The organism is Sphingomonas sp. GlSt437, from assembly GCF_048015635.2.
GTDB lineage: Bacteria > Pseudomonadota > Alphaproteobacteria > Sphingomonadales > Sphingomonadaceae > Sphingomonas.
On the sequence record NZ_JBPGYA010000003.1, the window covers coordinates 1 to 57,671 of the forward strand.

Annotated in this window: 46 protein-coding genes (1 of these 46 running past the window's edge); 31 read left to right on the forward strand and 15 right to left on the reverse strand. The window is 64.7% G+C overall.

The annotated features are described in order from the left end of the window. Positions 1 to 11 precede the first annotated feature (11 nt). Positions 12 to 1,265, reverse strand: coding sequence for a dicarboxylate/amino acid:cation symporter (locus ACLB0R_RS13945; protein WP_416643961.1), 1,254 nt, complete (start codon positions 1,263 to 1,265; stop codon positions 12 to 14). 99 nt (positions 1,266 to 1,364) lie between these two features. On the opposite strand from ACLB0R_RS13945, the gene ACLB0R_RS13950 reads away from it, so the two are divergent. Continuing rightward, on the forward strand, positions 1,365 to 2,636 hold the full coding sequence (locus ACLB0R_RS13950) for a M24 family metallopeptidase (RefSeq protein ID WP_416643962.1): 1,272 nt from the start codon (positions 1,365 to 1,367) through the stop codon (positions 2,634 to 2,636). On the opposite strand, the gene ACLB0R_RS13955 is transcribed toward ACLB0R_RS13950, so the two are convergent. Next, the gene (locus ACLB0R_RS13955; RefSeq protein ID WP_416643963.1) at positions 2,633 to 3,250 is read right to left on the reverse strand and encodes a PilZ domain-containing protein; all 618 of its coding nucleotides are present in this window, start codon (positions 3,248 to 3,250) and stop codon (positions 2,633 to 2,635) included. The genes ACLB0R_RS13950 and ACLB0R_RS13955 overlap by 4 nt on opposite strands. A gap of 169 nt (positions 3,251 to 3,419) precedes the next feature. Between ACLB0R_RS13955 and alaS the strand changes: the two genes are divergently transcribed. Beyond that, the gene (gene alaS / locus ACLB0R_RS13960; protein WP_416643964.1) at positions 3,420 to 6,080 is read left to right on the forward strand and encodes an alanine--tRNA ligase; all 2,661 of its coding nucleotides are present in this window, start codon (positions 3,420 to 3,422) and stop codon (positions 6,078 to 6,080) included. Positions 6,081 to 6,099: 19 nt separating this feature from the next. Here the strand turns inward: alaS and ACLB0R_RS13965 are convergent, their stop codons facing one another. The 3 genes from ACLB0R_RS13965 to ACLB0R_RS13975 all read right to left on the reverse strand — a co-directional run bounded on the left by ACLB0R_RS13965 (position 6,100) and on the right by ACLB0R_RS13975 (position 9,828). Continuing rightward, positions 6,100 to 7,878, reverse strand: a complete 1,779-nt coding sequence (locus ACLB0R_RS13965; RefSeq protein WP_416643965.1) for a cation:proton antiporter domain-containing protein — start codon at positions 7,876 to 7,878, stop codon at positions 6,100 to 6,102. Between the two features lie 71 nt (positions 7,879 to 7,949). After that, positions 7,950 to 8,606, reverse strand: a complete 657-nt coding sequence (locus ACLB0R_RS13970) for a hypothetical protein (protein WP_416643966.1) — start codon at positions 8,604 to 8,606, stop codon at positions 7,950 to 7,952. 1 nt (position 8,607) lies between these two features. Then, entirely contained in the window at positions 8,608 to 9,828 is a 1,221-nt protein-coding gene (locus ACLB0R_RS13975) for an NADP-dependent isocitrate dehydrogenase (RefSeq protein ID WP_416643967.1), read from the reverse strand. 136 nt (positions 9,829 to 9,964) lie between these two features. Between ACLB0R_RS13975 and ACLB0R_RS13980 the strand changes: the two genes are divergently transcribed. After that, the gene (locus ACLB0R_RS13980) at positions 9,965 to 10,693 is read left to right on the forward strand and encodes a phosphatidylserine decarboxylase (RefSeq protein WP_416643968.1); all 729 of its coding nucleotides are present in this window, start codon (positions 9,965 to 9,967) and stop codon (positions 10,691 to 10,693) included. A gap of 71 nt (positions 10,694 to 10,764) precedes the next feature. Next, positions 10,765 to 11,523, forward strand: coding sequence for a CDP-alcohol phosphatidyltransferase family protein (locus ACLB0R_RS13985; protein WP_416643969.1), 759 nt, complete (start codon positions 10,765 to 10,767; stop codon positions 11,521 to 11,523). On the opposite strand, the gene ACLB0R_RS13990 is transcribed toward ACLB0R_RS13985, so the two are convergent. After that, the gene (locus ACLB0R_RS13990; RefSeq protein WP_416643970.1) at positions 11,462 to 11,674 is read right to left on the reverse strand and encodes a hypothetical protein; all 213 of its coding nucleotides are present in this window, start codon (positions 11,672 to 11,674) and stop codon (positions 11,462 to 11,464) included. The two genes, ACLB0R_RS13985 and ACLB0R_RS13990, sit on opposite strands and share 62 nt — an antisense overlap. Positions 11,675 to 11,940: 266 nt before the next feature. Here ACLB0R_RS13990 and rpsB point away from each other — a divergent pair, with 266 nt between their 5' ends. From rpsB to fabZ, 12 genes are all read left to right on the forward strand, one after another. Beyond that, positions 11,941 to 12,762 (forward strand): 30S ribosomal protein S2, encoded by an 822-nt coding sequence (rpsB, locus tag ACLB0R_RS13995; RefSeq protein ID WP_416643971.1) that lies wholly within the window; start codon positions 11,941 to 11,943, stop codon positions 12,760 to 12,762. Between the two features lie 82 nt (positions 12,763 to 12,844). Beyond that, entirely contained in the window at positions 12,845 to 13,777 is a 933-nt protein-coding gene (tsf, locus tag ACLB0R_RS14000; protein ID WP_416643972.1) for a translation elongation factor Ts, read from the forward strand. A 172-nt stretch (positions 13,778 to 13,949) separates the two neighbouring features. Beyond that, positions 13,950 to 14,747 carry a YkgJ family cysteine cluster protein gene (locus ACLB0R_RS14005; protein ID WP_434953864.1) on the forward strand — a complete coding sequence of 266 codons (798 nt, stop codon included), beginning with the start codon at positions 13,950 to 13,952 and terminating at the stop codon, positions 14,745 to 14,747. A 122-nt stretch (positions 14,748 to 14,869) separates the two neighbouring features. Next, entirely contained in the window at positions 14,870 to 15,595 is a 726-nt protein-coding gene (gene pyrH, locus ACLB0R_RS14010; protein ID WP_416643974.1) for a UMP kinase, read from the forward strand. Positions 15,596 to 15,607: 12 nt separating this feature from the next. After that, a complete protein-coding gene (gene frr, locus ACLB0R_RS14015) occupies positions 15,608 to 16,165 on the forward strand; it encodes a ribosome recycling factor (protein WP_416643975.1) in 558 nt (185 codons plus the stop codon). Between the two features lie 71 nt (positions 16,166 to 16,236). After that, the gene (locus tag ACLB0R_RS14020; protein WP_416644384.1) at positions 16,237 to 16,905 is read left to right on the forward strand and encodes an isoprenyl transferase; all 669 of its coding nucleotides are present in this window, start codon (positions 16,237 to 16,239) and stop codon (positions 16,903 to 16,905) included. A gap of 20 nt (positions 16,906 to 16,925) precedes the next feature. Further along, complete coding sequence (locus ACLB0R_RS14025) at positions 16,926 to 17,711, forward strand: phosphatidate cytidylyltransferase (protein ID WP_416643976.1); 786 nt, start codon at positions 16,926 to 16,928, stop codon at positions 17,709 to 17,711. After that, positions 17,708 to 18,865 carry a 1-deoxy-D-xylulose-5-phosphate reductoisomerase gene (locus ACLB0R_RS14030; RefSeq protein ID WP_416643977.1) on the forward strand — a complete coding sequence of 386 codons (1,158 nt, stop codon included), beginning with the start codon at positions 17,708 to 17,710 and terminating at the stop codon, positions 18,863 to 18,865. The genes ACLB0R_RS14025 and ACLB0R_RS14030 overlap by 4 nt, the downstream gene beginning before the upstream one ends. Beyond that, complete coding sequence (locus tag ACLB0R_RS14035) at positions 18,866 to 19,981, forward strand: M50 family metallopeptidase (RefSeq protein ID WP_416643978.1); 1,116 nt, start codon at positions 18,866 to 18,868, stop codon at positions 19,979 to 19,981. It abuts the gene before it with no gap. A 59-nt stretch (positions 19,982 to 20,040) separates the two neighbouring features. Further along, the gene (bamA, locus tag ACLB0R_RS14040) at positions 20,041 to 22,794 is read left to right on the forward strand and encodes an outer membrane protein assembly factor BamA (protein WP_416643979.1); all 2,754 of its coding nucleotides are present in this window, start codon (positions 20,041 to 20,043) and stop codon (positions 22,792 to 22,794) included. Continuing rightward, positions 22,794 to 23,438 (forward strand): OmpH family outer membrane protein, encoded by a 645-nt coding sequence (locus ACLB0R_RS14045; protein ID WP_416643980.1) that lies wholly within the window; start codon positions 22,794 to 22,796, stop codon positions 23,436 to 23,438. The genes bamA and ACLB0R_RS14045 overlap by 1 nt, the downstream gene beginning before the upstream one ends. Positions 23,439 to 23,443: 5 nt before the next feature. Further along, complete coding sequence (gene fabZ / locus ACLB0R_RS14050; protein WP_416643981.1) at positions 23,444 to 23,938, forward strand: 3-hydroxyacyl-ACP dehydratase FabZ; 495 nt, start codon at positions 23,444 to 23,446, stop codon at positions 23,936 to 23,938. On the opposite strand, the gene ACLB0R_RS14055 is transcribed toward fabZ, so the two are convergent. The 3 genes from ACLB0R_RS14055 to ACLB0R_RS14065 form a co-directional block, all read right to left on the reverse strand. Continuing rightward, on the reverse strand, positions 23,935 to 25,362 hold the full coding sequence (locus tag ACLB0R_RS14055; RefSeq protein WP_416643982.1) for an APC family permease: 1,428 nt from the start codon (positions 25,360 to 25,362) through the stop codon (positions 23,935 to 23,937). The two genes, fabZ and ACLB0R_RS14055, sit on opposite strands and share 4 nt — an antisense overlap. Before the next feature lie 64 nt (positions 25,363 to 25,426). After that, entirely contained in the window at positions 25,427 to 26,878 is a 1,452-nt protein-coding gene (locus ACLB0R_RS14060) for an AMP nucleosidase (RefSeq protein WP_416643983.1), read from the reverse strand. A gap of 161 nt (positions 26,879 to 27,039) precedes the next feature. Then, a complete protein-coding gene (locus ACLB0R_RS14065; protein WP_416643984.1) occupies positions 27,040 to 27,522 on the reverse strand; it encodes a peroxiredoxin in 483 nt (160 codons plus the stop codon). 141 nt (positions 27,523 to 27,663) lie between these two features. Between ACLB0R_RS14065 and ACLB0R_RS14070 the strand changes: the two genes are divergently transcribed. The 3 genes from ACLB0R_RS14070 to ACLB0R_RS14080 all read left to right on the forward strand — a co-directional run bounded on the left by ACLB0R_RS14070 (position 27,664) and on the right by ACLB0R_RS14080 (position 33,111). Then, the gene (locus tag ACLB0R_RS14070; RefSeq protein ID WP_416643985.1) at positions 27,664 to 28,224 is read left to right on the forward strand and encodes a YqgE/AlgH family protein; all 561 of its coding nucleotides are present in this window, start codon (positions 27,664 to 27,666) and stop codon (positions 28,222 to 28,224) included. A gap of 129 nt (positions 28,225 to 28,353) precedes the next feature. Then, a complete protein-coding gene (ahcY, locus tag ACLB0R_RS14075) occupies positions 28,354 to 29,766 on the forward strand; it encodes an adenosylhomocysteinase (protein WP_416643986.1) in 1,413 nt (470 codons plus the stop codon). A 174-nt stretch (positions 29,767 to 29,940) separates the two neighbouring features. After that, positions 29,941 to 33,111, forward strand: a complete 3,171-nt coding sequence (locus ACLB0R_RS14080) for a TonB-dependent receptor domain-containing protein (RefSeq protein WP_416643987.1) — start codon at positions 29,941 to 29,943, stop codon at positions 33,109 to 33,111. Positions 33,112 to 33,223: 112 nt separating this feature from the next. Here the strand turns inward: ACLB0R_RS14080 and ACLB0R_RS14085 are convergent, their stop codons facing one another. Together ACLB0R_RS14085 and ACLB0R_RS14090 are read right to left on the reverse strand one after the other, a co-directional pair. Next, positions 33,224 to 34,009 (reverse strand): hypothetical protein, encoded by a 786-nt coding sequence (locus ACLB0R_RS14085; RefSeq protein WP_416643988.1) that lies wholly within the window; start codon positions 34,007 to 34,009, stop codon positions 33,224 to 33,226. A gap of 128 nt (positions 34,010 to 34,137) precedes the next feature. Then, positions 34,138 to 37,323 (reverse strand): TonB-dependent receptor domain-containing protein, encoded by a 3,186-nt coding sequence (locus ACLB0R_RS14090; protein ID WP_434953865.1) that lies wholly within the window; start codon positions 37,321 to 37,323, stop codon positions 34,138 to 34,140. 321 nt (positions 37,324 to 37,644) lie between these two features. On the opposite strand from ACLB0R_RS14090, the gene ACLB0R_RS14095 reads away from it, so the two are divergent. The 7 genes from ACLB0R_RS14095 to trxA are packed head-to-tail and all read left to right on the forward strand — an operon-like array spanning position 37,645 to position 48,828. Next, positions 37,645 to 39,924: a sensor histidine kinase gene (locus ACLB0R_RS14095; RefSeq protein WP_416643990.1), complete on the forward strand. Its 2,280-nt coding sequence runs from the start codon at positions 37,645 to 37,647 to the stop codon at positions 39,922 to 39,924. Further along, positions 39,921 to 40,364 (forward strand): tRNA (adenosine(37)-N6)-threonylcarbamoyltransferase complex ATPase subunit type 1 TsaE, encoded by a 444-nt coding sequence (gene tsaE / locus ACLB0R_RS14100; RefSeq protein ID WP_416643991.1) that lies wholly within the window; start codon positions 39,921 to 39,923, stop codon positions 40,362 to 40,364. Before ACLB0R_RS14095 ends, tsaE begins: the two co-directional genes overlap by 4 nt. Then, positions 40,361 to 41,329, forward strand: a complete 969-nt coding sequence (locus ACLB0R_RS14105) for an aminoglycoside phosphotransferase family protein (protein ID WP_416644385.1) — start codon at positions 40,361 to 40,363, stop codon at positions 41,327 to 41,329. Before tsaE ends, ACLB0R_RS14105 begins: the two co-directional genes overlap by 4 nt. Then, entirely contained in the window at positions 41,326 to 42,087 is a 762-nt protein-coding gene (locus tag ACLB0R_RS14110; protein ID WP_416643992.1) for a nucleotidyltransferase family protein, read from the forward strand. The genes ACLB0R_RS14105 and ACLB0R_RS14110 overlap by 4 nt, the downstream gene beginning before the upstream one ends. Then, entirely contained in the window at positions 42,080 to 45,037 is a 2,958-nt protein-coding gene (gene addB / locus ACLB0R_RS14115) for a double-strand break repair protein AddB (RefSeq protein ID WP_416643993.1), read from the forward strand. Before ACLB0R_RS14110 ends, addB begins: the two co-directional genes overlap by 8 nt. Further along, positions 45,034 to 48,456: a double-strand break repair helicase AddA gene (addA, locus tag ACLB0R_RS14120; RefSeq protein WP_416643994.1), complete on the forward strand. Its 3,423-nt coding sequence runs from the start codon at positions 45,034 to 45,036 to the stop codon at positions 48,454 to 48,456. Before addB ends, addA begins: the two co-directional genes overlap by 4 nt. Before the next feature lie 48 nt (positions 48,457 to 48,504). Continuing rightward, positions 48,505 to 48,828, forward strand: a complete 324-nt coding sequence (gene trxA, locus ACLB0R_RS14125) for a thioredoxin (protein WP_416643995.1) — start codon at positions 48,505 to 48,507, stop codon at positions 48,826 to 48,828. A 236-nt stretch (positions 48,829 to 49,064) separates the two neighbouring features. Here trxA and argJ read toward each other — a convergent pair whose 3' ends face one another. After that, on the reverse strand, positions 49,065 to 50,300 hold the full coding sequence (gene argJ / locus ACLB0R_RS14130; RefSeq protein ID WP_416643996.1) for a bifunctional glutamate N-acetyltransferase/amino-acid acetyltransferase ArgJ: 1,236 nt from the start codon (positions 50,298 to 50,300) through the stop codon (positions 49,065 to 49,067). A gap of 161 nt (positions 50,301 to 50,461) precedes the next feature. On the opposite strand from argJ, the gene ACLB0R_RS14135 reads away from it, so the two are divergent. The 5 genes from ACLB0R_RS14135 to ACLB0R_RS14155 all read left to right on the forward strand — a co-directional run bounded on the left by ACLB0R_RS14135 (position 50,462) and on the right by ACLB0R_RS14155 (position 55,920). Beyond that, positions 50,462 to 50,914 carry an energy transducer TonB gene (locus ACLB0R_RS14135; protein WP_434953866.1) on the forward strand — a complete coding sequence of 151 codons (453 nt, stop codon included), beginning with the start codon at positions 50,462 to 50,464 and terminating at the stop codon, positions 50,912 to 50,914. Positions 50,915 to 50,921: 7 nt separating this feature from the next. After that, the gene (locus tag ACLB0R_RS14140) at positions 50,922 to 51,485 is read left to right on the forward strand and encodes an energy transducer TonB (RefSeq protein ID WP_416643998.1); all 564 of its coding nucleotides are present in this window, start codon (positions 50,922 to 50,924) and stop codon (positions 51,483 to 51,485) included. Between the two features lie 76 nt (positions 51,486 to 51,561). Then, positions 51,562 to 51,819 (forward strand): hypothetical protein, encoded by a 258-nt coding sequence (locus ACLB0R_RS14145; RefSeq protein ID WP_416643999.1) that lies wholly within the window; start codon positions 51,562 to 51,564, stop codon positions 51,817 to 51,819. A gap of 113 nt (positions 51,820 to 51,932) precedes the next feature. Then, a complete protein-coding gene (gene secA, locus ACLB0R_RS14150; protein WP_416644000.1) occupies positions 51,933 to 54,674 on the forward strand; it encodes a preprotein translocase subunit SecA in 2,742 nt (913 codons plus the stop codon). A 16-nt stretch (positions 54,675 to 54,690) separates the two neighbouring features. Beyond that, positions 54,691 to 55,920 (forward strand): NAD(P)/FAD-dependent oxidoreductase, encoded by a 1,230-nt coding sequence (locus ACLB0R_RS14155; protein ID WP_416644001.1) that lies wholly within the window; start codon positions 54,691 to 54,693, stop codon positions 55,918 to 55,920. Positions 55,921 to 55,923: 3 nt separating this feature from the next. On the opposite strand, the gene ACLB0R_RS14160 is transcribed toward ACLB0R_RS14155, so the two are convergent. The 3 genes from ACLB0R_RS14160 to ACLB0R_RS14170 all read right to left on the reverse strand — a co-directional run. Beyond that, positions 55,924 to 56,241 (reverse strand): hypothetical protein, encoded by a 318-nt coding sequence (locus ACLB0R_RS14160; protein ID WP_416644002.1) that lies wholly within the window; start codon positions 56,239 to 56,241, stop codon positions 55,924 to 55,926. Between the two features lie 115 nt (positions 56,242 to 56,356). After that, entirely contained in the window at positions 56,357 to 57,277 is a 921-nt protein-coding gene (gene cysK / locus ACLB0R_RS14165; RefSeq protein WP_416644003.1) for a cysteine synthase A, read from the reverse strand. 16 nt (positions 57,278 to 57,293) lie between these two features. Further along, positions 57,294 to 57,671, reverse strand: the end of a protein-coding gene (locus tag ACLB0R_RS14170) for an MFS transporter (protein WP_416644004.1). 882 nt of this gene lie beyond the right edge of the window; 378 of the gene's 1,260 nt are visible here — the last part of the coding sequence; its start codon lies beyond the right edge, outside the window; the stop codon is at positions 57,294 to 57,296.

The window sequence follows — 57,671 nt, forward strand, 5'->3', positions numbered from 1 at the left end:
AATCTTCCCGATCAACCTTCCGCCGGCGCATTCAGCCCGGTTTCCCATTTGGCGATCACCGTCGCGGCGACGGCGTTGCCGATCACGTTGGTGGCCGACCGGCCCATGTCGAGGAAGTGATCAATCGCCAGCACCAGCAGCAGCCCCGCTTCGGGCAATTTGAACTGGCCGAGCGTCGCGGCGACCACCACCAGGCTTGCGCGCGGCACGCCGGCAATGCCCTTGGACGTCACCATCAGCGTCAGCAGCATCGCGATCTGGGTGCCGAGCGGCAGCACGACGCCATAGGCCTGAGCGATAAAGAGCACCGCGAAGGTCATATACATCATCGATCCGTCGAGGTTGAACGAATAGCCCAGGGGCAACACGAAGCTGGCGACCCGGTTGGGCACGCCGAATTTCTCAAGCGCTTCCAGCGTGCGCGGGAAGGCGGCTTCGGACGACGCGGTCGAGAAGGCGAGGATCACCGGCGCGCGGATCAGGCCGATCAGCCGTCCGGCGCTTCGCCCGACGATGAGGAAAGCGATCGCGATCAGCAACACCCAGAGCGACGCCAGGCCGAGGTAAACGCTCGCCATGAAGTAAGCGAGCTTGCCGATCACGCTCGGGCCTTGTTCGGTGAGCGCTGCCGCGATGGCAGCGAACACCGCGAAAGGAGCGAATCGCATCACATAATCGGTGATCTTCAGCATCACTGCCGCCAAGCCTTCGGCGGCCGCGACCAGCGGCTTGGCGCGCTCGCCCACCGCCGTGATCGCGACGCCGAAGAAGATCGAGAACACGACGATCTGGAGGATTTCGTTCTTCGCCATCGAATCGATGATCGAGGTCGGGAAGATGTGAGTGATGACCTTCGCCGCATCGAAATTGCTTTTGTCGAGCCCCGCATCGGCAGTCGCCGGCGGCAGCGGCAGGTTGAGCCCGACGCCGGGCTGGAGCAGATGGACGAGAACCAGGCCGAGGGTGAGCGACAGCAAGCTCGCGCAGATAAACCAGATCAGCGACTTGATGCCGACGCGGCCGAGCGTCGAGGTGTCGCCCATATGCGCGATGCCCACCACCAGCGTCGCAAATACGAGCGGTGCGATGATCATCTTGATCAGGCTGAGGAAAACCGTCGTTACAACCGAGAACCAGTGCGCGATGTCCTTCAATTGCTTCGTCGCCGCCGCGCTGCCGTCATCGATCTGGGCGTTGATGACCCAGCCGGTCGCAAGGCCCAGCACCAAAGCGATGAGAATGAACAAGGTCAGCCGCTTGGCCATATCGTCTCCCCTCCAACGTCGCTCGGATGAAGGGGATTGCGGGCGCGCGGTCAAGCGCTCAAACATCGCGGTCGTCGATAGGTCGCAGGGGGCAGGGGAATGCAGCATCGGTCGTTGGGGTTGAGCCGCCGTGAGCTGGTCGGCGCGGCGGCGCTGCTGCCGTTGCTTGGCGCGGCGCCGAGCGTGCTGCGTGCGGCGGAACCCGACCTCGCGGGCCTAAGCGATATCACGACCGCCGTCCCGCGCATCGGTCGCGAGGAGCGCACCGCACGGCTGGCCCGCGCCCAGGCGCTGATGAAGGCGAACGGCATCGGGGCTATCATCGTCGAGCCCGGCTCGAGTATGATCTACTTCACCGGCGTCGACTGGCGCCGCAGCGAGCGGCTGACCGCGGCGATCATCCCGGTCGAGGGCACGCCGTGCATCGTCACGCCGTTTTTCGAGGAGCCCTCGGTGCGCCAGACGCTCGGCGTCGAGGCCGAGGTACGTGTGTGGCAGGAGGATGAAAATCCGCTGGCGCTGGTTGCCGGCTTTCTCGAGGATCGCAAGTTGGGCGGCCAACCGGTCGGCATCGAAGAGACGGTACGCTATTTCGCGGTCGGCGGTCTGCAGCGCGTGCTGCCCGAGGTGCGGATCACGTCCGCCAACCCCATCGTCCGCGGCTGCCGGATGATCAAGACGTCCGCCGAAATCGCGCTGATGCAGGCGGCCACGGACGTGACGATGGCGGCCTATCGCTGGGTCCATCCCCGCGTCGAAAAGGGCATGGTGCCGGCGCAGATCGCCGGGTTGATGAATGCCGCCACGGCTAAGCTCGGCGGCAGCCCGGAATTCGCGCTGGTGCTGGTCGGCGAGGCGGCCGCCTATCCGCATGGCAGCCGCGCGCCGCAAGTTGTGAGCGACGGTCAGATCGTGCTGATGGACTGCGGCTGCACGGTCAACGGCTATCAGTCCGACATTTCGCGCACCTTCGTCCACGGCACCGCCAGTGCCGATCAGCGGCGGGTGTGGGATCAGGTGGCGAAGGGCCAGCAAGTCGCGCTTGCGGCGGCGCGGATCGGCGCGCCGGCGGGTTCGGTGGATGATGCGGTGCGGCGCTATTATGAGAGCCTGGGCTATGGTCCGGGCTATAAGCTGCCCGGTCTGTCCCACCGCACCGGCCACGGCATCGGGCTCGACGGGCACGAGCCGGTCAATCTCGTCCATGGCGAAACCACGCCGCTCGCCGCCGGCATGTGCTTCTCGAATGAGCCGGGGCTTTACCTGCCTGGCAAGTTCGGCGTGCGGCTGGAAGACTGCTTCCATATGACCGACGCCGGCCCCAAATGGTTCAGCACGCCGCCAGCAAGTTTGGATGCGCCGATCGCCTAGACGCCTGCCCGCGCATCCAGCCAGTCGGCCAGCGCCTTGTACGACAGCGGCGAGTTGAGGCGCAGGCCGACTTCGCCATTGGCTTGCCAGCGCGCGAAAGCGTGGGTGGCGCCGAGGCCGTCGATCACGACGATCACCGGCTCATCCTTGGCGAACGCGCCGTCGGTGCGCACCCCGATGCCGTTGATCGATATGTTGGTGATCGCGCCTTCATAGCTGCCATGCCCGGCCATGATCTTGACCGAGCCTGTGCGAATGAAGCGCGGCGCGCGCGGCAGGGTGCGGCGGATCGAGGGGCGTTCCTCGCGCAGGATTTCGGCAACGTCGATGGGCGTGTCGAACGCCAGCCCGGCTTCGCGGGCGCGCGTCCAGCGGACCGAGGCATCCAGCATCCGGTCGGAGCGCAAATCGACCCTGACTTTCAGGTGCGTTGCGGGCGGGTTGTTGCACTCGATCTTGGCACCGCCGGCGGAGATGTTGCGGACGACACACAGCTGGTCGCGCCCGTCGACCACCAAGCGGCCGACCCGAAAGATCGAAATGTGGCGCTGCCCCTCGCGCCGCTCAACATAGCCGTGGCGCCGGTCCATCTCCATGGTGGCTGCTACGTGCATATGATGCTGCGTCCCCCGGCTAAACTACGTACCATGACGTCGGCGAACGATTAACCACCATCTATGAAGGCTGAGTAAAGAACGGAAATTATTCGAACTTTCGTGATCTTAGCGATACGGGCAGCTGGGGCGCTTGAGCATCGCCGATGTCGGCTCTAGATCAGCGGGCATGATCTCGACCAACGACATCCGCCGTTCCTTCCTCGATTATTTCGAAAGTGAGGGGCATCAGCGCGTGCCTTCCGCGCCGCTGGTGCCGCATAACGACCCGACGCTGATGTTCGTCAACGCCGGCATGGTGCCGTTCAAGAACGTGTTCACCGGGCTTGAAACCCGGCCCTATGTGACGGCCACCTCGAGCCAAAAATGCGTGCGCGCGGGCGGCAAGCATAACGACCTCGACAATGTCGGCTACACCGCGCGGCACCATACTTTCTTCGAAATGCTCGGCAATTTCTCGTTCGGCGATTATTTCAAGGAACGCGCGATCAGCCTGGCGTGGAACCTCGTCACGCGCGAATGGGGGATCGACCCGAACCGGCTGACCGTGACCGTCTATCACACCGACGATGAGGCGTTCGACCTGTGGCGCAAGATCGCGGGCCTGCCCGACCACCGCATCATCCGCATCGCGACCAAGGATAATTTCTGGGCGATGGGTGACAATGGCCCGTGCGGGCCGTGCTCCGAAATCTTCTTCGATCATGGCGACCACGTCCCCGGCGGCCCGCCCGGATCGCCGGACGAGGATGGCGACCGCTTCGTCGAGATCTGGAACCTGGTGTTCATGCAATATGAGCAGCAGGCGAACGAGATCGTCGGCGAACTGCCCAAGAAGTCGATCGACACCGGCATGGGTCTGGAGCGCGTGGCGGCGGTGCTGCAGGGCGTCCACGACAATTACGATACCGATACGTTCAAGGCGCTGATCGCCGCTTCGGGCGCGCTGACCCACACGCCGACCACCGGGGAGACCCAGGCGAGCCATCGCGTGATTGCCGATCACCTGCGCACCTCCGGCTTCCTCGTCGCGGACGGCGTGCTGCCCGCCAATGAAGGGCGCGGCTATGTGCTGCGCCGGATCATGCGCCGGGCGATGCGGCATGCGCATCTGTTGGGGGCAAAAGACCCCCTGATGCATCGGTTGGTGCCGGCGTTGGTCGCGGAAATGGGCGCGGCGTATCCGGAGCTCGTCCGTGCGCAGCCGCTGATCGAGGCGACGCTGCAGCAGGAAGAGACGCGCTTCCGCCAGACGCTCGACAAGGGGCTGAAGCTGCTCGACGAGGCGACGGCGGGGTTGAAGCCCGGCGATACGCTGCCGGGCGAGACGGCGTTCAAGCTTTACGACACTTATGGCTTCCCGTTCGACCTGACCGAGGACGCGCTGCGCGCGCAGGGCTTCGGCGTCGACCACGCCGGTTTCGATGCCGCGATGGCCGAGCAGAAGCGCGCGGCGCGGGCGGCGTGGAAGGGTTCAGGCGAGCGGGCGTCGGACGATGTCTGGTTCGACATTGCCGAGGAAGCGGGCGGCACCGAATTTATCGGCTACAGCGCGGATGAGGGCGAGGGGCAAGTCGTCGCCATCGTGAAGGATGGCGCGCGGGTCGATGCGGCGCGCGCCGGCGACAGCGTGCAGATCGTTACCAACCAGACGCCCTTTTACGGCGAAAGCGGCGGCCAGATGGGCGATGCGGGCACGATCACCAGCGAAGCGGGGCTGAAGGCGACCGTTAGCGACACGCAAAAAGCGCTCGGCCGCCTGCATGTCCACCACGCTCGGATCGACGCGGGCGCGGTCAAGGTCGGCGACAGCGTCCACCTGACCATCGACACGGCGCGGCGCGATGCGACCCGCGCCAACCACAGCGCCACGCACTTGCTCCACGCCGCGCTGCGTGCGCGGCTCGGAAGCCATGTGACGCAGAAGGGCAGCCTGGTGGCGCCCGACCGGCTGCGTTTCGACTTCTCGCACCCGAACGCGCTGTCGCCGGCCGATATCGCCGCGATCGAAGCCGATGTGAACGCGCAGATCCGCCACAATGCCGAGGTTTCGACCCGGCTGATGACGCCCGACGATGCGATCGCCGCCGGCGCGATGGCGCTGTTCGGTGAGAAGTACGGCGACGAGGTGCGCGTGCTCAGCATGGGTGCGCTGAGCGATGCGCCTTATTCGGTCGAGCTGTGTGGTGGCACCCATGTCCACGCGCTGGGCGACATCGCGCTGTTCAAGATCGTCAGCGAAAGCGCGGTCAGCTCGGGCGTGCGCCGCATCGAGGCGCTGACCGGTGAGGCAGCGCGGCTCTGGCTGGTCGATCGCGACGAGAAATTGCGCGAGACTGCCGCTGCATTGAAGGCGTCGCCCGACGAGGTGCCGACGCGCGTGCTCAGCCTGGTCGAGGATCGCCGCCGGCTCGAACGCGAGCTGGCCGAGGCGAAGAAAGCGCTCGCGCTCGGTGGCGGTGGATCGGCGGCACCCGCGGGGCCGGAAACGGTTGGCGGCGTCGCGTTCGCCGCGCAAGTCGTTGACGGCCTCGATCCCAAGGGCCTGCGCGGCGCGGTCGACGAGATGAAAGCGCGGGTCGGCAGCGGTATCGCGATGCTTGTCGCGGTCAACGAAGGCCGTGCGTCGGTCGCGGTCGGTGTGACCGATGATCTCGTCGCCACCCATAGCGCGGTCGATCTGGTCAAAGCGGCGGTCGCGGCGCTTGGCGGCCAGGGCGGGGGTGGCCGGCCCGACATGGCGCAGGGCGGCGGTCCCGATGGCGACAAGGCGGCCGACGCGGTCGCGGCGGTCAAGGCGGTGTTGGCAGCAGAACCAGCGGTCGCTTAGCGCGCGTCGATCGCCACGATCAGCCAGCCGCGTCGCTCTTGCGCACGCGCCTGATCCGCGGCTCACGCTCCATGCCCGCCTGGTCCTTGATCGCTTTGCGCAGTTCGTCGCGCTTTTCGTGCACGCTCGCGATCACCGGGCCCATCGCAACGCCCAGGTCGACGAGCACCGCCTCGGAGAGTTGCAACGAGCTTTCCATCGTTTCGGGCACCGCGTCGGTCACCCCGGCGCGGTAAAGCTCGGCGGCGTGGGCGGCATCGCGCGCGCGGGCAACGATCGTCAGGCCGGGCACCCAGCCGCGCACGCGCCGAACGAAGCGCACTGACAGCACGGGATCGTCCATCGTCAGCACCAGCGCATCGGCGCGGCCGAGATGGAGGCGATCGGCAAAGGCGGCGCGCGCCACGTCGCCGAAAATGACCGGATAGCCGTCGTCGCTGGCCGCGCGGGCAGCGTCGATATCGGCCTCGACGGTGACGAAACGCTTGCCATGCGCGCGCAGCAGATCAGCGACGATCCGGCCGACACGACCGCAGCCGATGATGATGGTGCCGGGCCCTTCGGGGTCGAGATCGGGCATCGGCTGATGCTGCTCGTGGCGTTGCTCGATCCTCCGCGCCGCGCGCTGGCCGAGCCAGGCGAGCAGCGGCGTGATCGTCAGGCCGATCGCGGTTACCGCCGCCCAGAAAGCGCCGGTTGCGGGCAGGATCAGCCCGGCCTGCGTCGCCGCGCCGAGCATGATGAGCGTCGTTTCGGACGGGTTGCCCATCAGCAACCCGGTTTCCGCAGCAGTGCCGGCGCGGATGCCCGACAAGCGCAGCAGGCCAAAGGTCACGGCGGCTTTGACGATCACGACGACGGCCACCGCCGCCCCGATCCGCGGCCAGGCGCGCGCGACCAGCGCCAGGTCGAGCCCCATGCCGACGGTGATGAGGAACACGCCGAGGGCGAGCCCCTTGAACGGCGCGGTCATCACCTCGACCTCGCTCACATATTCGGTTTCGGCGATCAGAATGCCGGCGAGCAGCGCGCCGACGATCGGCGACAGCCCCGCCGCCGTCGTCACCAGGCTGGCGATGATGACGACCAGCAGCGAGGCCGCGAGGAACAGCTCCGGGCTCTTGGTGCGCGCTGCCTGGGCAAAGAGCGGCGGCAGGAATAACCGGCCCGCCACCATCATCGCGCCGACGGTGACCAGCCCGACCAGCGCAACCCGCGCAAGGTCCATCGTGCCCTGCGCGGCCGCCATTGGCGCGAGCAGGCCAAGCACGAAGATGATCGGCACCAGCGCGAGGTCTTCGAACAGCAGCATCGCGAAGGCCGGCCGCCCCACCGCGCCGGTCGTGCCCACCATCGGCAGCACCAACGCCGTGGAGGACAGGGCCAGGGCAATGCCAAGCCCGAGCGAACCATGGACGCTGAGCCCGGTCGCGTAGAGCAACGCCGCGATCACCAGCCCCGATCCGAGCAGCTCACCGGCCCCGACGCCGAACACCAGCGCCCGCATCGACCAGAGTCGCTTGAGGCTCAGCTCGAGCCCGATCGAGAACAGCAGCAGCACGATGCCGAATTCAGCAAAGGGCTCGATCGCGTGGACGTCGCTGATCGTCAGGTGACTGAGCCACGGCATCTGGCCGACCAGCGCGCCTAGCCCCTGCGGGCCGACGAGCATGCCGGTCAGGATGAAGCCAATGACCGGGCTGATCCTGAACCGGGCAAAGGTCGGGATAACGATGCCCGCTGCGCCGAGAATAACGAGCGCGTCGGAAAAGCCGTGACTATCGAGCGGGGAGGCCATGGCTTGACCTTATCGACCGCACGTCGGGGCGTCACCACACCGCATGCGGCCGACCCGCGACAATAGGCCGTCTATTTGCCGAATAGCGTGTCCACTGTCGCATCTGGTGTCGCCAGAAAAGCGGCGACGCGCTTGCGGCCGAAATAATAGGGAAGCGCCGGGTGCGCCCGGTGCATGGCGGTAAGGCGCTGAACATCGCCGTCGCTCAACGATCCGCCGCCGGCGACATAGTCGCAATAGCCCTCGCGCTTCCATTGCGGCGCGGTGAAATCGATCAGTACCCCATAGCGCCGGCGCAGCAGCCCATGCGTCGCCTCATGCGCGATCACTTGCGATAGCGGCCGGGTGCCGCCAATCGCCGCGCCATTGGTCACGCGATCGCCAGCAATATCGCTGCTGTTGACGATGATCGCATCGCTATACCCTCGCGACAGCGCAAAGCCGCCCTCGGCTCCTGTCGCCAGCACGCGCCAGCGCCAGCCGCCATCGGTCAGGAAAATGCTGTGCGCCAGCGGCGGCTGGTTGATCGGCGACGTGGCCAGCCGCGCATCGGCCTTTACGAGCACCATCGTGAGCGCCGCCGCATCGATCGGTCGCTCCGAATAGACGCGGTATTTCCCCACCGTCGCGGTGAACGGAAACGCCAGGGCCTGAGGTGCGGCCAAGACGGCAGCATAAGCGATGACCAGCGCGACGAGAATGACTTGAGCAATCCGCCGCGCTTTCATCTCAAAGACCTTTCGCCATCTCGGTTTCGAGGTTGACCCGCACTGCCTCGAAGAATTGCTCGGTCGTCATCCAGGGCTGGTCGGGGCCGATCAGGATGGCCAAGTCTTTGGTCATCTTGCCGGCCTCGACCGTCTCGATGCAGACCCGCTCGAGCGTTTCGGCGAATTTGGTGACCTCGGGCGTGTCGTCGAACTTGCCGCGATATTTAAGGCCGCCAGTCCAGGCGAAGATCGAGGCGATCGGGTTGGTGCTCGTCGCCTTGCCTTGCTGGTGCTGGCGGTAGTGGCGCGTGACGGTGCCGTGCGCGGCCTCCGCTTCCACTGTCTTGCCGTCGGGGGTGAGCAGCACCGAGGTCATCAGGCCGAGCGAGCCAAAGCCCTGCGCGACCTGGTCGGACTGGACGTCGCCATCGTAATTCTTGCAGGCCCAGACGAATTCGCCATGCCATTTCAACGCGCTGGCGACCATGTCGTCGATCAGGCGGTGCTCATAGACGATGCCGGCTTCTTTGAACTTCGCGGCGAATTCGGTCTCGAACACGTCCTGGAAAATGTCCTTGAAGCGGCCGTCATAGGCTTTGAGGATCGTGTTCTTGGTCGAGAGATAGACCGGCCAGCCGAGGTTGAGGCCGTAGTGCATCGAGGCGCGGGCGAAATCGCGGATCGAATCGTCGAGATTGTACATGGCGAGGGCGACGCCTGAGGACGGGTATTGGAACACTTCCTCCTCGATCACCTGGCCGTTCTCGCCTTCCCATTTCAGCGTCAGCTTGCCGGGGCCGGGCACGCGGAAATCGGTCGCGCGATACTGGTCGCCGAAAGCATGGCGGCCGACGACGATCGGCGCGGTCCAGCCGGGGATCAGGCGCGGCACGTTCTTGATCACGATCGGCTCGCGGAACACCACGCCACCCAGAATGTTGCGGATCGTGCCGTTGGGCGACTTCCACATTTTCTTGAGGTGAAACTCCTCGACGCGCGCCTCGTCCGGCGTGATCGTCGCGCATTTCACGCCGACGCCATATTTCTGGATGGCGCGCGCGCTGTCGACCGTCACCTTGTCGTCGGTCGCGTCGCGATGCTCAATGCCGAGGTCGTAATAATCGAGCGTGATGTCGAGATAGGGCTTGATCAGGCGTTCGCGGATCCATTCCCAGATGATCCGCGTCATCTCGTCGCCGTCGATTTCCACGACCGGCGTCTTGACCTTGATCTTCGCCATTGAGTGCTCGCTGTCCTATAAGGGGAGGAGGAATGGCTTCCGCGTCTAGGGCGAAGCCGGGCAGGGATCAACCATCCGTATTGACGCGGGCGAACGACGTTGAATTGCGGGGCCGGCGCCGGTAAACCCCTTGCGCATGGCCAATCCAGACCCGGCGCCGGCAACGGCGAGCAGCGCGAAGTGGCGCGTGCCCGAAGTGCACCCAGAGGGTCGCAAATATGTGCTGATCGCCGGCGCGGTGGCCTTGCTGTCGCTGTTCATCTGGGATGTGGCGTTCTGGCCGCTGGTCGGCCTGACCTTGTGGGTGGCGCTGTTCTTCCGCGATCCGGTGCGGGTTACGCCGCAGGGCGACGATCTGTTGATCGCGCCGGCGGATGGCCTGATCACGATGGTCGAACGCGTGCCGCTGCCGCCTGAACTGACGGGGCCGCAGGGGCTGGGCGACGCGCCGCTGGTCCGGGTCTCGATTTTCATGAGCGTCTTCGACGTGCACATTAACCGCACGCCGATCACGGGTACGGTGCGGCAAGTGATCTACATCTCGGGCAAGTTCCTGAATGCCGATCTCGACAAGGCATCCGAGGAGAATGAGCGCCAGCACATCATTGTCGAGGGGCGCGATGGCCGACGCATTGGTTTTACCCAGATCGCAGGGTTGGTCGCGCGGCGGATTGTCAGCTTCGTCAAGCCCGGCGACATGATCGTCTCCGGGCAGCGCGTCGGGCTGATCCGTTTCGGCAGCCGCGTGGACTTGTTCCTGCCGGATGACATGGCGCCGCAAGTCGTGGTCGGCCAGCGCAGCGTCGCGGGTGAGACGATCCTGGCGCGGCGCGGTGGCGTAGCGCCGGTCGGCATCGCGCAGTGATTCCCGGGCAGTGACCGATCGTGGCTGAGGGCAGGCGGCTGCGCCTGCGTCGGTCCCCGCGTGGCTTGCCCTTGCGCGCGGTTGCACCGAACGCGGTCACCGCCATGGCGTTGTGCGCAGGGCTTACCGGCATTCGCTTTGCGATTGCGCAGAGTTGGGAGCTCGCAGTGGCGATGGTGCTGCTCGCTGCCGTGCTCGACGGCATCGATGGGCGCGTTGCCCGGCTGGTGCGCGGCGAAAGCCGGTTCGGCGCCGAACTCGATTCGCTCAGCGATGCGATCTCGTTCGGCGTCTCGCCGGCGCTGATCCTGTATCTCTGGTCGCTGCAGGCGCTGCCGCGGCTCGGGTGGATTTGCGCGCTGGTGTTCGCGGTGTTTTGCGCGTTGCGGCTCGCCCGGTTCAACGCGGCGATCGATACGACGGATCAGCCACACAAATCCGCCGGCTTCTTGACCGGCATTCCCGCACCGGTGGCGGCGGGACTCGCTATGCTGCCGATGTATTTGTGGTTCATCGATGAAACGCCGCTGCTGCGTGAGCCACTGGTCGTCGCGCCATGGGTCGCGCTGGTCGCCATCCTGATGATCTCCAGCCTCGCGACTTTTTCCTGGGGCTCGCTGCGGCTCCGGCAGAATATCCGGTTCGAAGCGCTTGCCGGCGTGGTTATCCTTGTCGCCGCGTTCGCTTCCTATCCCTGGCAGACGCTCACCGCGCTGGCGCTCGCTTACCTCGCGATGCTGCCGTTCAGCGTTCGCGCCTATGGCCGTGTCAAGCAGCAGCGCGCCAAGCTGGCTGAGCCGTCGCGACCCCCCGCCGCGCCGGCGCCATAGCAAGCACCATCCCGGTCGGCTGATCGCCTTTCATGTCGCCCGCGAACAGCGCGGCGATGCGCGGCAGCGCGGGCATCAGCGTTGCCCAGAACACGAAACCGATGGCGAGAACCGCACCCGCGAAAAGGCTGAACTGGATCAACATCGTCATGGCTTGCTCCTTCAATCGCGCTAACGCCGCACCGCGCATAACGTTCCGCCGTGATCTCTATATGTTCCACTAAAGTTCCTGTCGTCAAGTGATGTTTTTGCTATGTTCGCACTTGTTCTACGCTTGATCGCTGCAACGGCGCTTGATTTCCCGTCGCGACCACGCTAGCGGGCGCACCTCAATCCCTCATGGGAAGCGCACATACCGGTGTCCGGGTTTGCCCGGATATTTGCTTCCCAGCGGCTGAACCGGAAAGGAAATGACTTATGGCGGCTCCTGTCGTCACCATGCAGCAATTGATCGAAACCGGCGCGCATTTCGGGCACCAGACGCATCGCTGGAACCCGAAGATGAAGCCCTACATCTTCGGCGAGCGCAACGGCATCCACATCCTCGATTTGTCGCAGACTGTGCCGCTGTTCGCGCGCGCGCTCGATTTCGTGTCGGCCAGCGTTGCGGCGGGCGGCAAGGTGCTGTTCGTCGGCACCAAGCGCCAGGCGCAGGAGCCGATTGCCGAGGCCGCGCGCCGCTCGGGCCAGCATTTCGTCAATCACCGCTGGCTGGGCGGCATGCTCACCAACTGGAAGACGATCTCGGGCTCGATCCGCCGCTTGAAGACGCTGGAAGAGCAGCTCTCGGGCGACACGCACGGCCTGACCAAGAAGGAAGTGCTGCAGCTGACCCGCGAGCGCGACAAGCTTGAGCTGTCGCTCGGTGGCATTCGCGATATGGGCGGCGTGCCCGATGTGATGTTCGTGATCGACGCGAACAAGGAAGAGCTGGCGATCAAGGAAGCCAATACGCTGGGCATTCCGGTCGTCGCGATCCTCGATTCGAACGTCTCGCCCGATGGTATCGCCTTCCCGGTGCCGGCGAACGACGACGCGGCGCGCGCCATTCGCCTCTATTGCGAGGCGGTCGCCATTGCAGCGACGCGCGGCGGCCAGGATCGCCAGGCGAGCTTCGGCGTTGATCTGGGTGCGATGGATGAGCCGCTGCCTGAAGTTGCGCTGACCGATCCGGAAGAGCCCGCTGCCGCCACCGACGCTGAGATGGCAGTCGAAGGCGAGCACCAGCTCGACGCCTGACCCCCGCGTCGCCGAACTGACATAATGGCGGGGTAGGGCGCGCGCTCTGCCCCGCCCATATTCATACGAGAAGGAAACGAACATGGCCGAGATCACGGCAGCAATGGTCAAGGACCTGCGCGAAAAGAGCGGCGCCGGCATGATGGACTGCAAAAAGGCGCTGGCGGAAACCAATGGCGATATGGACGCGGCGATGGACTGGCTGCGCACCAAGGGCCTCGCCGCTGCCGCCAAGAAGTCGAGCCGCACCGCTGCCGAGGGGCTGGTCGGCGTCGAAGTCGCCGGCACCAAGGGCGCTGCGGTCGAGGTCAATTCCGAGACCGATTTCGTCGCCAAGAATGACCAGTTCCAGACCTTCGTTCGTGATGTGACGTCGGTCGCACTGGAGCTTGGCGATGACATCGCGACGATCAAGGCGGCGCCGCTGGGCGCCAAGACTGTCGAGGAAGTACTGACCGCCAACATCGCGACGATCGGCGAGAACCAGACGCTGCGCCGCGCGCGCCGGCTCGAGGTGAGCCAGGGCGCGGTGGTGGCGTATGTCCACAACCAGCAGGCACCGGGCCTGGGCAAGATCGGCGTGCTCGTGGCGCTGGAGAGCCCGGCCGCGCATGACGTGCTGGCACCGCTTGGCAAGCAGCTCGCGATGCACATCGCCGCCGCCTTCCCGCTGGCGCTCGACGAAAGCGGTCTCGATCCGGCAGTGCTGGAGCGCGAGCGCGCGATCGCGACCGAAAAGGCCGCTGAATCGGGTAAGCCCGCCGACATCATCGCCAAGATGGTCGAGGGCTCGGTGAAGAAATTCGCCAAGGAAAACGCGCTGTTGAGCCAGTTGTTCGTCATGGACGGCAAGACCGCGATCGCCGACGTCGTTGCCAAGGCGGCGAAGGACGCGGGCACCACGATCGTGCTCAAGGACTATGTCCGTTTCCAGCTCGGCGAAGGCATCGAGAAGGAAGCGAGCGACTTCGCGGCGGAAGTCGCGGCGGCGGCTGGCATCACCCAGCCGGCGTAACGCGCACCGTCAATGTCCAGCTGGCGCGGTTCCGGGTGACGGAGCCGCGCCAGTTGCGCTTCGGGCGCTGGTGTTTGGCAAAATGCCGCGCCATGAAAGACTTGTGGCTGCGCCTGACATCCATCGCTTTGCGTGCACGCGCTGCGGCGCTTGCTGCAATCGCGCGCCGGAAGTGGCACTGTCCGAAGCCGCCGCGCTCGCCGATCATTTCGTTTTCCGGCTGATGGTGAGCCTGTATTGGCTACCCGACCGGCCGGTGCCCGGCCAGAATGCCGATGGCGGCTTTTACGAGCGTAAGCGGCTGCTCGCCGATTTCGCAGCGCGCGCCTCGCCGACCAAGGCGTTTCGCGATGGCAAGCGCGTTCCCTACACCAAATATCTCGTCTTCTCGGCACTGGCCGCGGATACGCGCGCCGGGCACTGCGTCGCGCTGATGGACGGTGGCTGCGCGATTTACCCGCAGCGGCCGCTCGCTTGTCGTACGGTGCCTCTGCATTATTCACGCGGCGATCACTCGGCGGCATCGGATCTGGCCGCTTTTGTCGCGTCGCCAGGATATCGGTGCGATACCAGCGATACAGCGCCGGTGTTGATCGACAATGGCCGGATCGTGGATGAACCGGTGGCGACCGCGCGGCACCAGGCGCGGCAAGTTGCGCTGAACGATCGTCGCTGGAGCACCGCTATTGCGCGGCAGGTGGGCAACCCAGCTGCGGCCGATTTAGCGCTGCCGACGATTGCCGAACTCCAAGCGAGTGCGGGAGCAGGCGCGATGACGACGACCATGGCCCCTGCCTGGCGCGTTGCTGTCGATATCGGCCTGATGACGCCCGGCGATTATCAAGCGCTGCTGGCGCGGCAATTGGCGCTGTTGGGCCGGGAGATCGCGACCGCCGATTGTCCGCCTACCACTCGCGAAACGCTCTTGGCGATGCACACCGAATATCAGCGGCTTCGCGAAAATCGCTGATTGCCGGGCTTGGCGTCATTTGCCGCTTTACCTGGCGGCGCGGCGGCGCCATCAGCGCTTGGCATCGCGGGACCACGCCACTAAGGTCCGCCGCGCTTTCACCCCCAGCCCTGACAGGATCGATGGCCCAACCCCGTTTCAAACGCATCTTGCTCAAACTGTCCGGCGAAGTGCTGATGGGGCAGGGGCAGTTTGGGATCGATCCTGCGACTGTCGATCGCGTCGCCGGCGAGATTGGCGCGGCCAAGCAGGCGGGGCATGAGCTGTGCGTCGTCGTCGGCGGCGGCAACATCTTTCGGGGCTTGGCGGCCGCGGCCAAGGGGTTCGACCGGACCAGCGCGGATTATATGGGCATGCTCGCGACGGTGATGAATGCGATTGCCGTCCAGAACGCGCTCGAACGCATGGGCTTTGCCACCCGCGTGCAATCGGCGATCCCGATGGCGAGCGTATGCGAGCCTTATATTCGCAGGCGCGCCGAGCGGCATCTCGAGAAGGACCGCATCGTCATTTTCGCGGCCGGCACGGGCAATCCCTATTTCACCACCGACACGGCGGCGGCCCTGCGCGCGGCGGAAATGAATTGCGACGCGCTGTTCAAGGGCACCAGCGTGGACGGCGTTTATGATGCCGACCCCAAGAAAGTCGCCACCGCGAAACGCTATGAAACGCTAAGCTTCGATCGCGTGCTGACCGACAATCTGAAGGTCATGGACGCGACCGCGGTGGCGCTGTGCCGCGAGAATGGCATTCCGATCGTGGTGTTCAACATCCGCCAGGAAGGCAATCTGGCGGCGGTGCTGGCAGGCGACGGCGTGTCGACGATCGTCAGCGATATCAAGGACTAATGGAGAGAATTTATGGCCGCATATGACAAGGCCGATCTGGAGCGTCGCATGCACGGCGCGGTCGAGGCGTTGAAGGGCGATCTCGTTGGCCTGCGCACGGGCCGCGCGTCGGTTAGCCTGCTCGATCCTGTCACCGTTGAAGTGTATGGCTCGCACATGCCGATTACCCAGGTCGCGACCGTCTCGACGCCCGAATCGCGGCTGCTGTCGGTGCAGGTGTGGGACAAGGGCAATGTCGGCGCGGTCGACAAGGCGATCCGCTCGGCAGGCCTGGGCCTCAACCCGATCGTCGACGGCACGACGCTACGCATTCCGATCCCCGACCTGACCGAGGAACGCCGCAAGGAACTCGCCAAGCTCGCCGGGCAATATGCCGAAAAGGCGCGCATCGCCGCGCGCAATGTGCGGCGTGATGGCATGGACGCGCTCAAGACCGACGAAAAGAAGGGCTTGTTCGGCGAGGATGAGCGCAAGCGCCACGAGACCGAAGTCCAGAAGCTGACGGACTCGACCATCGCCGAGATCGATGCGGCAGCGGCGGCTAAGGAAAAGGAAATCCTCGGCAAGTGAGGCCCTTGTCTGCCCCGGCTGCGTCTGCTGCCTCCGGGGCCGGGGAAGTGCCGCGCCACGTCGCCATTATCATGGACGGCAATGGCCGCTGGGCTAAGCAGCGCTTTCTGCCCCGGATTGCCGGGCATCGCCAAGGCGTCGAGGCGGTGCGCAAGGTGACGCGGGCGGCGCGCGACATGGGCATCGAGGTGCTGACGATCTACGCCTTTTCATCAGAGAATTGGCGGCGGCCCGAAGAGGAAGTAAGCGACTTGATGGGGTTGCTGCGCCACTTCATCCGCAGTGATCTCGAGACGCTGGTACGCGACAACGTCCGGTTGCGGGTGATTGGCGATTACCAGCGCTTCGGTGCCGACATCAAGGCGCTGGTCGACGATGCGCTGGCGCAGACCGCCGCCAATACCGGGCCCATCCTGGTGATCGCGCTCAATTATGGCGCGCAGCAGGAGCTGGCAGCAGCGGCACGGCGGCTGGCCGAGGCGGCGCGCGACGGTGACCTTGATCCCGCGACGATCGACGAGGCAAGTTTCGGCGCCGCGCTGGAGACGAGCGAGCTGCCGCCGCTCGATCTGCTGATCCGCACCTCGGGCGAGCATCGCTTGTCCAACTTCCTGCTGTGGCAAGCGGCTTATGCCGAGCTGCTGTTCGTCGACACGCTCTGGCCTGATTTCGACGAGCGCACATTTGGCGAGGCGATTGCCCAATTTTCGCGGCGCCAGCGGCGCTTCGGGGGTCTGTGACGCAGTCCGGACAATCTGACGTGCCATCCGATCTCAAGTTGCGTGCGCTGGTCGGCGCCATGCTGGCGATTGGCGCGGTCGCGGCGATCACGCTAGGTGGTGCGGCGTTTTGGGTGGTGGTCGCAGCGGTCGGCATCGGCATGATCGGCGAGTGGGGCCGGTTGGTCGACCTGCCGCCGCGGTTCGTCAGGCTGTTGCAATTCACGCTCGCCGTGCCGCTCGCGGTAATGGCCCCGCGACCGCTCGGCGCGGGGGCGGAGTATTTTACCCTGGGGCTGCTGATCGGCGCAGGCCTGTTCGCGCTGGCGGCGACGCGCCGGCTATGGGCAGCGTCGGGCATCCTCTATATCGGGCTGCCGGTGCTGGGCTTGCTGTTGATCCGCGCACAGCCGCGCGGGCTGCTGTTCTGTTTCTGGACGTTCATGCTGGTCTGGGCGTGCGACATCGGGGCCTACTTCGCCGGCCGTGCGTTCGGCGGCGCCCGACTGGCGCCCGCGATCAGCCCGAACAAGACCTGGGCGGGGTTGGTCGGTGGCGTGCTGGGTGCAGCGGCGCTGGCTGCATTTTTGCATCATTTCTATGGCTTGCCGTGGCGCCTGACGCTGGCGACGCCAACGCTCGCGCTCGTCGCGCAGGGCGGCGATCTGTTCGAAAGCTGGTTGAAGCGCCGCGCGGGGGTGAAGGACAGCGGCACGCTGCTACCCGGCCATGGCGGGCTGCTTGACCGGCTCGACGGACTTGCGCCAGTGGCGCCGATCGCGGCATTTCTGGTAGTGCTGCCACAGATCAAAGGGTTTTGGGCATGAAGACGGTGACGATCCTCGGCGCGACGGGCTCGGTCGGCACCTCGACGCTCGACTTGGTCGAGCGCGATCCGCAAGCGTTCGAGGTGCTGGCGCTTACCGCCAACGGTGACGTCGACAAGCTCGCGGCGGCAGCGATCCGCACCAATGCCAAGCTTGCGGTGGTTGCGGACGAAAGCTGCCTGCCGGCGCTCAAGGAGCGGCTGGGCGGCACCGGCATCGCCTGCGCCGGGGGCGAGCAGGCGATTGCCGATACCGCTGACCTCGATGCCGATCTCACCATGGGCGCGATCGTCGGCTGCGCGGGCCTGAAGCCGGTGATGGCGGCGATCGCACGCGGCGGCACCGTCGTGCTCGCCAACAAGGAGCCGTTGGTCTCGGCCGGTGACGTGATCCTCGCGGCCGCCAAGGCATCGGGCGCGACGCTGTTGCCAGCCGATTCCGAGCATAACGCGATCTTCCAATGCTTCGATTTTGACCGGCCGGAAGGTGTCCGCCGCATTATCCTCACCGCAAGCGGCGGCCCGTTCCGCGATGCCAGCCTGGACGAGATGCGCGCCGTCACCCCGGCGATGGCGGTCGCGCACCCCAATTGGTCGATGGGCGCCAAGATTTCGGTCGATTCGGCGACGATGATGAACAAGGGGCTCGAGCTCATCGAGGCCGCCCGGCTGTTCCCGGTCGCCAATGAGCAGATCGAGGTGATCTGCCACCGGCAATCGGTGATCCACTCAATGGTCGAATATGTTGACGGCTCGATCCTGGCGCAGCTGGGCCCGAGCGACATGCGCGTGCCGATCGCGCATTGCCTCGCCTGGCCTGATCGCCTTGCAACGCCGATGGAGCCGCTCGATTTTGTCGGCGTCGGCCGGCTCGATTTTTCGGCGCCCGATCCGGTGCGCTTCCCCGCGCTGCGGCTGGCGCGCGAGGCGCTCGATGCCGGCGGCGCGCGCCCGGCGATCCTCAATGCGGCGAACGAAATCGCGGTCGCCGCGTTTCTGGAAGGTCGGATCGGCTTCCTCGAAATTGCCGCAATCGTCGAAGATATCCTCGATCATTATGATCCGGCGGCGCCCGTGACGCTGGATGACGTGCTTGCCATCGACGCTGGGGCCCGTCGATTGGCGGCAGAGCGGGTGAAGGACACTGTTGCGTAGATGATCGGCTTCCTCACCGCCCTTGTTGCCTTCGCGCTCGTCGTCGGGCCGCTGATTTTCCTGCATGAGCTTGGCCATTATTCGGCTGGCCGGCTGTTCGGCGTAAAGGCCGAGGAATTCTCGATCGGCTTTGGTCGCGAGCTGTTCGGCTTTTTCGATCGGCGCGGCACGCGGTGGAAAGTCGCGGCGCTGCCGCTGGGCGGCTATGTCCGCTTCGCCGGCGATCTCGATGCGTCAAGCCGCACCGATCCCGAATGGCAAGCGCTGCCCGAGGCCGAGCGGAACGTGACTTTCCCGGCCAAGCCGCTGTGGCAACGCGCGATCATCATCGCGGCGGGGCCGGTCACGAACCTGCTGATTGCGTTCATTATTCTGGCCGGGTTTGCCATGGCGTACGGCAAGCCCGACATGAGCGCGCGGATCGGGCACGTCGAGCCTGGGAGCCCGGCGGCCAGCGCCGGCCTGGTTGCCGACGATCGCATCCTATCGATCGACGGCCGGCCGATGGCGGATTTCGGCGCGGTGTTCGATTATGTACGCGCGCACCCTGGCGCGACGGTGACGATCCATGTCGACCATGCGGGCTCGAAGGTTGATCACTCGGCAACGCTTACCACCATCAAGGTCCAGGTTGAGGCGGGGAAAGCAATTTCTCTCGGGCAACTTGGTATCAGGCCCGGAACGATTCGCGTCGGCCCGGTCGAGGCGGTGGCGCTATCGGTCACGGGCATTGGCCAGATTATGGGTTCGATGGGCGATTTGCTCGGGCAAATCCTGATTGGCCACCGCTCGATTCACGAACTGGGCGGGCCGCTGCGGATCGCGCAGGTGTCCGGCCAGCAGCTTGAAGCCGGCCCCGCCAGCCTGATCGGGCTGATCGCGCTTGTCTCCATTAATCTGGGATTCATCAACCTGTTGCCAGTCCCCATGCTCGATGGCGGCCACTTGTTCTTCTACGCGATTGAGGCGGTGCGGCGCCGCCCGGTCTCGCCGGTGGTGCAGGAATGGGCGTTTCGCGGTGGGCTTGCCGCCGTGCTCGCGCTGATGCTGGTAGTGACGATCAACGATCTTGGCGCTTTGGGCTTGTGGAAAAGCCTGACGGGGTTAAGCGGGTAGCAGCAGAGGGAGAGGCGGCTGATGCAGCCGCGCACGATAATTCCTGTTGGGGTGGAAGAGTGAAAGCGACCAAGGTTACCAAATTCGGCGCGCGCGCTTGCGCCACGTTGCTCACCGGCACCATCCTGTCGAGCGGCTGCGCGATTGCCCATGCGCAGACCGCGCCTGCGCCCGCTGCTACTCAGGCGCCCGCAGCCGCGGCACCGGCGCCGGCTGCTCCCGCCGCGACCACGCCCGAGCCTGCCGCACACATCATCCATTCGCTCCGCGTCGAAGGGTCGCAGCGCATCGAGCCCGATACGGTGCTCACCTACGTCAAGCTGCGCGAAGGCCAGGTCTATAATAACGAGATCCTCGACCAGGCGATCAAGGATCTGCTCGCGAGCGACTTGTTCGCCGATGTGACCATCGTCGGTGCCGAAACCGGCAATATCGTGCTGCGTGTCCGCGAAAACCCGATCATCAACCGCATTATCTTCGAAGGTAACAAGCGGCTGAAGCAGGAAAAGATCGATAAGGAAATCAAGCTCAAGGCGCGCCAGATTTTCACGCGCTCGGCAGTGCGGCAGGATGTCGCGCGCGTCATCGAGCTCTATCGCCGCCAGGGCCGCTTCGCCGCGACGGTGACGCCCAAGATGGTCGCGCTCGACCAGAACCGCGTCGACGTGATTTTCGAAGTGAATGAAGGGCCGAAATCCAAGGTCCGCCAGATCAACATCATCGGCAATCAGGTTTTCTCGGACGGTAAGCTTAAGGAACAGATGGCGACCAAGCAGGCCGGCCTGCGCCATTTCCTGAGCTCGAACACGAGCTACGACCAGGACCGGCTTTCTTACGACCAGCAGAAGCTGCGCCAATTCTACCTGACCCAAGGCTATGCCGACTTCAAGGTGACTTCGGCCGTTGCCGAGCTGACGCCCAACAAGCGCGACTTCATCATCACCTACGTGGTGGAGGAAGGGAAACGCTATCACTTTGGCGATGTGACGGTCGACAGCGATATCCGCGATTTTGACAATAGCAAACTTGCCAAGTCGCTCTCAGTCAAAAAGGGCGATTGGTACAACGCCAAAAAGGCCGAGGACTCGATCGACTCGATCAATCAGACTGCCGGTCTGTTCGGCTATGCATTTGCCGAAGTGAATCCGGAGTATACGCCCGATCGCGAAAAGCTGGAAATGAATATCAATTTCCACATTTCGGAAGCCAACCGTACCTATGTCGAGCGCATCGACATTAACGGCAATACGATCACGCAGGACAAGGTCGTCCGGCGCGAAATGCGCCTGAACGAAGGGGATGCGTTCAACACCTTCCTTGTCAAGCGTTCGCAGGATCGCATCAATTCGCTTGGTTATTTCCAGGAAAAGTTCGAGATTACGCAAAAGCCGGGCTCGTCGCCCGACCGCGTGGTGCTCGAAGCCAATCTGGAAGAAAAGGCGACGGGGCAGCTCAACCTGTCGGTCGGCTATTCGAGCCTGGAGCGGTTCCTGATCCAGGCATCGATCGAGCAGCGCAATTTCCGCGGCCTCGGCCAGACGCTACGGGCCAGTGTCGAATATTCGACCTATTCGAAGCAAGTCGATCTGGGCTTTACCGAGCCCTATCTGTTCGATCGCAACATTGCGATTGGCGGTGATATCTTCCGGCGCGATTACAATGCGTTCAACTATGTCGGCGATTCACGCCAGACCTCGTACAGCCAGGTATCGACCGGTTTTCAGATCCGCGTCGGCTTGCCACTGACCGAATATTGGTCACTCGCCGGGCGCTATAGCCTGACTTATGATCAGGTCGGACTGAACGCAAATACCTATTATACCAATGGAATCTGCACTGCCGGGCGCTATTTGTGCGAGGAAGTTGGCAACCGGGTGACGTCGGCGGTGGGCTTTTCGTTGATCCGCGACAGCCTCAACAGCCGGTTGCATCCGACGAGAGGCCAACAATTCTCGCTGAACGAGGATTTCGCGGGTCTTGGTGGTGACGTCCGCTACCTGCGCACGCGCGTCGAATATCATCGCTATCACGATATCGGCAGCGGCTTCATCCTCGGGCTTAGCGGTGAGGCAGCCTATATCAAGGCGTTGCGGGGCAGCCCCGGGGCCGGTGTCGACCCGGTCCGCATCATTGATCGCTTCTATCTTGGCGAGCCGCAATTCCCGGGCTTTGACATTCGCGGCGTTGGCCCGCGCATTCTGCGCATTCCGTACACCACGGATTCGACGACCGGCGTGCAAAGCCTCGTTACCGACCGCAATCAGATCAGCGACGATGCACTGGGCGGCCGGGCCTATTATCTCGGCAAGCTGGAACTCGAATTGCCGCTCGGTTCGGGCGGACGCGAGCTTGGTCTTCGCCCGTCAATTTTCGTTGCATTCGGTGCGCTGTTTGGCGTGACGCGGCCGCTGCCGACCGAGACCTTCCCGACGCATGTCGACCCAACGACGGGTCAGACGATTGTCGATCCGCTTGTCGCTCAGCAGTTCGCGTCGAATGGCCAGCCTTATTATATCGTGCCATCGACCGATACGACGAACCCCAACGCCGTCACGACGTGTTCGACGGGCTATTCGGCGACGGTCGGCGGCGCTTGCACGGGCACGTCGACGAACAGTTTGTACACTGTCACCACCCAGCCGTTCCTTGAACGTTTCACTGGCGATTCAGCCAAGCCGCGCGTCTCCGTCGGTGTCGGCATCAACTGGAATTCGCCGTTCGGACCGCTCCGTATCGATATCGCCAAGGCGCTGGTCACAGTGCCCGGAGATGACAAGAAGCTCGTAACCTTCAACGTAGGGACCCAATTCTGATGAAAATGCTTGCGAAATCGGCCGCGCTCGCGGCCGCGATGACGGCTGGCGCGCTCGCGCTGCCGGGGGTGGCGTCGGCGCAATCGACGCTGACCGTCGATATCAATACGCTGTACAGCGACAGCAGCGCAGCCAAGAGCGGTGCCTCGCAGATCCAGGCCAAATATGGCGCGACGGCGCAGACGCTGAAGGCCAATCTCGACGCTGCCTACAAGGCGCTCGATGACGCCACGGCCGCGGCGCGCAAGGTCGCCAAGCCCGATGGCACGCTGGCCCCGACCGCGCCTGAAGCCGATGCTTATGCCAAGGCCCGCCAGAAGGCAGCGGAAGCTGAGCAGCAATACAGCGCGTTCATCCAGGAAGTGCAGCGCGTCGACCAGTATGTGCGCTACCAGATTCTCGAAAAGGTCGGTCCGATCGCCGAGCAGGTGCGCAAGACCAAGAACAGCAACATCGTCGTCCCGCGCGATCAGACGCTGGCATTCGACCCGGCGACCGACATCACGCCTGCCGTGCTGCAGCAGCTCAACGCGACGATGACGACCGTGTCGATCACGCCGCCGCAGCAGCAGCAGGCACCTGCTCAGGGCACCCCGGCCCCGGCACCGACCCAGCCGGCCAAGCAGCAGCCCAAGAGCCGCTGACGCGAATGAGCGACGGCGCCGTGCATGACGTTGGGGAAGGGCGGGCCGCGCTTGGCCCGCTCGACATCCGCTCGGTCATGGCGGCGCTGCCCCATCGTTACCCGATGCTGCTGGTCGATCGTGTCGAGGAATTGATCCCCGACCGGTCGATCGCGGCGATCAAGGCGGTGACGATCAACGAAGGCTTTTTCCAGGGGCATTTCCCCGGCCGCCCGATCATGCCGGGCGTGCTGATCGTCGAGGCGCTAGCGCAGGCCGCCGGCGTGCTCGCGGTCGAAAGCCTGGGCCTCGCCGGCTCGGGCAAGCTCGTCTATTTCATGGCGATCGACGAGGCGAAATTCCGCAGACCCGTCGAGCCCGGCGTGTTGCTGCGGCTTGAGGTCGAGTTCATCCAGAAGCGGGCGACGGTGTGCAAATTCGCCGGTCGCGCGCTGATCGACGGCCAGGTCGCGGCGCAGGCCAATTTCACCGCGATGATTGCCGACCCACCGAGCGCCTAAGCGTCGACCACATCGCGCGCGACCAGCGCGTCGATATCGTCCGGCCCGCGCATCTTCCAACCGCCGGGTCGCCGCATCAGCACGAAGCGGTAATAACAAAACGCCAGCAGATAGGCGCCCGCGCAGATGAACAGCGATTTGCGCCCCGTCTCGGCGTCGAGCCACAGGACGACCGCCTCGCCGATCACGATGCCCACACCGAGCAGCGGGATCAGTGGGAAAAGCGGTGTGCGATACCGCGCGCCGGTCCGCCCGCTCCGCCGGCCGATATAGACGCCCAGGACGTAGAAAATGGTGAGGATCGTCGTGCTGCCGGAGAGCAGCAGCAGCTTGGCGGTCAACGGGATGTAGGTGGCAAGCGCGGTCGATGTGCCGAGCAGGAGCAGCGCGACCCAAGGCGCATCGGTCCGCCGCGTCAGCCGCGTCAGTGCGTGGTTGATCGGCGCGGTGAACAGCTCGGTCCGCCCCATGCTGAACACGGTGCGCCCGAGCCCGACAAACCCGGCCAGGCACGCGTTGAAGATCGCAATCGCGATCGACAGCGACACCAGCTTTAACAGGAACGCAGGGAGATATTGGCCCAGGAACGTCTCAAACGGCGCGTCATTGGCCAACACGGCTTTCAAATCATGCGCGCCGACGATCGTGCCGAAGACGGGGGCGATCTCAAAAAACACGGTGAGCAAAAACGCGATCAGGATGATCCGACCGATGGTCTCTGGCCGCTTCATATCCTCGCTGAACATCAACGCTTGCGACGCGCCGGCGAGTGCCCAGGAGGAATTATTGACCGCGATGCCGATGATCCCGATCGACGCGGCGATCCACACGCCATTGTCGAGGTGGACCGGGTTCAGTACGCACACGGCAGCATCCGGCTGCGCGTGCCAGACACCGATCGCCGCCACCAACAGCAGCGCGGCGAACTCGATCAGCATGAAGATGCCGGTCAGCATTTCGTTGGCGCGGATGTTGAGCATCGCCAGCGCCGTCACCGTGGCAATGGTGATGAAGGTGATCATCGTTGCGCTGAGCGGGATGCCGAAGGGCGCGAGATAAATCGCGATGCCGATCGCCGACAGGTTGAGGAACACCGGCATGTTGATGAGCGTCGCGATATAGGTGGTCGCCCCCGCCCAATCGCCCATCGCGTGGCCGATCGCCGCATAATCATAGCCGGCCGTGGGGTAAGCCGCGCCGAGCTCGGCGATGAGCGCGGTCTGGCAATAGCAGACCACAGCGCCGATCAGGAAGGCGATGACCGATCCGGTGCCGGCTTGCTGCAGGATCGATGCACCGCTGACGAAGATCGACACCCCCGGCGACAGCACCGACAGCGTCAGAATGATAACGCCAAGACCCGAAAGCGAGCGATGGAAACGATGCGGCGTCTTATCCTCAGTCCCACTCGTCGCCGCGTCCATGCCTGCTCCATCGCTCCGGTTGCCGCGCCGATCCTAAGAGCGGTTTCGGCGCTGGCAATGCCATTTAGCGGAACGGCGGCTCGTTGAAGGCGCGCAGCTTGCGGGAATGCAGCTTGGCGCCTTCGCGACGCAACTCCTCGCAGGTCTCGATGCCGATCTTCATATGTTCGGCGATGGCGCGCTCGTAGAAGCGATTGGCCTGGCCGGGGAGCTTGAGCTCGCCATGGAGCGGCTTGTCCGACACGCAGAGCAAAGTGCCGTAGGGCACGCGGAAGCGATAACCCTGCGCGGCGATGGTCGCGCTCTCCATGTCGATGCCGACCGCGCGGCTGAGCGAGAAGCGCAACGCCGATTGCGAATAGCGCAACTCCCAATTGCGGTCGTCGGTGGTCACGATCGTGCCGGTGCGCAGCCGGCGTTTGAGTTCATCGCCTGACTGGCCCGAGACGGTCTGCGCGGCACGCGCCAGCGCTTGCTGCACCTCGGCGATAGCGGGCACCGGGATTTCGGGCGGTAGCACATCGTCGAGCACATGGTCGTCGCGCAGATAGGCGTGGGCGAGGACATAATCGCCGATCCGCTGGCTGGGGCGCAGACCGCCGCAATGGCCGATCATCAGCCACGCCTCGGGCCGCACCACGGCAAGGTGATCGCAGATGGTCTTGGCGTTCGATGGCCCGACGCCGATGTTGACCAGCGTGATGCCAGTGCGATCGTCGGCCATCAAGTGATAGGCGGGCATCTGGTGTCGCCGCCACGCGCTCGTGTCCGCCAGCACCGCCTCGATATCGTCGCCGGCCTTGACCATGACGCCCCCAGCGCCCGACAGGGCTGTGAAGCGGCTACCATCCCCCAATTGGCTCGCCGCCCAGCGCACGAACTCATCCACGTAGCGATGATAGTTGGTGAACAGCACATAGCGCTGAACATACTCGGCGGGCGTGCCGGTATAATGCTTCAGCCGCGCCAGGCTGAAATCGGTACGCAGCGCGTCGAACAGCGCGAGCGGGCGGACCCCGTCGACATTTTCGAGCAGGCCGTCGGCCGTCTCGTCGCCGATATAGGCAAGCTCGGTCGCGGGGAAATGCTGGGCGAGCTCGGCCGCCGAGACGTCATCAAGGCTGAGCGCCGCGCCGGCATCGAGCACATAGGGGAAGGGGATTTCCTGCCGACCGGGGACCGCCACGACATCGACATCATAATCCTCGATCAGCAGGCTCAGCTGCTCGGTCAGATAATCGCGGAAGACGCCGGGCTTGGTGACGCTGATCCGGTATTCGCCGGGCGAGACCAGCCGGCCGAACGAGCGGAGCGGCGTGGGGCGGCCATCGGCACCGCGATAGGTCAGCTGGATTTCGGGATAAGCGAAGGCACCGCTCGCGCGCAGCGTCGGGTCGGGCGGGGTGCCGTGGCTCAGGTAAGCGGTAAGCGCGGCGCGCAGCCGCTCGACCGAGGCGTTGTAGAGCCGATCAAGATCGGTAACGATTTCGACGGCGGCGGGGCAGGGGGTGCTCATGGCCCGTCGGGCTAGAGCAGCCATGTTGCGCTGGCAAGTCGGGGGCTGAGCTTACCGTCACCCCGGCCTTGAGCCGGGGTCCCGCTGCTCGCCCGCGGAAGAAGAAGCCGGACCCCGGGTCAAGCCCGGGGTGACGACCAGTTGTTTAATTGACGAGCGATTTACAGCTGCTCGAGCATATGCTCGGCGCTGCTCACCTGGAATTCGCCCGGCGCTTCGACGTTGAGCTGAGTGACGACGCCGTCCTCGACGATCATCGAGAAACGCTGGCCGCGCTTGCCGAGCCCGAATTTGCTGCCGTCCATCGTCAGGCCAACGGCCTCGGCGAAATCGCCATTGCCGTCGCCGAGCATCGTCACCTTGCCATCGGCATTGTTCGACTTGCTCCACGCGCCGAGCACGAACGCGTCGTTGACCGCCGTGCAGGCGACTTCATCAACGCCCTTGGCCTTCAGGTCGTCGAGATGCTCGATAAAGCCGGGCAAGTGCTTGGCCGAGCAGGTCGGCGTAAACGCGCCGGGCACCGAGAACAGTGCGACCTTGCGGCCTGCGAAGAAGCTGTCGGTGTCGACCGCCTCGGGGCCGTGATCGGTCGCCTTGGTGAAGGTAGCGCTGGGCAGCTTGTCGCCAACCTTGATCGTCATCGGAGCAGTTCCTTTCATGCTGAATGCCGCTGCCCCTTACCCTCGCCGTGCCAAGGATAAAAGCCGGTGATGCGCTGATTGAGCCGATAAGGCGCGCCTTGTCGTTGGACGCCGGGGGAAGGCAGGAGTATCTTGCCGCCAATGACCGCGCCGCCCTTCCTCACCGGCCAATTCCTGCTGGCGATGCCCGGCATCGGCGATCCGCGCTTTGAACGCGCGGTGATCGCGATGTGCGCCCATGATGAGAATGGCGCGCTTGGTATCGGCGTCGGTAACCCGATTCGCGAGCTGGGGTTGCACGATCTGCTCGAGCAGTTCGAGATCGACACCGACACAGCGCCCAACGCGCCGGTCGTGCTGGGTGGTCCGGTGGAGCCCGCGCGCGGCTTTGTGCTCCACAGCAAGGATTGGGGCGGGCAGGACACGATCGATGTCGCCGGCCGCTGGGCGCTGTCGGGCTCGATCGATGCGTTGCGCGCGATTGCGGAGGGGAAAGGGCCGAGCCACTGGCTCGTCGCGCTCGGTTACGCCGGCTGGAGCGCGGGCCAGCTCGACGAGGAAATGACGCGCCACGGCTGGCTGGCGGTTTCGGGCACGGTCGAGCTGCTGTTCGATACCCCGGCCGATCAGCGCTGGGAGCGCGCCTATCGCGACGCGGGCATCGATCCGAGGCTGTTGGTCAGCGGGGCAGGGCAGGCATAGCGGGCCATCCTCTCGCAGGCATATAAAGACATCTTTATATTTGATTTGGGCGTGTCCAGCGGCTATGGCCCGGCCATTCCGGGCGAGAATGCCCGGTTGCCAACCCTTGCCCATTTCAGGAGACCCCTTGTGGCCACCACCGTCCTTGAGCGCGATTACGTCGTCGCCGACATCAGCCTTGCCGATTTCGGCCGCAAGGAAATCGACATCGCCGAAACCGAAATGCCGGGCCTGATGGCGCTGCGCAGCGAGTTCGGCGCGTCGCAGCCGCTGAAGGGCGCGCGCATCACCGGGTCGCTGCACATGACGATCCAGACCGCGGTGCTGATCGAGACGCTGACCGCGCTCGGCGCCGAGGTGCGCTGGGCGACGTGCAACATCTTCTCGACGCAGGACCACGCCGCCGCCGCCATCGCCGCCTCGGGCGTGCCGGTGTTCGCGATCAAGGGCGAGAGCCTGGCGGACTACTGGGACTATGTCGGCCGCATCTTCGACTGGGATGATGGCACCGGCCAGACCGCCAACATGATCCTCGACGATGGCGGCGATGCGACGATGTTCGCGCTGTGGGGCGCCAAGATCGAAGCCGGCCACAGCCTGCCCGAACCCGAGAATGACGAGGAAGTCGAATTCCAGCGCGCGCTGAAGGCGTTCGTCGCGGCGAAGCCCGGCTACCTCACCGAGAGCGTCAAGAACATCAAGGGCGTGTCGGAAGAGACCACCACCGGCGTCCACCGCCTTTACGCCATCGCCAAGAAGGGCGAGCTGCCGTTCCCGGCGATCAACGTCAACGACAGCGTCACCAAGTCGAAGTTCGACAATCTTTACGGCTGCAAGGAATCGCTGGTCGACGCGATCCGTCGCGGCACCGATGTGATGCTGGCCGGCAAGGTCGCGACCGTCGCCGGCTTTGGCGACGTCGGCAAGGGCTCGGCCCAGTCGCTCCGTAATGGCGGTGCGCGCGTGCTGGTCACCGAAATCGATCCGATCTGCGCGCTGCAGGCGGCGATGGAAGGCTTTGAAGTCGTCACGATGGAAGAAGCGGTCAAGCGCTCGGATATCTTCGTGACCGCCACCGGCAATGCCGACGTCATCACTGCCGATCACATGAAGGCGATGAAGAACATGGCGATCGTCTGCAACATCGGCCATTTCGACAGCGAGATCCAGATTTCGGCGCTGTCGAACTACAAATGGACCGAAGTGAAGCCGCAGGTCGACCTGGTCGAATTCCCCGACGGCAAGCAGATCATCATCCTGTCCAAGGGCCGGCTGGTGAACCTGGGCAACGCGACCGGTCACCCGAGCTTCGTGATGTCGGCGAGCTTCACCAACCAGACGCTGGCGCAGATCGAGCTGTTCACCAAGGGCGGCGAATACAAGAACGACGTGTACGTCCTGCCCAAGCACCTCGACGAGAAGGTCGCCGCGCTCCACCTCGAAAAGCTCGGCGTGAAGCTGACTCAGCTCAGCCAGAAGCAGGCCGATTATATCGGCGTGCCGGTGGCGGGCCCGTTCAAGCCCGATCATTACCGTTATTGATCAATCGGCTCGCCAAGCCGGGGCATAGGGCCGACGGCTTGGCGAACCTGTTGCATTTTAGCGACATACAGTAATTTTGCTTAGTTGCGGCTTGAAGCGTTAACGCTCACGCTGCACCCTTTCCTCGCCCGGACATTCAAAGGAATGGCGGGTGCTTTTGTGAAGGGGACTATAATGCGTCGTAATCCTCACCTTGTTTCCCGACGGTTGCTGCTGTCGGCTTCATTCATCGCTGCGGCTGTTCACGCAGGGGCTGCTTCGGCCCAAGCGGTTGCTGCCGATCCTTCTCCTGCTCCAGAGGCACAAGGGGCGGCCCCGCCTCCTGCGACCGACACGAAGGAAAAATCTCAAGAGATTATCGTGACGGGTTCGCGCATCGCACAGCGCGGCCTCCAAACGGCGTCACCGATCGAGCAGATCACATCGCAAGAGCTTGATGCTCGCGGTTTTCAGACCGTCGCGCAGGCGCTTAACGAGCAGCCGACATTCGGCGTGCCGGGTGCATCGCCGGTTGGCTTCAACCAATCCGGCTTCGGTGCCGGCCAAAGCTTTGTCAATTTCCTCGGGCTGGGATCCCAGCGTACGCTGACCTTGGTCAATGGCCGGCGATTTGTCTCGTCCAACACGTCATCGATTTTTGGACCGACAGGATCGGGCGGCAACCAAGTCGACCTCAACATCATACCGACCAAGCTGATTGATCGGATCGAAACCGTCGCTGCGATCGGCGCGCCGATTTATGGTTCGGACGCCATTGCGGGCACGATCAACATCATCCTCAAGCGCGATTATCAAGGCCTCGATCTGGATGCCCAAAATGGCGTCTCGTCGCGCGGCGACGCGCCCGATCACCGTTTCCGCCTGCTTGCCGGCCACAATTTCGCTGGCGGCCGAGGGAATATCACCTTCGCGGCCGAATATGATGAATCAAAGGGTCTTTTGTTTACCGACCGCCCGTCCACCGCAAGTGACGATCGATTTGCCGATAATCGCAATGGCGTATTGAGTGCATCGGGTTCGCTGCAGCAGTCCATCTACCGCGATTTTCGCGTGCCGTCGGTCGATCCAAACGGCATCCCCGTTGTTGGTGGTGCCGCTTTCGGTCTCGATTTCGTAACGAGCCCGCAGCAGTCCAACCTTATTTTTGGGGACCCGACGCAGACTTTTGGCGTTCAAAATGCAGCAGGACAAACCTTGCGTTTTGACCCCAGTGGCTCGCTTATCCCGATCAATTTCGGCAACACTGTCGGAACCGATAGCAATTTCAATGTGTTTACCAGTGGTGGCAACGCCTACAAGCTATCGTCTGTCGAGAATCTTCTGACGGACATCAAGCGCTACAGCACGAATTTGAATGCGTCTTTCGACCTGACCGATAACATTCGCTTGTTCGGCGAGGGGTGGTACAGCGTTAGCGAGGGCAGAAACCTTGCTTCGCAGCCCGCCTATAATGTGGGCCTGTTCGGCGCGGCAGGCACTCGCGATGGCAGCTTGATCCTCCCGCTGACCAACCCGTTCCTGTCCGCACCCGCACGAGCGGCCATTCAGAACGCCATTACCAATAACCCCAATAGCGATCAGAACACTTTTGGCGTTCCGCAGAATTATTTCTACCTAGGTCGTGCCAATATCGACCTGTCTTCCGGCGTATCCACCGGCAAATCGGAAGTCATCCGGTTTGTTGGCGGCGTTGACGGCACGTTGCACGTGTTACCGGGCAAGGATTGGCGGTTCGAGGCCTATTTCAACTATGGCCAGTCGAGAGTTACCAGCCGGAATCCAGAGCTGAACGAGCAAAATTTCCTCAATGCGCTGAACTCGACCGTGGATGCATCGGGCAAGATCGTCTGCGCGCCGGGCTATACGAATTCGGTGATCCCGACGATCAGCTCGAGCTGTGCGCCGCTCAATCCGTTCGGTCAGCAAAACAGCCAAGCCGTGAAGGACTATATTACGACGATTGCGACGCCGAAGAACATCAACCATCAATATGACGCGGTCGTTTCGATTGCCGGTCCTTTCGCCAAGCTACCTGGTGGCGACTTGTCGTTTGCGCTGGGCTACGAGCATCGCGCCGAAGATTCGAGCTTTAATCCCGGCGCTTTCTACTTTGGCAGCGGTACCGGAGATTCGTCACAGCGCGGCAGCTACGGCCGATCGGTGCCGATTGACCCGGTGTTCGGTAAATATCACACCAACGAGCTTTTCGGAGAGCTCAACGCGAATATCATTTCGCCGGCCAACCATGTTCCATTCGTATCCGAGCTGACGCTCCAGTCGGCCGGGCGCTATATCTGGAACTCGCAGGCGGGCGGTGATGCGACCTATACGTTCCAGGCGCGCTATGCGCCGGTCCCCGACATCACGTTCCGCGGCGCCTATACGCGCGCGGTTCGCGCACCGTCGATCACTGAGGCGTACAACCCGAGATCGAGTGCCTTTGGGTTCGCGACCGACGTTTGCGATCAGACGCTGGTGAATGTCGGCCCCGATCCTGCCGCGCGTAAAGCGAATTGCGCGGCTGCCGGGGTGCCGACCAACTTCAGTTCGCTGTCAAACCAGCGTTCTTTCCAGACCTTCACCTTCGGCAATAACGCGCTGACCAATGAGCAGTCTGACAGCTTCACGGCAGGTATCGTTCTCAAGCCGCGTTTCCTGCGGGGCTTCAGCGCGACGGTCGATTATATCGACATCACCCTCAAGAACGCGATCAGCCAGTTCAGCAATGATCAGGTGGTCGAGGCATGTTATGACTCGCGCTCCTATCCTAACAACACTTTCTGCGGCCTGGTGCAGCGCGATCCAGGAACGCACCAGCTGTCGCTGGTGGGGAGCAGCTACTTCAACTCGTCTGAACTGCGCTACAAGGGCATCATCGTCGATGCGCTTTATCGCACCAAGACGGATTTCCTTGGCGCGGGCAGCCATGTTGGCGTTAAGGTAAGCTATCAATATCTTGATACGCTCTCCACCGTCGTAACCGCGGGGGCTGCGCCTGTCCTTACGAGCAACACGCCCGGCTATTCACCCAACAAGGGCATTGCGACGTTCATGTACGACAGGGGCGGATTTCACGGGCAGTTTGAAGTCAATTATATCGGCCGCGCTCGGATCAACCCGAACAACCCGATCGACTTCTACACGGTGCCGTATGTGAACTCCTTCACTTATGTGAATCTGTCGCTCTCGCAGGACATTAGCAAGCGGTTCACGGTCCACATCGATGTCGACAATCTCTTCGATGCTGGGGCCCCGTACCCCTTCCCGGCGAGTGGCGGCTTCACGCCGTATTTCCCCGGCATCCTAGGCACATATATTCGTGCCGGAGCGGCAGTGCACTTCTAAGCATTTGTAACGCTGATTGTTGTTGAGTCGGCGAGCAGCAACCCTGCTCGCCGACTTTTTCGAAAGCAGCATCGGCGGTGATTTGCCCGGCGGTTGGGAGAGGCGGCTCGGGTCAGAAATATCCCAGAATCGCCCGCAATCCGGGTACGGCGAAATCCACCAGCTTCTTCTGCATCGCCGGCAATTCGTCCGGGAAGTCGATGGCTGGACCAGTCAGGTTTTCCCGCGCCGTGCCGCTTTGCTTGCGGTCCGACCCGATGGCGACGCGCTCGCGCCAATCGCTCGGCATGGCGATGCCGCACGCATCGAACAGTGTCGCGAAGAAAAATTCGGCGGCACGGCTTTCCAGTTGCTTGAGATTGGCAACGAGCTCCTCATAGCGGACGAGATGGATATCGGTGCCGAGCCACGCGACTGCGTTGTTCGTGTATATATCGATCATCGGCGGCGCTTTTTGGTAAATGCCGAAGATCATCAGGTTGAGCAGTTGCTCGACCGAAAGCTCGCCGTTTTTGAGCCGGTCGACATTGCCGCTGAATTCGCTGGAAACGAAAAAGCGCGCACGCGCCAACACCCAGTCATAGGGATCGCGAACGAGCAATATCTTGCGCGCGCCGGCCAGCTCCATCGCCGAGTCATCGCTGAAGAACAAATGTCCCCAGCTCAGCTGCGGTTTGGTCGGATCCAAGGCGGAGAGATGTTGGCCCAGATTTGCCCATTGGATGAACTGGGCATGATATTGCTGCTCCACGGGGACAAACATGCGGATGATGTTGCGGAGCAGATGGCTGCCGCACTTGGGGACGCTGTTGAGAAACAGGGTCTGCCGTAGCGGTGCTTGATCGAACCGGCGGTTCTCGTCGTTGAGCGTGTCGGGGAACATCCGGACGATGGGCATGGTCTATCCTTTGCCGGCCTTTGCGGGGCGGCTTGACCGGCGTGTCGCTCGCTCTGCCGGGCAACTGACTGAAGCGCAACCCCGAGGAACCGGCGCGGGCCGGCCCCTCGGGGAAGGTGCTTGTCAGCTTAGAAGTGAGTCTTGATGGTCAGGAATCCGCGCCGACCGATCAGATCATATTGCGACGAGAATACGCTCTGGCCGTATGTCGATGTTTCGCTGTTGTTGAAGTGCGAAACACGCGGCGGCTGGGTGTTGAACAGGTTGGTGACACCCAGCGTGACCTCGATCCACGAGAATTTCTTGGTGATCGAAGCGCTATGGTAGAATACCGGGCTCACCTTCAGGCTTTCGCAATAGCCGCCGGGGAACAGCGCGCTGCTCGCATAGCATTGCGAGCCGCCATCGATCAGATACTGCGCCAAATCTGATGCGCCGCCGATGACATTCAGGCCGTAATAGAGCGAAATGCTGTCCTTGCTCCATTGCGCGTTGAACGCCCCGGTCCATACGGGATCACCAACTCGGCTGTTGAGATCGCGCTCGGTCCCTGAGAACAGCGCGCGCCGGTCGGTAAGCTGCCAAGTCATCTCCGCCGTGAAGTCGATCTTACCCCACTGGCCGAGGCCCTGGGCAAGGTTGGCGGTCACGTCGATGCCTTCGTTCAACTGACGGTTCACGTTGATGAAGCTGTCATGCACCACCGAGATGGCGTTGACCGGCGCCGTCGTCTGACGCGTGAACAGGCTGCAGAGCGGATCAGTCGGGAAGAACTGGGAGCTGTAGCAGCCGTAAACGATGTTCGCCGGCCCGAGCTGGCTGATCTCACCCTTCACTTCGATGTTGAAATAGTCGACCGCGATGTTGATCTTGGTGTTGGGCAGTGCACCGAAGCGCGGCGTCAGGATGATGCTCGCCGTTTTCGCGGTCGAGGTTTCAGCATGGACGGTGCCAACGCCGCCGCCGGTAAGGACGGTCGCGGTAGCCGCGCCGCCGATATAATTCGGCGGGATGCCAGCAGCCGCGCAGTTCTTCTGGATGATCGTGGGCGTGTGATTTGCCGGATCGCCATAGTTGATGCAGGGATCGATCTGGCGCTGACCAATGAAGCTCGATTGGTCAGCAAGGAAATCCTCGAACAACGCCGGCGCACGGTAAGACGTACCCCAGGTGCCGCGGAAGCGCAGCCAGTCATTGACCTTCCAGTTTGCACCCACCTTATAGGTGATGTTGCCATTATCGCTGAACGACGTCAGCTTCTGCGGGATATATTTACCCGGATTGGCCGGGTCGGGATACAGCAGGCCGTTTGAATCGCGCGTCGCGGTCGAATTGGTGACGCGGATCGACCCCGATATGCCGAGCTCTTGGATGAACGGCGTATTGTGGATCAGCGGAACGTCAATTTCACCATAGGCCTCTTTGGTGATGTTGTGGCCCGCGGTGATGCCCGACGAGGTATTACCCCAGCTGTTGTTGGTGTAAGAGCTTGCCAGCGTCGGGTCGGCGCCCGCTTTCAGCGCATAGGTGATGTTGCCCGGCCGATCAAAGATCGAGTCCCGGCGCCATTCGATGCCGATAGCGGCTGCAACCAGACCTGCCGGCAATCGGAACAGATTGCCCGTCGCTGAAAGCTCGAAGTTGAGCTGCTTGTAAAGCGTCCGCCCCGTTTCGTTGCCGAACAGATAATTACGCTGGGCTTGCGTGACGTTGCCGGCGAGGAACCCCGGATCCAGCCAATTTACGACTAGGCAGGGAACCTTCCGGACGGACGTCAGGTCGGCATTTGTGCAGGATCCGCCAAAACCATAATTGGTCTGCTGCGAGATCGAGTCGTTGTAGATCTGATCATTGGTGTAGAGACCGACAGACTTGCTGTATTGAACGAAGCCGTCCCAGGTCCAGCTCTTCAGGAACGACCCGAAATCGCCCCGAGCGCCGCCAACGGCGCGCCAATAGGTCACGTTCTGTGCGGAATCGGAATGATCGGTGATCGGCGTGGGGCTCAAGACACCGCCCGAAAAACCGGGCGAAGGCGGTCCGCCGAAATCGCCGGTATATTGGTAATCCCAGAACTGGCGGAATCCGTTCTGATAGGTCTTGCGCCGGTTCCACAGCCCCTCGGCGTACAGCTCGACATGGTCGCCCAGCTTGATCGACGCGTCACTGTAGAAAGTAAGGCGCTTGGTATCCGGAATGACCGTCGCCGCAGCGTAGAGCGGGTTGTAAAGATGGTCGATCGCGCCCGAGGCGGGGTCGTAGCCCATCATGTAAAAGTTGTTCGGCACGGTGAAGGCGCCGCTTGCAAAAGCTGGGCTGAGATTAGGCACATATTTGCCCAGATTCTCGTTGCCGTACGAAAAACCGCCACGGCCCGTGCGCACGGTCGCGCCGGTGTAATCGTAAAGATACACCTGGCCCCAGCTCAGCTGCGCGCACCGATACGTCCCGGTGATCGGGTTGACGAGGTCCGCCCGAGCGCCCGACTTGGTGAAGACGTAATCTTCGGGGCAATCGAGATAGCGGCGCTGGCCCTGAGCAAGCTCGGTCTGATGATAATAGTCTGCAGCGAAGAGGAAATGGCCTGCATGTGCGCCGCCCCATTCCGTGCCCCACGAGGCGCTGATGCGGTACTGGTCGCCGCCGCCGCCCTGCGAAGCATTGCCGGACGCCTTGAGTTCAAGTCCGTGCGTCTTGGTCTTGGTGATGATGTTGACCACGCCGGCAACGGCATCTGAGCCGTAAATGGAGGATGCGCCGTCCTTTTCGATCTGAACCTGCTGAATGATCGATTCAGGCAGCACGTTGAGGTCGAACGCGGACACCGCGCCGCGCGTCCCCGCGGGCCCGGCGCGACGGCTGTTGAGCAGCACCAGGGTGCGATTGGCGCCAAGGCCGCGCAGCGAAATCGTCGATGCACCCGGACCACCATCGGTGACGAAGTTCGACGAGATGGCGCTCGTAACCTGGGCGGAGCCAGAAGCGATGGGGGACGACTGTAACAGTTCAGCCGTGTCAATAACGCCCCGCTTCTCCTGCACTTCAGGATCGATCACCGCGATCGGCGATGGGCTGTTGAACGCCGTGGTCTTGATGCGAGAGCCGGTAACCACGATGACTTTTTCGTCATCCTTGCCGGCGCTGCTTTTGTCGTTCGGCGTTTGTGAAGACGTCGCTGTCGGCGACGTTCCCTTGTCCGACTGGTCAGCCGCCGGCGTTGTCTGCGCCACAGCGGGCGCTGAGACCGTCAGCAGCGAGCCGAAGAAAAGCGATGTGCCAAGCGCGCTGGACGCGCACCACCCTGATTTCCGCACGATATAGCCCCCTTATTCCCGTTTGGATACAGAAAGGTTGCAGTTTTACGACCGGCCTTCAACCCATTATGGGCTAGCGGCAGTGGCAAAATGTCGGGGTGTTGTTCATTTTTATAACATAGTTGCATTCAGGCCACGCGAGGCAATCGCCCCCGCATCAGCGATCGTTCAAGGTGCAGGGCGACAGACCATTGCGTGCACGGCGGGCAAGGCGTTAGCGTAGGGTGTGCACCCCGTATCTTCATTGTTCCCATCGTGACCACGCTCCAGCTTGTTGGCATCGGCGTTCTTACCGGAGCGGCCGTATTTTTGTCGGCCGTCATGCTCTATTTGAGCCTGCGCGCGAGGAAAGGCGCTGCCGCGCTCGATCGGCATAATGGTCATCTTGAAGCGCTCATCGCCACTGCGCCCGCCATCCCGGTCGTCGTTCGCGCGGACGGTCGTGTGGATGCGACCGAGCGGCTGGCCGATTGGCTCGGATTGGCCGCGACGCCACGGTATCTGACGGACTTTGCCGTAGCCGAAGCCGGCTTGACCCCCGGCGACTTCGAAAATCTGCAGAACGACATTGTCGCCGCGCAGAAATCGGGGCGACCGTTCACCCGCGCGGTGCGGCCGCAGGGCTCGGCGCGGAGCCTGACGATCAAAGGGCAGCGCGCGCCGCGCGAGGTTCAGGCGCCGGGCGGCGTGGTGCTGTGGGTGTTCGATGCGACCGAAAGCCAGCAGGAAATCGTGCGGCTGGGCGATGAAGCGACACGCATCCGTGCCGCGTTCGACGCGCTGAGCGGGCTGATCGAGGCGGCGCCGCTGCCGATGTGGTATCGCGGGCCCGACCTCAGGCTGATGATGGTCAATTCGGCCTATGTTGATGCGGTCGAGGGTGGCGAGGCGGAGCAGGTCGTCGCGCGCGGCATGGAACTGGTCGAAGGCTCGGGCATTGGCGGGCCACTGGCGAGTGCCGTCGTCGCGCGCGAATCGGGCAAGCCGCAGATGCAGACGATGCCCGCGACGATCCTCGGTCAGCGGCGGATGCTCAAGGTATTCGACGTGCCGTTGCCGACGGGCGGGGTCGCGGGCTTCGCGGTCGATATCGAGGACCTCGAGCAGGCACGATCGGGGTTGAAGCGCTTTGCCGAAGCGCAACGCGCGATGCTCGATCGTTTGTCCGCTGGCGTCGTGCAATTCGGCGCGGACCGCAGTCTGGTGTTCTGCAATCAGCCGTTCCAGCGCTTGTTCGCGATGCGCAGCGAATGGCTGGCTGATCGGCCTGAGTTCGACCGCGTGCTCGAGCGCATGCGCGAGGCCAACCGCCTGCCCGAAGTGCGCGACTTCCCCGGCTGGAAGGCCGAACGGCGCGACTGGTTCGTCGCGACCGACAGCCAGATTGAGGAGCAATGGCATTTGCCTGGCGGCGTGCATTTGCGCGTAGTTGCGCAACCCTTGCCCGATGGCGGGCTGCTGCTGATCTTCGAGGATCGCACCGAGCAGGTTCAGCTCGCGAGTGCGCGCGACACGCTGCTGCGCGTGCGCACCGCGACCTTCGACAATCTGTTCGAGGCTTTGGGCGTGTTCGCGGTCGATGGCCGGTTGCAGCTGTGGAACAACCGTTTCCGCGCGGTGTGGGATTTTGACGAGGCGTTCCTGAGCCAGCACCCGCGCGTCACCGCGCTGGCGGAGGTGGCGAAGGACAAGCTGGCGACGCCGAGCCAAGCAGTGCTGATCACCGAGCTCGTCCGATCGGCGACGGCAGAGCGTCAGCAGCGCGGCGGTCGGGTGGCGATGGCCGATGGCCGTCATTTCGAATTCGCCGCCGTGCCACTGCCCGATGGCAATGCGCTGTTCACGATGCTCGACGTGACCGATCGCCAGCGGGTCGAGCGCGCGCTGCGCGACCGCAACGAGGCGCTGGAAGCCGCCGACAAGGTGAAGACCGCGTTCGTCGCCAACATGTCGTACGAGCTGCGCACGCCGCTCACCTCGATCAGCGGGTTCGGCGAAATGCTGCAGGCGGGCTATGCCGGCGAGCTGCCGCAGACCGCGCAGGATTATGTCGGCGCGATCATGGAATCGGTCGCGCGGCTGTCGACGCTGGTCGATGACGTGCTCGACCTGACGCTGGGGCAGAAGGACGGGCCCGAGCTCGAGCGGTTCGAGGTCGATCTGGAGCGCGTCGCCCGCGCCGCTGCCGATCGCGTGCGGACGCTGATGACGCGACGCAAACTCGATTTCGCGGTGGAGCTGCAGCCCTCGACCGGCAACGTGCTCGGCGACGCGCGGCGGCTCACTCAGACGATCGAAAACATGCTGCGCCATGCCGCTTCCGGCACGCCCGAGGGCGGCCGCGTGCTGCTCCACACCGACGGTACCGCCGCCAAGGCGCGCATCGTGGTGTCGGACAATGGCCGGGGGATGAGTGCCAAGGCGGTCGCCCGCGCGTTCGATCGCTTTGCCGAGCCCGGCCCGAACCGCGATGGCGAGCGCGCGCTGGGGCTCGACTTGCCGCTCGCCAAGCAATTTGCCGAAGCGCATGGCGGCACGATCGACTTGGTGTCCGAGCGCGGGCAGGGGACGCTGATTACCGTCGAGCTGCCGCGGCGATGATCCGGCTCGCGGATGCCGCTGCAACCGAGGCATTCGGCGCGCGACTGGGGGCGCTGGTGCGGGCGGGCGACGTGATCGCGCTTTCGGGGCCGCTCGGCGCTGGCAAGACAAGCCTGGCGCGCGGGCTGCTCGCGGCGCTGGGGCTTGCTGGCGAAGCGCCGTCGCCGAGCTTTGCGATCGTGCAGCCTTATGATCCGCCCGAAGTGCGGCTGCCGGTGCTGCATGTCGATCTGTATCGGCTAGATGATCCCGAAGACCTCGCCGAACTCGGCATCGATGACTCGGCAGATGCACTCTTGCTCGTCGAGTGGCCGGAACGCGCGGGTGCCGATTATTGGCCCGACGCGCTGGCATTGACGTTGGCGATCGAGCCCGACGGCGGCCGCTCCTTGACAGCGCGCGTGCCGGCGGCATGGAAGGAGCGATGGCCCTTTTCCTGACTCCCCCGCCGGCGGCACGCGGCTTTCTCGATGCGCATGGCTGGGCGGGCGCGGCCATTCTGCCGCTTGCCGGCGATGCGTCGTTCCGGCGCTATTTCCGCGTGATCGACGGCGACCGGCAAGCGGTGTTGATGGATGCGCCGCCGCCGCACGAAGACCCCCGCCCGTTCATCGCGATTGCCGAGTGGCTGGGCGAGCGCGGCTTCCGCGCGCCCGCGGTGCATGCGGCCGATCTCGACCATGGCCTGGTGCTGATCGAGGATTTTGGTGACACGCGGATGCGCGAGACGGCCGATGCCGATCCGCAAGCGACCGAGCGGCTCTATGCGCAAGCGGTCGATACTTTGGTGGCACTCCACGCGCATGCCCCAGCCGATTTGCGGCCTTATGATCGCGCCGAACTGCATCGCGAGGCGGGGTTGCTGACCCAATGGTATTGCCCGGCGGTTGGCCTCTCTGTGGACGAGGCGAGTTATGCAGCCGCCTGGGACGCGGTGTTCGACCGCGCGCTGACCACAACGCCGGTCACCGTGCTGCGCGATTATCATGCCGAGAACCTGATGCTCACCAGCGATGGTGGCTTGGGGCTGCTCGATTTCCAGGATGCGCTCGCCGGCCACCCGGCCTATGATCTCGTGTCGCTGCTCCAGGATGCGCGGCGCGATGTCGAGCCTGAGATCGAGGTGGCAATGCTGGCGCGCTACAAGGCGGCGACTGGCGCCGGCGCCGATTTCGACGATGCTTATCGGGTGCTCGGCGCGCAGCGGAACGCAAAGATCATCGGTATCTTCACCCGGCTGTGGAAGCGCGACGGCAAGCCGCGCTATCCTACGCTGTGCCCGCGCGTGTGGCGCTATCTTGAGGCCGATCTTGCCGCGCCGGTGCTGGCGCCGGTCAAGGCCTGGTTCGATGCCCATATCCCTGTTGCCAAGCGCGGTGACCCGATGCTGATTGCCGGCCAATGAGCGTCAAGCGCCCCTTGAAGCTGCGCCCCGATCTTGACGCGGTGGTGCCCGAAACCGCGATGGTGATGGCGGCGGGCTTAGGCAAACGCATGCGGCCGCTGACCGCAACGCGCCCCAAGCCTTTGGTCGAAGTCGCCGGGCGCGCGCTGCTCGATCACGCGCTCGACCGGCTGCGCGCGGCGGGCGTGAAGCGCGCGGTGGTCAACGTCCATTATCTCGCCGACGCGCTCGAAGCGCATCTCAAGCGCCAGGCGCAAGATATTGAAATCATTATCTCGGATGAGCGCAATCAGCTGATGGAAACGGGCGGCGGGCTGGTGAAGGCTTTGCCGCTGCTCGGTGACAAGCCGTTCGTTTCGGTCAATAGCGACAACCTCTGGATCGACGGACCGATCGACTCGATCAAATTGCTCGCGCGCCATTGGGACGATGCGACGATGGACGCGCTGCTGCTGATGGTGCCGCTGGCGCGCGCTAATTGCCATGCCGGGCAGGGCGATTTCCACCTCGACGCGCATGGCCGAATCACCGGGCGGCGGCGTCCCGGAAGGCTTGCGCCATTCGTGTGGACGGGGGTGCAGATATTGTCGCCGCGCCTCATCACTGATGCGCCGGCGGGGCCATTTTCGACCAATGTGTTCTGGGATCGCGCGATTGCGGCGGGGCGGGCGTTCGGCGTTGTCCATCAGGGGCTGTGGTTCGATGTCGGCACGCCGGGCGCGGTGAGCGCGGCCGAGGCCATTCTCGCCGATGCCTGAGCGGCGCGGCCCGCATGTCTACACCATCCCGACGCATCACGGCTTTGCCGACGCGCTCGCTGCCGGGCTGATCCGGCGATATGGCGGCGATCCGCTGGCGCTGGCGCGCGGGCTGGTGCTGGTGCCGACCAATCGCGCCAAGCGGACGCTGACCGAGGCGTTCGTCAGGGCGAGCGGACAGGGGCTGCTGCTGCCGCGCCTCGTCGCGATCGGCGATGCTGATCTGGACGAGGCGATCGGCGCGGCGCTCGACCCCGCCGACGCCGCCGATCCGGTGCCGCCCGCCATCGCCCCGCTCGAACGGCGGTTGATCCTGGCGCGACTAGTGAGCGAGGGCCGCGCCGCCGCTGGCGCGCCGGTCGACGCCGCCGAAGCGCTGCGGCTGGCCGGCGATCTGGCGCGAACGCTCGATCAATTGCTGGTCGAGGAAATCGCGCCCGAACGGCTGGCGACGATCGACATGAGCGAGGCGCTGGCGGCGCATTGGCAGCGATCGCTCGACGAACTGGCGGTGATCCTCAAGCGCTGGCCGGCGGAGCTTGCCGCGCGCGGTCGCGTCGATCTTGCCACGCGGCGCGGGCGATTGCTCGATGCGCTGGGCAAACGCTGGCGCCAGGCGCCGCCGGCGGGTTTTGTCTGCGCGGCGGGGGTGACGACCGCCGCCCCTGCCGTGGCGCGGCTGTTGCGCGTGATCGCCGGATTGCCGCTCGGCTCGGTGGTACTGCCGGGGCTGGCCACCGACATGGACGAGGCCGAGTGGCAAGCGCTCGGGCCGCACGAGCCTGATCCCGTGACTGGCCGCCGCCGCCGCTCGATCGAGACGCACCCGCAATTCCAGCTCAAGCTGCTGCTCGATCGCATGGGCGTCAATCGCGCCGAGGTGATCGACTGGCGTGATCGGGGCGGCCCCGAAGCGCCGGCGGCGCGCGCGCGGGCGATCGACAATGCGATGGCGCCGGCGCACTTCACCGCGAAATGGACGAGCCTGCCCGCCGCCGAGCGCCGCTTGACCGGCGTCCGCGCGGTCGAGCTGGCGACTCCGGCCGAGGAAGCGCAGGCAATCGCGCTGGCGCTGCGCGAGGTGCTAGAGACGCCGGGGCGCACCGCCGCGTTGGTAACGCCCGATCGGGCGCTGGCACGGCGCGTGGCGGCGCATTGCGCGCGCTGGGGGATCGCGATCGACGACTCCGCCGGCCATCCTTTGTCGCTGCTGCCCCCGGGTACGCTGCTGATCGAGCTGGCCGAAGCGGCGGCACAGCGGTTTGCGCCGGTGCCGCTGCTCGCGCTCGTCAAGCACCCGCTGGTGCGGCTGGGTGAGGCGCGGCTGGCGTGGCTGGAGGGGGCGCGGGCGCTCGACCTGGCGCTGCGGGGGCCGCGCCCGGCACCAGGGCTTGAGGGGATCGACCAATGGCTCGGCAGCGCGCCGAAATTCGAAGGCGCGGCGCACTGGTGGCCCGAAGCGCGCGCTCTGATCGCACCGATGGCGGCGTGCATCGCGAAGGGCGCGCAGCCGCTCGCCGATCTGCTTGCGGCGCTGCGCGAAACGGCGGACGCGCTCACCAATGGCGCCGCGTGGCAAGGGCCGGCAGGCCGCGCCGCCGCCGATTTGCTGACCGAACTTGAAGCACATGCCGCCGCCGGCCCTGCCAGCGTCGATCCGCTGGCATTGCCCCAGGCCCTGCGCGAATTGATGCGCGACATTGCCGTGCGGCCGCCGCAGGGCGGGCACCCCCGGCTGGCAATTTACGGCCTGATCGAAGCGCGGCTGCAGCGCGCCGATCAGATGATCCTGGGCGGCTTGAACGAGGGCAGTTGGCCCGCTGCACCAGCGCCCGACCCGTGGCTCGCCCCGCGCATCCGCGCCGAGCTGGGGCTGCCGGGCCTCGATCGCCGCATCGGCCTCGCCGCGCATGATTTTGCCGCCGGGCTCGGCGCGCCCGAAGTGCTGTTGACGCGCGCCCGCCGCGACGGATCAGCGCCGACGATCGCCTCGCGGCTCTGGCTGCGGCTCGAAGCGATGCTCGACAAGGGGGTGCCGCCCGCGGCCGAACTGGCGCAGTGGGCGCGCGCGATCGATGATCCCGGCGGCTACTGCCCCGCCAAACGACCGGCGCCGCGTCCGCCTGCCGCAATCCGCCCGCGCGCGATCTCGGTGACCGAAGTCGATCGGCTGAAATCGGACCCGTTTGCCTTTTACGCCCGGCGCATGCTGCGGCTGATGCCGCTCGATCCGGTCGATGCCGACCCCGGCCCGGCGTGGCGCGGCACCGAGGTGCATCGCATCCTGGAAACCTGGGTGCGCGACAATAGCGGCGTGCCCGGTGCCCTGATGCCGCGCACGCTGGCGATGCTAGCGGCGCAGCAAGTCCATCCGCTGCTCCGCGCGCTCTGGCAACCTCGGCTAATCGAGGCGATCGACTGGATCGCGCGGCAAGTCGCGGAAGATGTGGCAGCAGGTCGCGCGATCATCGCCGCCGAGGGCAAAGGGCGGCTCCAGCTTGGTGAGATCACGCTTAGCGGCACCTTCGACCGGCTCGATCGCCTGGCCGACGGCACGCTCGCCATCGTCGATTACAAGACGGGCACCCCGCCCTCAGCCGCGGCGGTGCGCGATGGGTACAGCCTGCAGCTCGGCCTGCTCGGGCTGATGGCGGAGCGCGGGGCGTTCGCGGCGGCGCAAGGTCGCGTCACCGGCTTCGAATATTGGTCGCTCGCCAAGAAGAATGGCGCGTTCGGCTATCGCACCAGCCCGGTGTCGGCGGACGGCAGCGATGGCCGCGTGCCGGTCGATGATTTCGTCGCGCTGGCCGCCGATCAATTCACCGGCGCGGTCGCCACCTGGCTGACCGGCGACGAACCCTTCACCGCCAAGCTGGTGCCCCGCTATGCGCCCTATGCCGATTACGACCAGCTGATGCGGCTCGACGAATGGTATGGGCGCGGCGAATGAGCGGGCGCGGTACCGACAATCTGCCGATGCTCCACGGCAATCAGGCGCCGGCGAGCGCGCCCGACGCGCATGTCTGGCTCTCCGCTTCGGCCGGCACCGGCAAGACGCAAGTGCTGGCGGCGCGCGTCTATCGGCTGTTGCTCGGCGGCACCGATCCGGGCGCGATATTGTGCCTGACCTTCACCAAGGCGGGCGCGGCGGCGATGGCGGATCGCATCAACCAGCGCCTTGCCGCCTGGGTGCGGATGCCATTGCTCGACCTCAGGCAAGACCTCTTTGCCTTGGGCGAGAATTGGCAGGCACCGGGGATGATCGAGCGGGCGCGGACGTTGTTCGCGCGCGTGCTCGATGCGCCGGGCGGCGGCATCCGCATCCAGACGATCCACGGTTTCTGCCAGACGCTGCTCGCGGGCTTTCCGGCCGAGGCAGGGCTGGTGCCGGGCTTCCGGCCGATCGAGGGGCGCGAGGAAGCGCAGCTCGCCCGCGATGCGCTCGCCGAAATGCTGGTCGATGCCGAGCGGGAGGGCCGGGATGGGGTGATCACCGCGATTGCCGATCTCAGCAAGCGCGTCGGTGAGCAGGCGGCGCAGGGCTTTCTCCACGCCTGCGCAAAAGCCTCGGATGCGATGGAGGGGTTGCCGCCGGCGATCCGGCCCTATCTGCGCCGCGCGGTCGATTTGCCGGAAGGCGATGTCGAGCCGTTGATCGCGGCGGGCTGTGCCGAGGATCGCTTCCCGGTGGACGCGGTGCGCGCGCTGGCGGCGGCGAACCGGGCGTGGGGGGCAAAAACCGGCATTGCGGCGGCGGAGACTGCTGAAGCGTGGCTGGCGGCCGCGCCCGCGGGTCGCGCGGCGATGCTCGATGATCTCCTCTTGCTCGTCGTCACCAAGAGCGGTGGCTTCCGCGCGGTGCGCGACAAATTGCTCGCTGCCGAGCCGCGTTACGCCGAGCTTGCCGAAGCGATCGCCGATGCCGCCCAGCCCCTGATCGAGAAGCGGAAACTCGCCGCCTTCATCGACCGTCTCGCGCCTATCCTGGATGCGGGCCGCGATTATGCCCGCACTTACACCCGCGCCAAGCGCCGGCTCGGCGTCGTCGATTTTGACGACATGATCCGTTCAACCGTGGCGCTGCTCCAACGCCCCGGCATGGGCGACTGGGTGCGCTACAAGCTCGATGCCGCCACCGATCATATCCTGATCGACGAGGCGCAGGACACCAATCGCGACCAGTGGACCATTATCAACGCGCTGGCCTCCGAATATTTTGCCGGCGAAGGCGCGCGCGATGGCAAGACGCGCACGCTGTTCGTGGTCGGCGATTTCAAACAGGCGATCTTTGGTTTCCAAGGCACGAGTCCCATCCATTTCATGCATGCCGAGCGCGAGTTCCGGGCGGTCGCGGCCGCAACGGGCGATGCGGGGGAGGGCGCCCCGTTCCATCGCTTGTCGCTCACCCAGTCCTTCCGCTCGACACCGCCGATCCTCGAGTTCGTTGATGCCGCCATCGCCGCGCTCCCGCCCCCGGGAATGAGCGACATTGTCGAGCTCGAACGTCACACCGGCAAGGCGGGGGCGGGAGTCGTCAGCCTGTGGCCGCCGGTGACGATCGAGGATGACGATACCGGCGAGGAAGGCTGGATCGGCGACGAAATCTGTGCGCTCGCCAGCCGCATTGCGCGCCAGGTCCGCGATTGGCTCAATCCCGCCGATCCGCTGATCCTGCCCGGCAAGGGCCGGCCGCTTCGGCCCGAGGACGTGATGATCTTGGTCAAGCGGCGCGGCGATCTCGCGGCGCTCATCGTCGCGCGGCTTTATGCCGAGGGCGTTGCGGTCGCGGGCGTGGATCGGTTGCGGCTCAACGCGCCGCTCGCGGTGATGGATCTGCTCGCGGCGATCCGCTTCGTTCTCCAGCCTGACGATGACCTGTCGCTCGCCAACCTCCTCGTCTCGCCGCTGATCGGCTGGACGCAGGACGAGCTGATGGCGGCGGCGCTCGGGCGCGAAGGGGTTAGCCTGTGGCGTCATTTGCGCGCGACCCAGCCACCCGAAAAGCTCACCCCTCTAAACGCGATGCTGGCGCGCGCCGATTTCACGACGCCGTATCGTTTCCTCGAAGAGCTGCTCTCGGGTGCGCTCGATGGCCGCCGCAAGCTGTTATTGCGGCTGGGCGAGGAAGCGCGCGACCCAATCGACGAGCTGCTCGCAGCCGCGCTGCAGTTTGAGGCACTCGCGACGCCCTCGCTGCAGGGCTTTCTCGACTGGTTCGATCGCGGCGAGGTCGAGATCAAGCGCGATCCGTCGCTGCCCTTGGGCGCGGTGCGGGTGATGACCGCGCATGCTGCCAAGGGATTGCAGGCGCCGCTCGTCATCCTCGCCGATGCGACGACCGACCCGGAGCGCTCCCCCCGCTCTACGCTCAGCTGGATGGGCGTGCCGGTGCCGCGACCGAGCAAGGATGACCGCGTCAGCATCTTCGCCGAGCTTGCTGAAGACGCCGATCAGCGCGAGCTGGAAGAGCATTGGCGGCTCTTCTACGTCGCCGCGACGCGCGCCGAGGAGCATCTCGTCATCGCGGGTGCGCTCGGTGCGCGCGCCAAGGGCGTGCCGCCGGCGTCGAGCTGGTATGCGGCCGCCGCGCGGGCGTTCGATGCGCTGGGCGTCGCGGCGGGCGAGGGCGCCCGTGACTATCGGGGCGCGGGAGCGCAGCCTGCGTTCAAAGCGCAGATCGATGCCAACGCGTCCGCGAGCGCCCCGATCGCAGACCTGCCCGATTGGGTGCGCCGGCCAGCGCCTGAGGAAGCCCGCCCGCCGCGGCCGCTCGCACCCTCCGCGCTCGGCGCCGACGATGTCGCCGATCCGCCACCAAGCCCGGCGCTCCGCGCGGCGGCGCGGCGCGGGCAATTGCTCCACGCGCTATTCGAGCGGTTGCCGGCAGTGGCGTCCGATGATCGGCGCACGGCGGCCGATCGCTGGCTTGCCGGCGCCGGCGGTGTCGAGGAGTCGAGTGAGCGCGCGGCGCTGATCGACGCCGCGCTCGGCGTGATCGACGACCCACGTTTCGCCGACTTGTTTGGCCCGCACGCGCTTGCCGAAGCGCCGATCGCGGCGGTGGTGGCGGACGGCTTCGTCGTCTCGGGCACGGTCGACCGGCTCGTGGTCACTGACGATGCCATTCGGGTCGTCGATTTCAAGACTGGCCGCCGCACGCCGACAGCGATCGACGACGTGCCCATACCGCATATCAAGCAGATGGCGGCCTATGTCGCGGCGCTTGACGTTATTTTCCCCAATCGCCCGGTCACGGCCGCGCTGCTGTACACCACCGGGCCGACGCTGTTCGAGCTCAGCCCCGCGCTGATCGGTGCCCACAAGCCGCGCTTTGGGGCGGCGGAGCAAAGCTTGCCATCGTCAGCTTGAGACGCGAGCCTTGCTTGCTTAGATTGCGCGCCAATCAAGGAGATTCCCATGGCGACCAAGAAAATCAGCGATGACAGTTTCGATTCCGACGTGCTCAAGGCCGACAAGCCGGTGCTGGTCGATTTCTGGGCGGATTGGTGCGGGCCGTGCAAGGTGATCGCGCCGAGCCTGGAAGAGATTTCGGACGAGCTCGCCGATCATGTCGTCATCACTAAGGCCAATCTGGACGATGCGCCCGAGGCAGCGACGCGCTTCGGCATCCGCACCATCCCTAACCTCGTGCTGTTCAAGGGCGGCGAGGAAGTGGCGCGGTTCAGCCGTGCGGCGCCGAAGAGCCAACTCAAGGCGTGGCTGGAAGGCGCGCTGGCCTGATCCACCTATCGTCGCCCCAGCGAAAGCGGGGGCCTCGTGACGGCGAAAGACTCCAGCTTTCGCTGGGGTGACGGTTGGGCCTAAAGTCAGTCCTTTTCACATTGAATTGTCGCCCCGCGAAGGCGGGGATCCCTTAACGCTGAACATCGTCCGACTAATCGGTTTCAGCCAGAATGGATTCCCGCCTGCGCGGGAATGACGGCTCCATCGAAACAAGACTGGAGTCCAGGCGCAGCTTAGCTCCGATAATCGGCGTTGATGCTGATATAGCCATGGGTCAGGTCGCACGTCCAAACGGTCGCGCGGCCTTCGCCCAGGCCCAGGTCGACCTCGATGTCGATGTCCTGGGTTTTGAGGTGCGCGGCAACCGGCGCTTCGTCATAATCGGCGACCGCGAGCCCCTCGCGCGCGACCTGGACGCCGCCGAAGCGGATCGATAGCCGGTCACGATCGGCTGGCTCTCCCGCCTTGCCGACCGCCATCACGACGCGGCCCCAATTGGCGTCCTCGCCGGCGATGGCGGTCTTCACCAGCGGTGAATTGGCAATCGATAGCGCGATGCGGTGCGCGCTGGCGTCGCTTTCGGCGCCGGCGACGTCGATGCGGATGAACTTGCTGGCTCCTTCGCCATCGCGGACGACGAGATGCGCGAGCTGCAGGCACAAATCGCTCAGCGCGGCGCGGAACGCATCGGCGCCGGGGGTGTCGTCATACTCGATCGGTGCGTTGCCGGCAGCGCCGGTTGCGAAGGCCAGCACGGTGTCGCTGGTCGAGGTGTCGCTGTCGACCGTGATGCACGAAAAGCTGCGCCGGTTCGCCTCGCTCAGCGCGTGCTGGAGAAAGGCGGGCGAAACGGCGGCATCGGTAAAGATGAACCCCAGCATCGTCGCCATGTCGGGCGCGATCATGCCGGAGCCTTTGATGATGCCGGTGAGGGTAATGGTGCGGCCATCGACAATCGCGGTGGTCGCGGCGCCTTTGGGGAACGTGTCGGTGGTGCCGATCGTCAGTGCGGCGTCTTCCCAACTCGCCAGCGGCGCGGCTAAGGCCGCGTCGAGCCCCGCCTCGGCCTTGTCGATCGGCAAGGGCACGCCGATGACGCCGGTCGAGGCGACGAAGATGTCGGACGGCTGGCAGCCGATTGCGCCGGCCGCCCGCGCGGCAATCGCTTCCACCGCCGCGCGGCCGCGACCGCCGGTGAACGCGTTGGCGTTGCCGGCATTGACCACGACCGCGCGCGCCTGGCCGAGCGCGAGTGCCGCCCGGCACCATTCGACTTCGGGGGAGGGGCATTTGCTCGTCGTCAACACGCCGGCAACGCTGGTGCCGGGCGCGACGGTAATGAACGTCAAATCGGCCCGATCCCACGCCTTGTATCCCGCCCGCGCGACGCGCCGCTCGACCCCGGCGATCTCGGGCAGATCGGGGAAGCGGGCGGGCGCGAGCGGCGAGCGGGACGACGCGGATGACATGGCGATTTTCTCTGACTAGGATTTCACGAAAGAACGATGCGAAGGGGTGTTAGAGTGACGAGGGTGTTAGAGTGACAGGGGCGCAACGCAAGATCGGATCGCAGCGGGCGGCAATGCTGGCGGTGCTCGGCATGGCCGCGCTTATTGGCCCCGGGGTTTCCTTGGCATTGGCCAAAACGCCGACCAAGCACGCTGCCAAGCCGGTTGCCAAGCCCATAACCAAGGGGCCCGCCAAGCCGACGCTGCCCGATCCAAGCACCGCTGCTCCCGCCGCGAAGACGGTCACCGATGATGGCATTCCGCGCGCCAAGCCGATCGGCAATCCCGCCGATTGGTTTCCGGCCGATGCTTATCCGCCCGAGGCGCGCAATGCCGGGCAGGAAGGCCGCACGGCATTCTCGGTCAAGGTCGATGCGCAGGGGCGGCTGGTCGAGTGCGACATTGTCCAGTCGAGCGGCTCGGCTCAGCTCGACAATACGACCTGCGACCTGATCGTCACCCACGGCCGCTTCTCCCCGGCGCGCGATGCGGCGGGGCATCCGGTCGCCGGCGTCTGGCGCTCGGCGATGCGCTGGCAGCTCGTCACCGGCCCGTCGACGCTCGACTCCGAATAGCGCCGGCGTGGAGGACAACAGCCCAAAGACCGGGCGGACTGCAGCGCTGGTCTTCGGCGGCATCGCCGCGCTCTCGATCGTCTTGCTAGCGCTGATCGTTATCAAACGTAGCGACGAAATCGCGCACCCGTTGCGCCATTTGCCACGGGTGCCGCTCTCGCGGCTGTCCGGCTTGGTTGAGCGATTGATCCGGTCGGGGCGCGATCGCGAGCGGCAAACCGGGCCCGCCCCGGCGCCGCCGGCACCAGAGCCTGCAGCACCTGAGCCGGCGCCGCATGGTGCGCATATGATCGGCAGTCCGGCCGATTGGTTTAGTGAAGAAACCTATCCGCCCTATGCCAAGCGCCATTCGATCGAGGGGCGCGTCAGCGTCCGCTTGACCATCGATGAAACGGGTTTGGTCTCGGATTGCCGCGTCACCGCGTCCAGCGGCGTACCGACGCTCGACCAGGCAACTTGCGCGGACGCGATCAGCAATGGTCGCTTCAAGCCTGCGGTGGACGCCAGCGGCAAGCCGATCACCAGCGAGCTGGACCTGCCACCGGTGCGTTGGCAACTGAAAGACGAGTGAACGTGCTTATCGACTTTGCATTGGACGTGGCGCCCGTCAGTGCCTATGTCCGCGCCACCATGAAGGTGACGTTGGCGTGACATTGCTGTTGCTTTTCTCGGCGCTGTTCTCGGCGCTGACCGGCGGGTCCGGCCCGGCGACGCGCTTTGTCGCGCCGCAGGCGGTCAGCCGGCAGGCGGCGGCGAGTGCGATCGTTAAGGCCGTGGCGCCTGCCGAGCGGCAGCGGCACGCACAGCCGCTCGCTTCGATTGCTGCCGTCGCTGTTACGCCCAAGATTGAGGGCGAAACGGTATCGCCAAGCGAACCCTTGTTCGCTGGACGCCGGCGCGAATAAGCGCGGTCGTCTGTCCACGGGCACGCATCCGCGCCCGTTTCAATCGTCCACTCGTCCCTTTGCCGATGCTGCCCGCTCAACCGGTGCCTCGGCGCTAATTTCAGGAAACCACCATGCTCGGCGCCATCGCCAAATCGCTGTTCGGCTCGTCGAACGAACGCTACGTCAAATCGCTCAACCCGATCATCGCCAAGATCGCGAGCTTTGAGCCTGCGCTCCAGGCAATGGACGATGCGACGCTCGCCGCGCAGACCGCCAAGTTCCGCGAGCAGCTCGCCCAAGGCGCCAAGCTCGACGATCTGCTGCCCGAGGCGTTCGCCACGGTGCGCGAAGCGGCCAAGCGCACGCTCGGCCAGCGCCATTATGACGTGCAGATGGTCGGCGGCATCGTGCTCCACCGCGGCGAAATCGCCGAGATGCGCACGGGTGAGGGCAAGACGTTGGTCGCGACGCTCGCGACCTATCTCAACGCGCTGCCCGGCACCGGCGTCCATGTCGTCACGGTCAACGATTACCTTGCCCGCCGCGACGCCGACTGGATGGGCCAGGTCTATCGCTTCCTCGGCCTGACGGTCGGCGTCATCGTACCCAACCTGTCGGACAGCGAGCGCCGCGAGGCCTATCACTCGGACATCACCTACGGCACCAACAACGAGTTCGGCTTCGATTATCTGCGCGACAACATGAAGTATGATCGCGACCAGATGACGCAGCGCAAGTTCAACTTCGCGATCGTCGACGAGGTCGATTCGATCCTGATCGACGAAGCCCGCACGCCGCTGATCATTTCCGGCCCCACCGACGACAAGACCGACCTGTATCTGCGCGTCGATGCGGTGGTGAAGCAGTTCGTGCCCGAGGATTATGAGCTCGACGAAAAGCAGCGCTCGATCATCCTGACCGAAGACGGCACCGAAAAGGCCGAGCGGATGCTCGAGAGCGCCGGGCTGCTCCAGGGCAGCAACCTCTATGATTTCGAGAACACTCAGGTCGTCCACCACCTGAACCAGGCACTGCGCGCAAACATGATGTTCAAGCGCGACATCGATTACATCGTGAAGGACGGCAAGGTCGTCATCATTGATGAGTTTACCGGCCGCATGATGGACGGGCGGCGCTGGTCGGAAGGGCTGCACCAGGCGGTCGAGGCCAAGGAAGGCGTGACGATCGAGCCCGAAAACCAGACGATGGCCTCGATAACCTTCCAGAATTATTTCCGCATGTACCCGAAGCTTTCCGGCATGACCGGTACGGCAGCGACCGAGGCGGCGGAATTCTACGACATCTACAAGATGAACGTCGTCTCGATCCCGACCAACGTGCCGGTCAAGCGCGTCGACGAGGAAGATACGTTCTACAAATCGACCGCCGACAAGTTCCAGGGCATCGCGCGGACGATCAAGGAACATGCCGAAAAGGGCCAGCCGGTGCTCGTCGGCACAGTCTCGATCGAGAAATCCGAGCTGTTGTCCGATTATCTGACCAAGGAAGGCGTGCCGCACGCGGTGCTCAACGCGCGTTTCCACGAGAGCGAAGCGCATATCGTCGCGCAGGCGGGCCGCAAGGGCGCGGTGACGATCGCGACCAACATGGCGGGTCGCGGTACCGACATTCAGCTCGGCGGCAACCTCGATTTCCGTATTGCCGACGAGCTGCGCGACCTGGCCGAGGGGCCGGAGCGCGACGCCGCGATCGAGCGGATCAAGGCCGAGATCGCGGTCGAAAAGCAGGAAGTGCTCGACGCCGGCGGGCTGTTCGTGCTCGGCACCGAGCGCCACGAAAGCCGCCGCATCGACAATCAGCTGCGCGGTCGTTCGGGCCGCCAGGGCGATCCGGGCCTCAGCCGCTTTTACCTCTGCCTCGACGACGATCTGCTGCGCATCTTCGGCCCGGACACGATGTTCGCCAAGATGATGCGCGCCAATCTGGAAGACGGCGAGGCGCTGCCGCCGTCGCGCTGGATGTCGAAAGCGATCGAGACCGCGCAGAAAAAGGTCGAGGCGCGCAACTACGACATCCGCAAGCAGGTCGTCGAGTATGACGACGTGATGAATGACCAGCGCAAGGTGATCTACGAGCAGCGCGCCGACATCATGGATGCCGAAACGGTCGGCGATGTCGTCACCGACATGCGCACCGAGACGGTGAACGCGATCGTCGGTGAGGCGTGCCCGCCCAACAGCTATCCCGAGCAGTGGAATGTCGAGCTGTTGAAGGAGCGCGCGCGCGAGGTGCTCGGGCTGGAGCCGCCGATCGACGCGTGGCTGAAGCAGGATGCGATCGACCCCGAATTGCTGGGCGAGCAATTGCAGGCCGCCGCCGACGCGCTGGTCGCCGAAAAAGCCGCGAGCCTGGAGCCCGAGACCTGGATCCAGGTCGAAAAATCGATCCTGCTGCAGAATCTCGACCATCACTGGAAGGAGCATCTGGCGACGCTCGATGCGCTGCGCCAGGTCGTCCATCTGCGCGCTTATGCGCAGAAGACGCCGCTCAACGAGTATAAGCAGGAGGCGTTCGCGCTGTTCCAGCGCATGCTCGACAATATCCGCGACGATGTGACGCGGACGATTGCCTATGTGCAGTTCCAGCTGCCTGAAGCGCCGCCGCTGCCCGAGCTGCCCTCGTTCCTGACGACGCACCTCGATCCGCTGACGGGTATCGATGACACCAATGACATCGACGCCGGCACGCTGGGTCTGGTGACGACGCGGGTCGCGCCGCTGCAGGCGCCGCAGCCCGATGCGAGCGGCCTGGGCAGCGATCCGGCAAGCTGGGAAGGCGTCGTCAGCCGCAATGCGCCGTGCCCGTGCGGATCGGGGCAGAAATACAAGCATTGCCACGGCGCGCTGGCCTGATCGCAAAGGGTAGGGGGTGCGCCACTTCGATGTTTTGATCGTCGGTGCTGGCCATGGCGGCGCGCAGGCGGCGATTGCGCTTCGGCAGCTGAAATTCGCGGGCTCGATCGGCGTTATCGGCGCCGAGCCCGAACTGCCTTATGAGCGCCCGCCGCTCTCCAAGGATTATCTGGCGGCGGAAAAACCGTTCGAGCGGCTGCTGATCCGACAGCCGGCGTTTTGGGCGGAGCGGAGCGTCGAATTCATCCTCTCGGCGACGGTCGTGGCGGTCGATGCTGGCGCGCATCGGGTGACGACGGACCATGGCGAGACGCTCGGCTTTGGCCAGCTCATCTGGGCAACGGGCGGTGCGCCGCGCCGGCTCAGCTGCGATGGGCATGATCTCTCCGGCGTCCACAGCATCCGCACTCGCGCCGATGTCGACCGGCTCGAAAGCGAGCTCGCCGCGACGCGCCACGTTGTCGTTATCGGCGGCGGCTATATCGGGCTGGAGGCAGCTGCGGTGCTGCGCAAGTTCGACAAGCAAGTGACGTTGGTCGAGGCGCTTGACCGCGTGCTGGCGCGCGTTGCTGGTGAGCCGCTGTCGCGCTTCTTCGAGGCCGAGCATCGCGCGCACGGCGTCGACATCCGGCTGGGCGCGAGTGTGGCGGGGATCGGCGGCGAGGGCGACCGCGTGACCGGCGTTCGCCTTGCCGATGGTGAGCTGCTCGCCGCCGATATGGTCATCGTCGGCATCGGCATCGAGCCTGCCATCGGCCCGCTCGTCGCAGCCGGCGCGGCGGGCGGCAATGGCGTGATGGTCGACGAGCTTTGCCGCACCACCCTGCCCGACATTTACGCAATCGGGGATTGCGCTGCGCATGCCAATCGCTTCGCCGCTGGCGCGACCATCCGTCTCGAATCGGTACAGAACGCCAACGACCAGGCAACGACGGCGGCGAACGCGATTATCGGCGCGCCGGAGCCCTATTCAGCCGTGCCGTGGTTCTGGTCAAACCAATATGATCTGCGCTTGCAGACGGTGGGCCTGTCCGGCGGCCATGATGCGACGGTGCTGCGCGGCGACCCGGCGACGCGCTCGTTTTCACTCATTTATCTGCGGGACGGCGCGGTGATCGCGCTCGATTGCGTCAACGCGACCCGCGATTATGCGCAGGGTCGTGCGCTGGTCTTGGCGGGCAGCCGCGTCGATCCCGCCCGGCTCGCCGACACCGCCGTCCCGCTCAAGGAGCTGGCGGCAGGCTGACGATTATTCTTTCCAGAATCCCGTGGCTTCGCACAGGTCCCACTTGTCGGCCGCGCCCATCCGGCAGCCGCCATCGTTCGAGCGGCATTCACGATAAGCGATCTGATAGCGCTGGTAGCAACCGATCGGATTGTCCTTGCCCGTTGCCGGCAATGTCTTCGCCGCGGGGCGTTCGACCACGGCCGGCACCATCTGCGACGCGACTGCGCGCGACGGCGTGATCAATTGCGTGGCGGCGCGCACATCCGCAGCCCGTGCCGGCGTGGTCGGCATGATGTGATGGCCAAAGACCATGGGCCAAAGCTGAACCACCGCCAGCATGAAGCTGGCGCAAATCATAATCTGACGCACGTTAAAGCCCCCGAGCCCCGATCCGCGACTCGGTCACTCTATCAAAGATTCGCTCCGATTCGAACGGAATCCTGCGCCTATGTGTTCAATTTTCGGGCAGGAAATCGGGCACCGAAAGATAGCGCTCGCCAGTGTCGTAATTGAAGCCCAGCACGCGTGCGCCGCTCGGCAGATCGGGCAGCTTCTGGCGGATCGCGGCGAGCGTCGCGCCCGACGAAATGCCGACCAGCATGCCTTCCTCGCGCGCGGCGCGGCGCGCCATTTCCTTGGCGAGATTGGCATCGACCTTGATGACGCCATCGAGCGCGGCGGTGTGCAGATTGGCGGGCACGAAACCGGCGCCGATGCCCTGAATGGGATGCGGCCCCGGCTGCCCGCCCGAGATGACCGGCGACGCTTCCGGCTCGACCGCATACACCTTCAGGTTGGGCCAGCTCTTTTTGAGCGTCTCCGCGACGCCCGTAATGTGGCCGCCGGTGCCGACGCCCGTGATAATGACGTCGATCGGCGTATCGCGGAAATCGGCAAGGATTTCCTGCGCCGTGGTGCGGACGTGAACGTCGATATTGGCGGCGTTCTCGAACTGCTGCGGCATCCACGCACCCGGCGTTTCATCGACCAGCTGCATCGCCCGCTCGATCGCGCCTTTCATCCCCTTTTCGCGCGGGGTGAGATCGAAGGTCGCGCCATAAGCGAGCATCAGCCGGCGGCGTTCGAGCGACATGCTCTCGGGCATCACCAACACGAGCTTGTAGCCCTTCACCGCCGCGACCATCGCCAGCCCGACGCCGGTGTTGCCGCTGGTCGGCTCGATGATCGTACCGCCGGGCTTCAAATGGCCGTCGCGCTCCGCCGCTTCGATCATCGCCAGCGCGATGCGGTCCTTGATCGACCCGCCGGGATTGGCGCGCTCGGACTTGATCCACACCTCGGCTTCCGGAAACAGCTTGGCGACGCGGATGTGCGGCGTGTTGCCAATGGTCTCGAGGATCGTCTGCGCTTTCATCGTCGGGCTCTCCTGTTCAGGCGGCTGCAGTTTCTATCTTGGGCGGATCGAAGGTCTTGGCAAGTTTTAGCTCGGGGAACAGCCGCGCCCAAAGGATCGTGATCACGATCGCGCCGACCCCGCCGAACACTACAGCGCCGACTGGCCCGAGGATCGAGGCGAGCAGCCCGCTTTCAGCCTCCCCCAGCTCGTTCGAGGCAGAAATGGTCAGCTGCGACACCGCCGAAACGCGGCCGCGCATCGCATCGGGTGTGTGGAGCTGGATCAGCGACTGCCGGACATAGACCGACACCATGTCGGCCGCGCCCGCCACGATCAACGCGGCAACGCTGAGCCAGTAAAAGCGCGACAAGCCGAAGCACAGGATGGCAGCACCGAACACGATTACCGCCAG

Coding starts and splice junctions, on each gene's coding strand:
- fabZ (WP_416643981.1), top strand. CDS start 23,444: ATGAGCGACGGCGCCGTGCATGACGTTGGGGAAGGGCGGGCCGCGCTT.
- ACLB0R_RS14065 (WP_416643984.1), bottom strand. CDS start 27,522: ATGACGATCAAGGTTGGCGACAAGCTGCCCAGCGCTACCTTCACCAAG.
- tsaE (WP_416643991.1), top strand. CDS start 39,921: ATGATCCGGCTCGCGGATGCCGCTGCAACCGAGGCATTCGGCGCGCGA.
- ACLB0R_RS14020 (WP_416644384.1), top strand. CDS start 16,237: ATGGACGGCAATGGCCGCTGGGCTAAGCAGCGCTTTCTGCCCCGGATT.
- ACLB0R_RS13955 (WP_416643963.1), bottom strand. CDS start 3,250: ATGCACGTAGCAGCCACCATGGAGATGGACCGGCGCCACGGCTATGTT.
- pyrH (WP_416643974.1), top strand. CDS start 14,870: ATGGCCCAACCCCGTTTCAAACGCATCTTGCTCAAACTGTCCGGCGAA.
- ACLB0R_RS13990 (WP_416643970.1), bottom strand. CDS start 11,674: ATGACGATGTTGATCCAGTTCAGCCTTTTCGCGGGTGCGGTTCTCGCC.
- ACLB0R_RS14095 (WP_416643990.1), top strand. CDS start 37,645: ATGCTCTATTTGAGCCTGCGCGCGAGGAAAGGCGCTGCCGCGCTCGAT.
- ACLB0R_RS14045 (WP_416643980.1), top strand. CDS start 22,794: ATGAAAATGCTTGCGAAATCGGCCGCGCTCGCGGCCGCGATGACGGCT.
- secA (WP_416644000.1), top strand. CDS start 51,933: ATGCTCGGCGCCATCGCCAAATCGCTGTTCGGCTCGTCGAACGAACGC.
- alaS (WP_416643964.1), top strand. CDS start 3,420: ATGATCTCGACCAACGACATCCGCCGTTCCTTCCTCGATTATTTCGAA.
- ACLB0R_RS13975 (WP_416643967.1), bottom strand. CDS start 9,828: ATGGCGAAGATCAAGGTCAAGACGCCGGTCGTGGAAATCGACGGCGAC.
- ACLB0R_RS13970 (WP_416643966.1), bottom strand. CDS start 8,606: ATGAAAGCGCGGCGGATTGCTCAAGTCATTCTCGTCGCGCTGGTCATC.
- ACLB0R_RS14085 (WP_416643988.1), bottom strand. CDS start 34,009: ATGCCCATCGTCCGGATGTTCCCCGACACGCTCAACGACGAGAACCGC.
- ACLB0R_RS14055 (WP_416643982.1), bottom strand. CDS start 25,362: ATGGACGCGGCGACGAGTGGGACTGAGGATAAGACGCCGCATCGTTTC.
- ACLB0R_RS13980 (WP_416643968.1), top strand. CDS start 9,965: ATGGCCAATCCAGACCCGGCGCCGGCAACGGCGAGCAGCGCGAAGTGG.
- tsf (WP_416643972.1), top strand. CDS start 12,845: ATGGCCGAGATCACGGCAGCAATGGTCAAGGACCTGCGCGAAAAGAGC.
- ACLB0R_RS14060 (WP_416643983.1), bottom strand. CDS start 26,878: ATGAGCACCCCCTGCCCCGCCGCCGTCGAAATCGTTACCGATCTTGAT.
- cysK (WP_416644003.1), bottom strand. CDS start 57,277: ATGAAAGCGCAGACGATCCTCGAGACCATTGGCAACACGCCGCACATC.
- ACLB0R_RS14030 (WP_416643977.1), top strand. CDS start 17,708: ATGAAGACGGTGACGATCCTCGGCGCGACGGGCTCGGTCGGCACCTCG.
- ACLB0R_RS14035 (WP_416643978.1), top strand. CDS start 18,866: ATGATCGGCTTCCTCACCGCCCTTGTTGCCTTCGCGCTCGTCGTCGGG.
- ACLB0R_RS13965 (WP_416643965.1), bottom strand. CDS start 7,878: ATGGCCTCCCCGCTCGATAGTCACGGCTTTTCCGACGCGCTCGTTATT.
- trxA (WP_416643995.1), top strand. CDS start 48,505: ATGGCGACCAAGAAAATCAGCGATGACAGTTTCGATTCCGACGTGCTC.
- ACLB0R_RS13945 (WP_416643961.1), bottom strand. CDS start 1,265: ATGGCCAAGCGGCTGACCTTGTTCATTCTCATCGCTTTGGTGCTGGGC.
- ACLB0R_RS13950 (WP_416643962.1), top strand. CDS start 1,365: ATGCAGCATCGGTCGTTGGGGTTGAGCCGCCGTGAGCTGGTCGGCGCG.
- addA (WP_416643994.1), top strand. CDS start 45,034: ATGAGCGGGCGCGGTACCGACAATCTGCCGATGCTCCACGGCAATCAG.
- ACLB0R_RS14080 (WP_416643987.1), top strand. CDS start 29,941: ATGCGTCGTAATCCTCACCTTGTTTCCCGACGGTTGCTGCTGTCGGCT.
- ACLB0R_RS14070 (WP_416643985.1), top strand. CDS start 27,664: ATGACCGCGCCGCCCTTCCTCACCGGCCAATTCCTGCTGGCGATGCCC.
- frr (WP_416643975.1), top strand. CDS start 15,608: ATGGCCGCATATGACAAGGCCGATCTGGAGCGTCGCATGCACGGCGCG.
- rpsB (WP_416643971.1), top strand. CDS start 11,941: ATGGCGGCTCCTGTCGTCACCATGCAGCAATTGATCGAAACCGGCGCG.
- ACLB0R_RS14160 (WP_416644002.1), bottom strand. CDS start 56,241: ATGCTGGCGGTGGTTCAGCTTTGGCCCATGGTCTTTGGCCATCACATC.
- ACLB0R_RS14110 (WP_416643992.1), top strand. CDS start 41,326: ATGAGCGTCAAGCGCCCCTTGAAGCTGCGCCCCGATCTTGACGCGGTG.
- argJ (WP_416643996.1), bottom strand. CDS start 50,300: ATGTCATCCGCGTCGTCCCGCTCGCCGCTCGCGCCCGCCCGCTTCCCC.
- addB (WP_416643993.1), top strand. CDS start 42,080: ATGCCTGAGCGGCGCGGCCCGCATGTCTACACCATCCCGACGCATCAC.